The organism is Nitrosopumilus sp., assembly GCF_025699255.1.
GTDB lineage: Archaea > Thermoproteota > Nitrososphaeria > Nitrososphaerales > Nitrosopumilaceae > Nitrosopumilus.
In genome coordinates this window covers 57,672-109,833 of record NZ_JAILWA010000004.1, presented here as the reverse complement: position 1 = coordinate 109,833, position 52,162 = coordinate 57,672, and the positions used below count along the sequence as shown (strand labels likewise).

Below are 52,162 nucleotides of genomic sequence, written 5' to 3'. Positions count from 1 at the left end.
TGCTTTCGTTCTTCAGCTTTTTGTTTTTCTTTTTCTTGTTTTTCTTCTAGTTTTTTATCTACTTTAGAATCTTCTCGATTTATAGAATTATCATCATCAGCAAAAGAATCATTAATTGAAAATAGTCCTAATGAACCTCCCATTAAAATGGAGGCTAAAATACCAAACATTATGAAATTTTTATTCATTTTAAAAGCTCGACTAAACTATAGTTAAAAAGAATTGCTCAGAATTCATCGTTTCACAGTTTAATTCTTTGATGTATTTACAAGACTAACAAAATACTTGTGTAATGAAATATCTTCAGTTAATTCAGGATGAAATGCGGTACCAATTACATTACCTTTTTTGATTGCCACAATACGATCATTAAATTTTGATAAAATCTCAACGCCTGAGCCAACATCAGAAACAGATGGTGCCCTAATAAACACTCCATTAAATTTTGGAATATTTATTGGATCTAGAGATATGTCAGACTCAAAGGATTCGTTTTGTCGTCCAAATGAATTTCGCTCTAATTTGATATCAAGAATGTCCAATAGAGGTTGATCAGTTTTTCCTATCACACGATCATTTGCAGTATTTGATAACATAATCATACCAGCACAAATTCCAAGTACAGGCATACCATTCTGAATTTTTTCTTTAAGAACTTTCAAAGATCCATTTACAAGAGATAATTGCCCAATAGTAGTACTTTCTCCACCAGGAATTATCAATCCGTCTACTTGTGAAATTTCTTCAGGAGTTCGTACATCAATTACTTTACCATCTATTCCTAATTCATCAATAGCAGCTTTGACAGACAAAAGATTTTCTTGAACATCGCCTTGAATTGATAATACTCCAACAGTAAGACTCATGCTGAACCACCACGATCTTGCATTCGTAATTCTAAGGTATTAACGTCTAAACCAATCATAGATTGTCTTTCATCAATCATTTTTTGAGCCTCTTTAACTTTATCAGATTCATTCCAAAAGGTAGTAGCTAAAACAATTGCTCTTGCTCTTTCTTTTGCATCATCAGAATTAAAAATTCCTGAACCAACAAAAATTCCATCACATCCAAGAGACATCAAATATGCAGCATCTGCAGGCGTTGCAATTCCACCAGCTGCAAAATTTACAACGGGTAATCTACCTAGCTTAGCAGTTTGTTCAACAATATCATAAGATACTTTGAATTCTCTTGCCATTCTTACTAAATCTTGATTATCTCCAGAATCATAAATTGATTTTATTGTTCTTAATTCATCATTTACTTTTTTGATGTGTTTAATTGCTTCTGCAACATTTCCTGTTCCAGGTTCTCCTTTAGTTCTAATCATTGAAGCACCTTCTTCAATTCTTCTCAAAGCTTCTGCTAAAGATCTTGCCCCATTAACAACAGGTGTTGTAAAATCCCATTTCCAAATATGTCGAAGTTCATCAGCAGGTGTTAAAACTTCTGATTCATCAATCATGTCAACATTAGTTTCTTGTAAAACAAGTGCTTCATTAACATGTCCAATTCTACATTTAGCCATTACAGGAATAGTTACTGAATCCATAATTTCTTCAATAATTCTTATACTTGCAGTTCGTGCAACCCCACCAGCTTTTCTAACTTCAGACGGAAGCTTATCTAAAACCATAACAGAAACTGCTCCAGCTTCTTCAGCAATCTGAGCTTGCTCTACAGTTGTAACATCCATTACAACGCCATTTTTTAACATATGTGCAAAACCGCGTTTAACTGTAGATGACCCACGTAAAATATCAATAGAATCTATTTTATCAGAAATAATTCCCTTGGCATCTTTACGTTCACCGTATAATGGAAGCATGTCCTGATTTTTCCTAAAGACTATTTGTATCTATTCACTAAATTCAGACATAATCTGATCAAGTTCAGATTCAACCATAGTAATAATTGGTGGGATAAAATCCTCCGTAACATTTTGTTGAGGCCAATGAATTTGATTTACACGACCATTAAGAGTCACCTTAACATTTGATTTTTGATAATCGGTTGCATTTTCCATTACTTTAAATGATTCAGAAGGAATTGAAATGAAACCAGTTTCTTTGATTAATGCTTTAATTTTGTTAAGTTTTGCTTCATCTAATTGTGAACGAACATCAGGTCTAAGATATCCATTTTCAGTGATGGAATATTTTAACTCACCATCATTTTTTATGTAGAGAATTTCTGTTTTTTGAGATCCAATTCTTTCTGTAACACCGTAAGAGATTTTCTTTAATTGATGTTTAGTATATTCGATTTCAAGATTGTCAGTATAATTTGAAGCAGATGTTGGAATTTCATTTTTTAATAACAATGGCGTTGAAAGTAAGATAGCAGCAATAACAGGAATAGATCCTAATACTAAGTAAATTGGTTTTACCATAATTGATTAACAATTACAAATTGATGATTATTGCAAATAAATCTTGGTTAAAAATAACTTAAAATTCAAGTCCATTCCATTCTTGTTTGTGGGGTCGTAGCCTAGCCTGGTAGGGCGACAGTGTCTACGAAAAAGATCACCGCTAAGGGCTCCAAAGGTTAACTAAGCTAAACTGACTCACGGATGATGTAAGTTTGGAGCTGTAGTGACCCGTAGGTCGCCGGTTCGATTCCGGTCGGCCCCACGTTAAAAAAATCCTATTTGTTTCTCAAAACATTAAGAGCTGAGCCTGCTTTGAACCACTCAATTTGAGATTTATTATATGAATGATTTAGCAAAATTTCTTCTTTATTTCCATCTGCATGTGAAATTACACATTTCACTTGTTTGCCAGGTTGAAGATTATTTAGATCAAGTAAGCTGATTTTGTCATCTTCAAGTATTTTTTCATAATCATCAGAATTACTAAAAGTCAATGCCAATATTCCTTGTTTTTTCAAATTTGTTTCATGAATCCTTGCAAGGCTTTTTGTAATTACTGCAGCACATCCCAAATAACGAGGAGTCATTGCAGCATGTTCTCTACTGCTACCTTCACCATAATTATTGTCGCCAATTATTACCCATCTCATGTGTTTTTCTTTGTAATCTCTAGCAATTTTTGAAAAAGATTCAATGTTATTATTTAGAATATTCTTACCTTCGCCAACTTTATTGTTAAATGCATTAACTGCTCCTAGCAACATATTATCACTGAGATTATTCAAATGTCCACGTAACGATAACCATGCACCTGCAGGAGAGATATGATCTGTGGTGCATTTACCTTTAGCTTTTACTATAATTGGAATTTCCTCATAATCATTACCATCCCATTTTGGAAATGGTTCTAAACGTTGTAGTCTTTTACTGTTAGGATCAATGATAACTTCAATGTCATCAGAATTTTCAGGTGGTGCAACAAAAATCCCTTCTGGTCGCATGAAACCTTCTTCAGGAACTTCAGGAGCAGGTTTTGGGGGTTCAAGTTTAAACTTTGTTCCATCGGCTGCTATCAAATCATCTTTCAAAGGATTAAAAGAAAGTTTACCACCTAATGCTAATGCAATTATCATTTCTGGACTTCCAATGAAGTTAAGTGTACTTCGGTGACCATCGTTTCGCCCTGGGAAATTTCTGTTAAATGTTGTAACAATTGTATTTTGTTCATCATTTTCTAATTCAGGTCTATTCCATTGTCCAATACAAGGACCACATGCATTTGCTAATACAGTTGCACCAATGTCTTTTAGAGAATCCATTTGACCATCTCTTTCAATGGTACCTCGTATCTGCTCAGAGCCAGGAGTAACAAGTAGAGGGATTTTTGCTTTGATTCCTTTAGCTTTTGCTTGTTCAGCTAAACTAGCTGCTCTTGACATGTCTTCATATGAAGAATTTGTACAACTTCCAATAAGTGCAACAGAAATAGGATCAGTATAGTCTTTTGATTCTACATCATCAGATAATTGAGAAATGGTTCTTGCCAAGTCAGGAGTGTGTGGACCTACAATATGAGGTTCTAATGTTGAAAGATTAATCTCAATAACTCTATCAAAGAATTTTTCAGGATTTGTTTCTACTTCAGAATCTGCAACAAGTGAATCTTTATTTTCATTTGCTAGTTTGGCAATTTCTTCTCTGTTTGTATATTTGAGATATGTTTCCATTCGTTCGTCATATGGAAATATAGAACATGTAGCTCCAATTTCAGCACCCATGTTAGTAATAGTAGCTTTTCCAGTACAGCTGATAGATTTAGTTCCAGGTCCAAAATATTCTACAATAGCATTAGTACCTCCAGATACAGTTAGTTCATCTGCAACTTTCAAAATAATATCTTTTGGAGCGGTCCATCCATTTAGTTCTCCAGTAAGTTTCACTCCAATTCTTTTTGGATAAAGTAATTCCCAAGGCATACCAGCCATAGTTTCAGCTGCATCCAATCCACCGACACCAATAGCAATCATACCAAGACCACCTGCATTTGGTGTATGAGAATCTGTACCAATCATCAGTCCACCAGGAAATGCATAATTTTCAAGAACTACTTGGTGAATAATTCCTGCTCCAGGTTTCCAAAAACCACATCCATATTTTGCGCTAGCTGATTGAAGAAATTTGAAAACTTCACTGTTTTCATCCAGAGAAACTTTCATGTCAACATCACCTTGAACTTCTGCTCTGATGAGATGATCACAATGAACTGTTGTAGGCAAAGAAGTTTGTTTTTGACCTGCTTGCATAAATTGTAGCATTACCATTTGTCCAGTGACATCTTGTAAAGCAACTCTATCTGGTTTCAAAAATACGTAATCCTTACCACCGGTAAACACAGAATCATCGATTTCATTAAAATGTCCAGATAAGATTTTTTCAGTGAGAGTTAAAGGTCTGCCAATAACATTTCGATATTTTGTAATATTTTCTTTTAATTTCAAATAAACTTTAGAAACAAGTTCTGATGTTGTGTCAGTTTCCACAATATACGAAAAATTCATCCCGAATTTAATATTTACAATTCAAAAACTAAGGAAAATATTTCATTAGTCACGTAAATTCTTAACAATTATAAGCCAAAAGCAGCTTTTTAATACAATGTTGGGGAGCAGATTTTCTGAAATGAGGTGTAAACATGGTCAATAAAGGATTCCCAAAATTTGGCATGTCACAAGCAGGGGCATTTGTTGCCGCTCTTAAGAATTACAATTTACCAGATTTCATTTTAGTATTAGTTGCAAAAGAGTGCAAATCTGAACTTTTGGAAAGAGGAAGAATTGATGATAGATTACAAAGTATGAATGATGACGCATTAGAATTATTGCATAAGGTATTTGTTGGATGTGAAGAAGATGATGCAGGAAAATTTGCCCAATACAGATTTTATGCATATGTTTCTAGCATGTATCACAAATGTGAAGTGATTGTAAATGATACAATTCCAGGTGCATCAGGCAAAAATCACAAAGTTCCGGTTGCAGTAAAAAATAATGGAATGTACATAGCAGTAGCATACAACAAAGCAACCGGTAATCCAGTAAACAAAAAAGAAACTACAAGATTTTATGACATGGTTGATGATATCAAGAAAGGTGATCATGGAACAATGTTAACTGATGGAATTTATGGTTCATCAGTAGGATTTAGAGGAGATGCACTAGTAGAACTTGAAACGTTAAGTAAATCAAGAACTAATGATCCTGAAAACAAATTAGATTTCAAAACTGCAAATTTTGAAAATAATATTTATTCAGTTACCAAATGTTGACTGAAAATTCATTGTAAATTGAATTGAGAAGTGTTTATTGTTAGAAACATTGGTTTACCATCAGTTTTTTGGAAATCTTCACCATATTGTTCAAATTCTAATTGTTCAAAGAGATGTTTAGTCCATATATCATGTACCTCCTGAATGAATTTTTTATGTCCTAACAGTCTCAACATTTCATGAAGTAATTCATGAGAAACAGTAGTACAATTCTTTTCTGCAAGAAATAATGTATCATCAGATTCTTTAGGAGTTTGCCAAAAAATCATTCCAAAATTTTCCGCATGATATCCATCACATGTACAATCAGTCCACAAAGGTTTGAAATGAGTCAAGTAGAAATGATAAGTATTTTTTCCTCTTTGTTCATGATCACGTACTAATGTATGAGTGTCAAGACGCTGAAGAATACTTCTAGGAGTAGTAATCATTTCATCACATTGAATTTCATATTCTTTGCCAAACTTTTCTTTTAGCCAAACCTGAAAAAATTTACCCATTTTTTTTACATATTCAAATTCGAATTGTCGTTTTTCACGATCCTTTTCAGGCACTACAAAAATAAAATGTAGAATCATAATAAGAAAAAAGGGTGTTTATGTTTGACCTTCAATACCCATCAAGGTAAGAGTTGAACGAATCTTTTCAATTTTTCTGATTTTCCAAGTAATTGTTTCTCTAAGTTTTTCAACAGTATCAGATTCGATCTTGGCCAAAATATCGTATGCACCAAAAGTTCCATGAACTTCCTTAACACCTTCTAAGCCCTTCAGTTGCTGAATAATAGCTTCTTCTGAACCTAATTCACAGTTTATTAAAACATAAGCTGTTGCCATACAGAAATTAGATAAATCGACTATATCAATAAAGCGATTATTGTTAATTTTGAGACATCTTAAGAATAGTATCCCATATAGGCTTTGGAACAGGCATTACAGACAATCTTGATATTTTAATTAGCTCCCAATCTTTGAATTTTTTCTCTTTTTTCATCTCTTCAAGTGTTACTGGACGTTTCAATGATTTTTTATATTTTACATCAACCACAATGAAACGCTCTACATCTTCTTTGGGATTGGGATAAGGTTTTGAAGTAATTTGCATAATTCCTACAGCTTGTCTTTCATCACCTGTATGATAAAACAAAACAAGATCTCCTGGTTTCATTTCTCTCATATGTTTTAATGCTAGATTATTGTGAACACCATCCCAAATAGTTGTTTTATCTTTTTTTAATTGCTCAAAATTATATCCTCTGGGGCCACTTGGTTCTTGTTTTGCTAACCAATAATTTCCCATTTTATTTTGTTAATAACTTTCAATGTTTAATGGTTTTGAAAAAATGTTCCCCGGTTCTGACTCGCACAAAATCATTGGTACATAGCCATACGCCTCCTCGCGTTCTGAAACCGGGGTTGCCCATAATGTAGCACGCCTGGGTGAATTAGAAATCACTGGTATCATTACGATCGACTCATCCTAATCCGTCTGCGTGCCTGCTCTTGGGCGATTAATAATGGAACCACTCCTACTAAAAACCATTGAGAGAATTATTTATCAAGAAATAATTTTGAATAATCTAAAATTAATTTTTAAGAAGTGATTCAGATAAAGAAATCTCAAATCCCACTACAGGAACACGTATCTTATAATTTTCAATTATCTTTGAATCAATTTTTCCAATGATTCCAATTTGAGTATTATTTAGAAGAATTGATGCACAATGACCATTTTCAAAAGTAGGATTAGTAGAAGTTTTTGTTTCAATTTGAATTCCAAATCCAATATTTAGTGCAGACTGAACTACAGATTTTATTTCAGTAAAATTCGAGTTTTTGTGTGCACTAATCCCAGCAAAATTAATTTTTTCAGCAATAGGATCACCTGTTAGAAAAATAGTTCCAGTTTCAAACATTTTTTGAGGATATGATTCATGGATATTTCTAGACAGATTTTCTAATAACCCAGGAAGTATTGAATCTCGCAAAATTGTATGTTCCTGACTTTTTGAATCTAATACAGAAAGAATTTTTTTAGAATCTCTGTTGGTCATTTCATACAATACTCGTTTGCTAGTCAAACTAGAATTCAATGCTTCAAGATATCCTAAACCAATCATTGTTTTGTCTAATGATTTTAGTTTGAGAGATATAGGATTGGTGATTCCTATGGTTTGTGATGGAGATAAAGTTGGTTCAAGATTTTGAATGCCATATCCTAATGCAACTTCTTCTACTAAATCCATTGGTCCAAAAATATCAAATCTATAAGCAGGAATTATACAAATAATATTTTTTCCTTTAGATGATGCATCTAATCTAGATTTTTTTAAGCATGAAATAATTTTTGAAGGGGTTAAATTCAAGCCAAGAGTTTTATTAATCATAGATGAACTAACAATAAGTTTTCTAGAATCTAATTTAGGTGTAGAATTTTTTGCACCAGAGATTTTTACAGATTCTAACGAAAAACCGGCACTTTGTAAAATAGTAGCTACAACTGAAAGCATATCTTCAGCATCTTCTTTATTGATTCCAGTAACTTCAACGAAAAGATTTTTTGTTTTAGGAGTGACAGTTGTTACTGCAGCATTGATTATTGGAGGAAAAGATACAGTATTTTTATTGTCATCTAAAATTAGAGGCACTTGTGATGATTGTCCAAGAATGGAGCCATAGTCTTTGCCAACATCAGTATTTGTCAGGATTTCTGAAATTGTAATCTCTTTTTCGGAATTTAGTGGTATAAATTTATGATTTCTATTAGTTGTTGTATACACCAAAGGAAATGAAATTTTATCTAAATCATGAATACCGATTGAAGATTTCTTTCTTTTTCTACCTATTCCAAAATGAAGATCTTCTTGCATTGTCATTAATTGCTTGATAGTTTTATCATCGATTTTTCCATTTTTAGCAACTATTCCAGTGACAAACGGACGTATTTTTGAAACATTGGATTTTACAGAAATTTCATATTTACTAGATTTTTTTATTTTGAGTTTAACTGTTCCAATTTTTTCCCCAAGCAATCCTTGTAAACCAAGCGCGATTCCAAAATCAGTAGAATAATCAGGTCTGTTTGGACTATATTCAATTCTAACTAAATCTTTATCTTCAGATTCAATATCTAATCCAAGAAAAGGTAAAGAATCAGAAATTTGTTTTTTTGAAACTTTTCCAATTAATTTTTGAAGGCGGGAATAAGATAATTCAACTACTGGCATTTTGTAGCACTCCTAAGCCATCTTAGATTATTACTGTAAAACTCTCGTACATCATCTAGATCATATTTCAACATAGCAATTCTTTCTATTCCTCCACCCCAAGCTAAAACAGGTTTATTGATTCCAAGAGGTTTTGTAACTTCTGGTCTAAAAATACCCATACCAAATAGCTCAATCCATTTCCCTAATTTTTCATTGTATACCATTGTCTGTAGTGAAGGTTCAGTATAAGGGAAAAAAGTGGGCCAGAATTTTATTTTTGTAATTCCAATACGTTTGTAAAATTCTCGTTGAATTCCCATTAGATTTCTTAAAGAAGCATCTTTACCAACAACAACTCCTTCAATCTGATTGAATTCAACTAAGTGTTTGTAGCTGACTTTTTCATTACGAAATACTCTACCTAATGAAAAAATTCGTGCCTCATCTGGTTTGTTTTCAGCTAAATGTTTGATAGTCACACAAGTAGTATGGGTTCTTAGGACCATTTTTCTAGCTTCATTGATATCCCATTGATATCTCCAATTCTTTTTGTGAGAATCTGAAACTTTTCTAATTTGTTCTGGGGTTCCAATTTTTTTTGCATTAATTTTATCAAGATAAAATGTATCTTGTAATTCTCTAGCAGGATGATCTTGTGGTGTGAATAGTGCATCAAAATTCCAAAAGCTTGATTGAGTCATATTCCCAAGAATTTCTGAAAAACCCAATGTGACAAAAATTTCACGAATTTCATCTATGGTGTCTTTTAGTGGATGAGTTCTTGCAACAAAAACTTCAGGGACATTAGCTTCTACATCAATCCCATCAGCAGAATCAGAAAAATTAATTGATTTTGCAGAAGTGGATAAAGAAATTTCTTGTGTCTTTAAAACATCCTCAATGATAAAATCAGGTCTTTTCAAAAGGCCAGATAAATCATTTATGTCAATTTTCTCTTTAGGGATTTTTTCATTTCCAATTAGTTTGAGTGTCTTTTCCCCAGGCAGTTCTTGCGGGGAAGTCTTTATGGATATTTGATCATTAGATGTATCTATCCAATTATTTTTTCTAGCTAAACCCATTGAAGGTCCAAAAATAGAGCCAAGCTCTTTTTGTAAATCTGATAATTTTTTAGGACCATTTTTTAATAAATCAAGTAATCTTCTTTCAGGCAATCCTTTTTCAAAAGATTCAATACCATTTTTGCCTAAACTAACTACAGTAGATTTTGATTCATTAACAATGGCCAATTCTTTTAATCGAAGCCATTCAATACCTCGTCTGATTTGATCAGGTAAAAGTTGTGTAGATTTTTCTAAAGAGTTTGGAGTTTGTTTTGGATTTTCTCTTAATGAAGTGATAATTTTTTTTTCAATTTCATGAAAAACTTGCGACAACAGCAAAGAATTCGAAAAAGACTTTTTAAACCTTAACCTAAGTCAAGATGAATGTCAGCTGATGACTTTATTGTAACTCCTTGGCATGTTGAGGGAGATATCGACTATGATAAGTTAATCAAGCAATTTGGGACTGAGAAAATTACTACTGAATTACTAGACAGAATCAAAAAAATTACTGGAGAAGACCATTTTATGCTCAGAAGGGGAATTTTCTTCTCCCATAGAGAAATGACTAGAATTCTAGATGATTATGAAAAAGGTAACAAATTCTTTCTATATACTGGAAGAGGGCCATCAGGACATACGCATATAGGTCATTTAGTACCATGGATGTTTGCAAAATGGTTACAGGAAAAGTTTGATGTTAACATGTATTTTCAGCTCACAGATGATGAGAAATTTTTCTCAAAACCAAATCTTACTTTGGAGGAAACAAATCAATTTGCATATGAAAATGCATTAGATTTTATCGCATTAGGATTCAATCCAGAAAAAACAAAAATCATCATAAACACAAAAAATATTCAAACACTTTATCCAATTGCTGCTCAAGTTGCAAAAAAAATTAATTTTTCAAATACAAAAGCAACATTTGGATTTACAAATGAAACTAACATTGGAATGATTTTTTATACATCATTACAATCTGCTCCATGTTTTATTGAAGATAAACCAGTACTAATTCCATTAGGAGTTGATCAAGATCCTCATTTTAGATTAACAAGAGACATTGCACCAAAAATAGGAAAACAAAAACCCGCATTGATTCATAACATCATGATTCCTGCATTAGAAGGTCCTGGAGGAAAAATGTCAGCTTCTGATGATAAAGGTACAGTGTACACAACAGATTCTCCAGATATAGTAAAAAAGAAAATTAACAAATATGCATTTTCAGGAGGACAGCCAGATATAGAACAACACAGAAAATTAGGTGGGAATCCAGACATTGATGTATCGTTTCAATATCTAAGAATATTTTTTGAGCCAGACGATAGTAAATTAAAAAAGATTTATGAAGATTATAAATCTGGAAATCTACTTTCAGGAGAACTAAAAGCAATTTTAATTGAAAAAATTAATGAATTTCTAGCAGTTCATCAAGAAAACAGAGAAAAAGCCAAAAACAAAATACAGGAATTTCTATTTGAGAATAAATGAAAATTAACATCACATGTGATGACAAATATGAAGCTCAGAAATTAGCTAGTCTTATTTTCATAAAAGAAGGAAGAGAGACATACATTACAGGAATTTTAAATGTCATAAAAAACGAATTAGTGATTTCAGTAAAAGACAAATCAGCTCACAGCATATTACTTGAAAATGAAGACACTGTAGAAGATTTTGCAGATTTTATTCAGTCAGTATTAGATAAAGAACACACACTAATCTCAACAAAAATTATTAAAAATATTGTAGAAATAGTAAAAGAGTGATCTACAAGCCGAATATGGCATATGCAGTTACAACTCCAACAACAATTATTAGAGAAATTCCTAATGCCTTGAAATCGCCATTCATAGATTTATTTTAAAATAATTATAATTAAAGTGTTAACAAATTCTCAAGAATGATTTTAGTGTCTATCTAGGAAAATATTTACTCTTTTTTGATTTTGGTCTAGATCTATTTTCTGGTCGTTTTGTAATAGGTTCTCTAATTTGATTACAATTTAAACAAAATACTCTGAGTTCTTCTCTTGCAAGATCTGGTGATGAGATATATTTTCCCCACGAAGCAGCATCTCCTCCACGTCCAGAATTGTCAGATTTTACATTTTCAGAAATAGGACTAATTCCTAAAGCTCGTTCATCTTTAAATCCACAAGTAGAACAGATTTTACCTCCCAAGATTTCATATAATTTTTCTTTAATTGTTTCATAAAATTTATCTGAACCATTTGCATAGAAGCTCTCTTGTTTTTTCAAAAATTTATCACTTCTAGGTTTGTTAGGTTTTGAATTATCTCTGTTTGATTCTCTTCTAGATGATAAACGTGAACCTCTATCATCTCTAGAATATCTGTCATTTCTATCACGTCCTGAATCCTGAGACTTGTTATCTCTAAAGCAATCATTACAATAAACTGGTTTGTTAGTCCTTGGGACAAATGGAACTTCACATTCAGTACCACAATCAGAACAAGTTACAATTGCAGAGTCTCCCCTGTTATCATTTCTAGAATATCGTGAACCTCTATCATCTCTAGAATATCTGTCATTTCTATCACGTCCTGAATCCTGAGACTTGTTATCTCTAAAGCAATCATTACAATAAACTGGTTTGTTAGTCCTTGGGACAAATGGAACTTCACATTCAGTACCACAATCAGAACAAGTTACAATTGCAGAGTCTCCCCTGTTATCATTTCTAGAATATCGTGAACCTCTATCATCTCTAGAATATCTGTCATTTCTATCACGTCCTGAATCCTGAGACTTGTTATCTCTAAAGCAATCATTACAATAAACTGGTTTGTTAGTCCTTGGGACAAATGGAACTTCACATTCAGTACCACAATCAGAACAAGTTACAATTGCAGAGTCTCCCCTGTTATCATTTCTAGAATATCGTGAACCTCTATCATCTCTAGAATTTCTATAGGAACGAGATGGTTCATCGTCTCTAGTTCTTTTACGAGACTTTTTTTTATCTGAAAACTTTGATTTGTAGAATTCCATTGATAGTAAATTTCAGATCTATTGGATATAGATACTTAGAGCTTTGATTTATGCCTAGAATGAAAAATATCTTAAACTAAAGATTTGTCCATTTCAGTTGACATTATTTCCTGAACTTTCAGAAAATAGAGTTTTGTAGAATAGGGCATATCATCCAGATTATTATCAACTACAATCATAAAATATCTAACAGCCCGTTTTGATATATCTAAATTGAATTTCATTGTTAGGACAGGATCTTGGTGAACTTTGATTTTATCTTGCAACCAAGGAGGAGCCATTTCAATTGTTTCTTTAATGATTTTATCATACCAATATGACAGATTTTGAGGATGGAGACCTTGTTTTAGATTAGCCACATCAGTATCAATTTTTTTCATCATATGATTAATGATTGCCATGAGGCTCAATCCATGAATTTTGTTTTATTCCAATTACTCAAAGTTCAGTAAGCTATTTGTCAATTGATAACAAGTTTCCATCAGCATCAATTTCAGAATTTTTAATTCTAGTAGTAGAAATTCTTGTACCATCCTTTGCCAAAAACATAGGAACAGTTACAATTTGAACAGGTGGGAGATTTTTCTGAGCTCTTAATTCATTGAGTTTTTGACCTTGATTACTTGTTTCATCACTAACTATCAAAGCTTCAACTTCTTTTTTTAAAACTGCAGGACCAAAATCATTTTCCAATTTACTTATTTCAAATAATTTATTTGGAAATTCTTTTGAAATTACATTAGTCAAATTTTCAAATCGTTGATCATAATTATTTATAGGAATTTTGCCTTTTTTAGCTGCAAATTCATCACTTGTTAGACCAATGATAACATTGTCAGAAACATCAAATGCGTTTGAAAGTAAAGTAGTGTGTCCTTTATGTATAATATCAAAAGTTCCACCCATTGCTACAATCGCAAATTTTGTCATATAGAACCATAGAATTCTTTGAAAATAAATCTACTAGTCATAGACAACATTAGTAATCTAAATCAGACATGAATTTTATTATTTTGAGAAGATTTGGGAATATTCTATTTTACTACAATTAAAACAAATGGACCTTGATCAGCTATTGGGATATTATTTCTATCCCACACAAATGTTTCAATGAAAAACAATCCAGATTTTTCAGGAATCCAATCTATAGATTGAGATTCTTGACCAGTTCCGATAAATCGTCCGTCAAATTTTCCAATGAATTCTACAATGGGTGATTTTCCAGATTCCTTTATCTGAACATAGTAAGTATATGCGGTTTCATTAGATTCTTGATCTGCTACAAATTGAATCAGAGTTTCACTTTTTATGTTTACACTGGAACCAACGGATAATTCAGATATAGGATTTCCATCAGAATCCTCAACAGACACTCCAGAGATAGTTACCAGTTTGTTAGTTATTTGTGGTTCTGGAATTTTGATGTCAATGAAATCAGAATAAAAAATGTTAGATTCTGCAAATAACAAAAACCCAACTGCTCTAGAATCAATATCTTCAATTATATCAAATGAAACCTCACCATTTGGTTCTACATCTCCCAACTCTATTGTAGATACACTAAGTATTCTAGAGGGCTCAAACCCATCATAAAATGCAAGATATACGTTAGTATCAGAATTTGGGGCTCCACCGTTTTGTAAGACTCCTGAGAATCTAAAAGAATTATCTAAAAATACATCAGTAGAATATACGGTTAGTCCCTTTTGTTTTGCTACTGAATTATCAAATCCAAGCAATGAAACAGATGCTTGAGTAATGTTAGGATTTGGAGTTTCGGAGCGAATTGAGTATGTTGACTTTCCATTTGCAGGAATTACTTCTAGAGTACTTGTTCCTTGTACAATTTCTATCGGATTTGGATCAAGTTCATCATAGAAATTTACTTGGATTTTGATATTTGAAACTGCAGTGAGACGGTCATTATTTGCAACAATTCCTGTTACAATTGTATAGCCATCAGAATCTTGATGAATAAATTGTGAATCTTGGTGAAGGGAGACTGTCAGTGTAGGAGCATTGTCATAATATTCTTGTGAAAATCCTTGACTAACAGGAAATAAAAATAATATCAAAAATGAGCACAAAATTGCTTTCATCATAAATTTCATTGAGATTAGGGATTAATTTCAGGTAACATATCAAATAGTGAACAAGAAAGGTAACAACGTTAAACCCAGTTTACACTACTATCTAGTTTGAATAAAAAGAAATTAAAAATAGATGTAAATTTTATTTTCTCTTAGCGGTAATTGCTAACCAGTATATTAAACCTGGAGCTAAACCAACAATGAGTGGAATCCATACCGGCCATCCATCTACTGCGCTTGTCATAGAATAAAACGAAAACTTATCCTATTTAAATCCATCCTGAAGTCTGAAATTCAACATTGATCGGATATTAGAAGTGGACCGGACGGAATTTGAATCCGTGACCCCCCGCGTGCAAGGCGGGTATACTACCAGGCTATACTACCGGCCCACATGAGGAATCAATAAACTGTGGATTTTAATTGTTGTCTTCTTGGCAAGAATTTTATTTGAAAACAAGATCGATTTCTTATGGTACTTTTAGAATCTCAAATTAAACTAAAAACAGGAGATATAGCTCCCGATTTTGAATTAATGGGAATCGATGATAAAAAACATTCATTGAGGGATTATTCCAACTACAAAGGAATTTTGGTAATTTTCATGTGTAATCATTGCCCATATGTTAAGGCTAAAGTTGATGCACTCAATGAACTTTATGAAAAATGTGGAAAAGATATAGCAATTATTGGAATCAACAGTAACGATTCTACAGATTATCCAGAAGATAGTTTTGATGCAATGAAAGAAACTGCAAAAGAAAAAGGATTTCAATTTGACTATTTGGTGGATGAAACACAAGAGGTTGCAAAAAAATATGGAGCCATGTGTACTCCAGACCCTTTCTTGTTTAATGCACAAAACCAGTTAGTTTTTCATGGAAAAATAGACAATGCAATGAAGCCAGATGATGAGGCAACTGAAAAAACAATGATTCTCAATATGGAGAAACTAATTGCCGGTGAAAAAATTGAAAAAGATTTTGATCCATCAATTGGCTGTTCAATCAAGTGGAAAGAAAATTAAACTTAAATGAGTCTAGCCTAGAGGTTTGTTCGTGGGCTCGTAGCTCAGCTTGGCTGGAGCGTTCGACTGATAATCGAAAGGTCATGAGTTCGAATCTCATCGGGCCCATTTAGTATTATTTCGAATTTTCATATACTGTTTGAGACCACTGTAAGATATCTTCAATTTTCTCAGATATCAAATCAGCACGAATTTTAGATTTTTTAGAAACCTTTCCACAGAGTGCCAATTTCATATTTTTTCCAGACTTTTCTTTTATTGGATTTATAGAATCAGCAAAAAAATTGAGACCTTCATCAGTTTGAGAAAATACAATTATTATCAAAACCCCAGGTTTTTGTTTCCAAATTTTTCCTACTAATTTTTGGAAATCAAGATCAAACAAGACATTGATTGCTGAGGACATATCTCCCAAATGAGATACACGCCATCCATCAGAATGATAAACTGCTGAAGATGCTTCAGAATTTAATCTGCTTTGTGCATCAGCTGCAATAACAACTACATTCTTTTTTGGATCAGATACTACTTGATTTTGATTAAAAATTTGAAGTGACTTTGATATGGTAGTCATCAAGAGGTTTTGTTCTGATGTCCCAATTTTACCATCATCATATAATTTTTTTACATGTTCAATAGACGGATAAATTACTTCTAAAACCAAACGATTGACAGTTCCTCCCGAATGCAAACAATTTCGAATCAGAGAGAAAACTTGATCTTCAGTTCCCTTTACCAAATATTCTAGATATTGTGGGATCACTTTGAAATAATCATCAGGAAAGTTAAAAGATTCTTGACCAGGTTCTAAAAACCACAAAGTAACATTTCCAATATTTTTTTGACGTAGTAATCCTTCTGCTGCAAAAACTTTGAGATATTTTGACATTGTAATTCGATTAATACCAATTTTTTCTGAAATCTCTACTCCAGACATTCCAGAAACAGAATCATCCAAAACTGAAATTAGTTGTTGTCGAATTTCCTCAGTAGAGTATCCTTTTCCCATAGTGCTCTTGGACCATGCTATTCTATAAAGACTAATTTTCAATACATTGTAAGGCTAAATCACAATGGTTCTGTTTCATGAGTGGGACATTTTATTCGTGTTTTCAGGCGGGACATAAAAAAATGGTTCTATCTAGTAGAACCACCAATGCAATAAGCACAATTATCAAAACCCTGTGCATGAGCAACAGTGAGGCTAGAAAAATCTCGTCTGTGCTCAAATTTTATTTCATTGATTTGGCAATTCGTCTGCTGATTAAACAGATTATGAACTTCCATTGTGTTTGTGTTGCCTAAGTATTGAGACATATTTTGACATATTCTGAATTTGATAAATTACTGATCATGGGTTTGGAATTGACTCAAGGTTAGTGATAATTCAACTAATTTTGAATTCAACATTGTTAAAATTCAACATTATGCTGACTAAATTCTCTATGACCACATTTCTCACAATACCAGTTTGTAGAATACATCAATTTTCCTTTTGATTTTGCAGTAATGTGTCCTTTTTCCATTTCAATTTTACATTTAGGACAATCCAAAACTAATCCATCTTTTTTCTTTGTTTTAGAACCCTGTCACAAGCCCATTCTTTATGACCTGTTAAATCTTCCATATTCGTAAATTTTTCACCGCATACACAAATGTAAGGAGGTTTTCTTCTCATTTTCATTATCAATCATCCAATAAACTAAGAAATAGTAACAATCCCGCCCCAATAAGCCAACCTTGTGTGACGTTCAATTTCTGAGATTGTTGTTGTAATCGCATTTGTAATTCCTCATTCATTTTAATATACTTGATCTTCTCCCCATCAGAATCCAACAATAAAACATTATATACTTGGGTACTGTACAATACGGTAAGGAAAAGTAAATTGCCAAAAGCCGGATTCAAATCAATCACTGTCTCAGAAACTGTTTATGATAAATTCCATGAAGTTTATCAAAAGAGTAAAGACGACCTAACAATGAAAGGGGTCAACAGTTTTTCCGGTTATGTAACTTACATGTTAGAGGAGATGATGCAAAAGGACAAGACCTTTGCAAGATATGCTCCAAAGATTGAAAAAATTTCAGTTGATGATGACCGTGTTGTTCTAAAAGATAATATCAAAAACAGAATTGCAGAAGTTGCAATTCAGAAAGGAGAATTATTTTGTCAGCTCTGTGATGAGAAAGATTGCGTCCATGTTGGATTTGTATTCTCATTGCCAGATGTTTATGAAGTTCTAAACGCCAGAGGAATCAAAAATCCAAGATAAGTGGAGGAGGTGGGATTTGAACCCACGAACTCCTGAGAGACAGGATCACCCATTATTTGATCTTAAGTCCTGCATGTCCAAAAGCACAACGTGCTTACTTTGGCCAGGCTTGATTACTCCTCCAAAAGGATAAAAATCTGAGTGAAATTTAACAGTTTAGAGTAAATCTGCCCAGAATGAAGAATTATAAGGATTTTCCACAGGGTGAATTTGTGCTTCGGTAGCTCAGTCTGGTAGAGCGTTACATTGGTAATGTAAAGGTCACGGGTTCAGATCCCGTTCGAAGCTTCTAATAATTTCTAATCAATAATTCAAAATGACCAGTTCGTTTTTTGGAATTAGAATTGATTGAACGATTAGCCCGAATTTTATTTACTTTCCATGGTTTAGATGAGAACATTTCTGCAACTTCTTTAGAGTTTGAATTTGATAAGAGAACCTTACATCCTTTAGAATTCAAATCTATACAAAGTTCTGCCAACCTACTAAGATCATCATATGTGAAATCCTTGTTTGTATAACTGGTGAAATTAGCAGTGTCACTAACTGGTTGATATGGAGGATCAAAATATACAAGATCACCTTTTTTGGCATCTCGTAAAACTGCCTCAAAATCTCTACACTTAATGGATACTTTACTTGATTGCAAAATATGACTAACTGAACGAAGATTATCTTCATTTACAATATTTGGATTTGAGTATTTTCCAAGGGGGACATTAAATTTCCCCTTACTATTTACTCGATATAATCCATTGAAACAGGTCCTATTCAAAAAGAGTAGTCTGGATGTCTTTTCGATCTGGCTTCTTGGATTACTTTCTCGTATTGAATAGTAATAAGATTTAGAATCTTTCTGATAGTTTTTTTCATGATTTTTCAGAGAAGAGATCAGAGATTCAACTCTATCTCTAATTGTAGTATATGACAAAACCAAATCAGAATTTAAATCTGAAATACTACATTTTTGATCTTGACGTTCAGTTAACATATGAAAAAGTAAAGCCCCGCCTCCCAAGAAAGGTTCGAAATAAGTACCAAAAGTTTTTGGCAAATTTTCATTTAGAATTGGAATAAGTTGACGTTTTCCGCCAGCCCATTTTACAAAGGGTTTTGGAATTACAGGCGAAATTTGATCAAAGACTTGTTTCAATAATCATTATCACATAATTCATTATCAGATCCTTGGGTGAAATTATTTGATCTTGAACTAACTTTTTTCTAGTTGTAAAATAGGTTAAATACAAATTTTGTAAACAGGAAAAATTTTGAAAAATATTTTTGAAATTTAGAGAATACTCTAAGAGAAGATAATAAAATGAAAAGGAAAAGGTTGGATTTTTAGTCCCACTTTGACCAAGCGGCCATCCATCTGTATGTCCAAGTGTTCAGTTTACAACCTAAGGCTGCAAATGTACATGCCAATACTGCACCTGCACCTGCACCGAGAGCAACTGGGCTGTTATAGAACTTACCTACTTGCGGTTCGATTGGTGTCATATATGGTGGCAATGTTGGTCTTGGATACTTGAATGCCGTTTCTAGTGGGTCTGCTACTGTTATCAGGTTTACCATGTTGAACAATGGTAATGACATTCCTACTAGTACGCCGCCGAACAGTATCAAGGAGTGCTTGTTCTTCTTTGTTGCCCAGTAGACTAAGTCCAACAGCATTGCTGATGGCAACCAAACTGGAGTTACAATGAAGTCATATGGATATCCAAGTGCAAACCATGCACCTTTTGCTACCCATGTGTATACTGTCATAATTAGAGCGTAGTACGTTGCTGTGCCTGGAACGCCTGTAAATGTTAGGTAATATGTTGCACCTACAATAAGCATCAACGTTTGCGATATTGAGAATACCGTGTACGAAGTCCAAGCCCAGTCAGTGTAGAAGATGTAGTCTCCTGCATTAATTGTTAACAGTGTTGAGTTAACTGCAACTACTACTATGAATAAGTAGTGTGTACATCGTCTTAACCAGACCATATGAAGTTGAAGAAACGGTCAGTATATAAAATTTTAGAGTGTGATGAAGATCGTCATTTCTAATTAAAAAGGAAAATGAAAAAGAAGTGTCTGAAGGGGTTTCCTTCTAGTTACCAACGTATAGTGATATGAAGATAGTACCTGCTGTAACTGCAGCAACACTGCCGCCAACAATACCATTACTATTTTTGTTGGAACCTTCTTCCATGACTTTAACACAGAAGATGTAACCTATTGCCTCAATGATTGTCAATACGATGAATGCAAAGTGACCACTTTGAGTTGGATATGCCCATGGATAATAGAAGTATCCTGCTGCAGTACCACCAAAGGTTGCAAGCCATGCTGCCCAGAATGAAATTGTAATCATACCAGTCATGTTTTCAACGCGTTTTCCAATCATTCGTTCTACGTCAGCGCTAGATGATCCACCGCCACCGCCAGAACCGAATCCTTTAGGAAGAGTCATTATGGAATTATTCTAATTCAGAATCCTTTTAAGTCTTTCTTAAACTGAGGGTCTAAGTACGATCTACGGCTTGACGAAAAATAATAAAAGAAAAAAATGTGCTAATGCACTTTTTCTAAGGAATTGCTCTGCTGTACAATTTGCCTTCTAAGGCCATCTTGTACATCTCTGCAACGTATGGGTTTTCTCCTGGAGTTTCTGCACCAAGTTCTACAAGTCGAGCATATACTCTAACTACGTATGCAAGTGCACCCATGAAAGCCACTACGACTCCCATGTTAAACATCCAGTGATTTGGAACTGCAAAGATTTCTTCTACAAACCAGAAATGCCACATCTCATTGACACCAATAGTAAACATGGTTGCAAGGTAACCTAGAATGGTCATCTTCAATCCAGTGTTCATTGAATTATTTGGGCCTCTAAGAACTGGAATTTTTCTATCGTAGATTGCTGCTGCTCCCCATCCAAGTGGTAATGTGATGAAGTGGGAATATAGCCACCAGTGAGCTGGTGTGAAAGCACTATCTCTGATAGAGGTTTGATGCAAAGAACCATCAACGAAGTTATCAACTTCGACTGATGCTGCAGTAGAACCCATAGCAATAACGATGAGCCAGATTTTCTTTAGTCTCTGGATCTCAACTTCTTTTGGGATTAATGCGGGCATCTGTGCCATGTTTACAATCATGTGAATTGGAAATATAAAGTAAGAGTTCTAAAAAGAACATAATATTTCAAAAATATTTGATAAATTTAGAAAATAAATGTAAATATTATAGATAATTATTTTTAATAAATAATATTTTGATTGATTTTGTTACAGTTTGGTTGTTATACATCAAAGATAAACAATGTGTTGAGCATCGATCCTCGTTATCAAGGTAAAACATATAACGACGTGTATTGTCTCCTCAATATTAGGGATAACTATGGTCGAAAAAAGAATTTTCGTATTTGGACTTGCTGTAGTACTTGCACTAGGAACCTTAGGTTTCAACTGGGTTGAATCCGTACTTCCAACTGCAGATGCACACGGTGTCCAAGCACAACTCCAGAGTCGTTTCATCAGAATTGAGGATGAAACCTTCAACAGACAATCCCTACAAACTGGCGAAACCTTGACACTTCAAGGAACTTTAGTTAGTTTAGTAGAAAGAGACCTAAGAGGATGGCTATCCATTTTCACAGAGTCAACCAACGCAGGTAACAGATGGGAGATGTTGGCAAGAGATCCACCAGGAAACGTCTTTGACATTCCAGGCAACTCAGTCCAAGAATACTCACTATCAGCCAAAGCACTTGAAGCAGGTGTATACCATGTACACACCCAACTCAATGTAGCAAAAGTTGGTCCAGGACTTGGTCCAGGTCAAACAGTAGTTGTTGAAGGAGATCCAATTATCAAACCAATCCCATATACTAACATCGCATATCAATCAATTATGATTGGTGTTGGTTATGTCATTACGTTTGCAACCCGACCCTGGCAAGTAATCTAAACAACCCAACCTTTTCCTTTTCATTTATTAGATTCTTCTTACGTTAAGCGTAAGTAAACAAACCAAGTTTTATCTTCTAGAAAATTTTAATGAAAATATGCTTAGTTTCAAAATTACAAAATTAGATATTTTTCAAAGTTATTTTTTTGGAGAAACAGAATTTCGCTCTGATAAATACAAAGTAAACATACAAAATCAAAGAAGAGGAAAAGTTTTGAAATTGCCTTTTGAGATAAAACCAAAAACTGAAAAAATTGTTGTAAGAGTTTCGGGTGAAGGGGATTTGTTTATCGAAGATTATCTTCCATACAAAGGAGAGTCAGAATGGCTTGAAATCGATTCTGATGAAATAACCTATTTCCTAGCAGATCATCAAGACCAATGTGATACAATTGAAATCATGTATGAGTAAAAGAAAGGACTTTAAGGAATCTGGTTAAAGTCATCACGATGAAATACCCTGGAATGGGCGATCCATACAAAAGGAAGAAAACCATCAGATTTCTAGCAATCACTGCAGTGATTGCCATATCAGTTGGAGTGACAAGCAGTGTTCTCCAAGGACAGTTTAGCCAAAATGATCCTCTCAAAGTTTGTATCAATGATAGAGAGACGCCATACAAAATGAAAGTCACTTTAGAGTTAATTATTGATGGTCTTCAAACACCAATTCCTGCAAACATTAACGCAGGACTAAATGATGGAGAATGTAAAAGGACCATGTATACATTAACAGATGATGGCACTATCTATGTAGAATGGGAAGAAGAGTATCCATGGGAAATTGGTCACTTTTTGTGGATGTGGGATTTTCCTCTAAGAGACATGGATCAGGATAAATCAACATTTTATGTAAATGATAAAGAATCTGCTCAATTCATCAATACGCCATTACAAGATGGATATCACTACAAGGGAGTATTCACTACAAAGGATTACGATTCATCTAAAGACAAAGACTTCCTTCCAGAATTAGAAAATTAACATCTGTAGACTTTGTAAAAAATTGTTCTAATAATTTGAACTCTAAAAATACCATAGTTTTCACTGAAAGGTATTAAAAATAATGAAAAGATGAAAGCTGGTAATCTTACCAGTATTTGCCGTTGTCTGGAATAAGACCGATACCTTCTCTTTCAAAGTGTCTGTCTAATTCATCAACCCATCTTTCACGGTTGTCTTTGTAAGCCCAGCCGTGTACACGTAACCAGAATGAGATAATTCCTAGAAGGAATATTGTGAACATAATGGTTCCGAAGATGTAAATCATTACATCGTAAAATAATGGATCATAGTTTGGTCCTAGTTGTCCTGTAATTGAAGACAGGATGCTTAGGAAAGTACCTACGATAGGAATCATAATAATTTGGCTCTATTTGTGCGATATATACATTTCTTTTATTATCATAAAGGTACGAGATCAGTATTTCAAATGAAGTAAAAATTTCATTCAGTATACACTAGAGATAGATAATAAAATAAGAGAAAAGTGAGGTTTGTTTATCCTCTTCCCATTGCTGCGTATTTGCCAGATCTTCCTCTAAGGAAGAATGCTCCAGCAATACCACCGAATACTGCACCAGCAATAACTGCTGCACCAACTACACCACTGGCATCAAGATATGGAGTTCCTGAACCAGAAGAGGGGTTTGCTTCAGCTGCTGCGATTCTTCTTGCTTGAATCTCAAGTGCTTCTTCTAATGTGTATGATCCGGTTTCTCCTTCACTACCAACGTTACCCATGTATTGTGCAAATGCAACTGCATTTTCTGCATAGATTCCGATAGCGAAGACAGCTAGTAAGGATGCTGCTAATAGTATTTTTGTATTCATACCGTTTACCTGCTCGTTTTGGCGCCAGAGACTTATTTAACTTTTATTCTGAACCCCAAAATCGGGTTCAATGTACGAGATCAGTATAAGTAACGTTTAATTCTCTACCATAATGAGCCAAATTATGGGACGAATGCATACACACAGACATGGAAAATCACATTCTATTAGACCAGCTACACTTCGTGCACCATCATGGATTACTCAAAGTCCTGCAGAAATTGAAGAACTTGTAATAAAATACTCTAAAGATGGTTTGACTCCAAGTCAGATCGGAATTAAATTAAGAGATCAACATTCCATTCCTCTAATCAAACCAATTACAAAGAAAAGCATGGGTCAAATTTTAGAGGAAAACGATTTGAAAGCTGAAATGCCAGAAGATCTTGAAAATATTGTAAGAAAAGCAGTAGGTCTTCAGAAACATCTCAAAGCTAACAAAGGAGATAACAGAAATGTCAGATCTTTGGAGTTAATTGAAGCCAAGGTTCACAGACTATCAGTTTACTACAAAAGAATTGGAAGAATTTCCAAAACATGGAAGTATAAATCCGTGGTTGCTCAACTAGAGTAATGACAAAATCACTTGATGAATCACTTTCATTTTTCAAAGATAAAATTTCAGATTGTATAAAATCAAAAAAATCAATATCAGTTACAACCCATATTGATTGTGATGGATTAACTTCAGGAAGTATAATTACTAAAGCGCTAATTAGAGCAGGAGCAAATTGTACTGTTAGAACTTCAAAAGAATTTAGCAAAAATGTTCTAGAATCGCTCAAAACAGATTCCAGAGATTTTCATATAGTAACGGATTTGGGCGGAGGTTTTGCAAAGGAATTAGATAAAACACTTGGAGATAATTGGATTGTTCTAGATCATCATCAAATTTCAGATGAAGAAAAAGAGAATCAAAATGTAATAAATTCATGGAAGTATGGAATTGATGGGGGTTTGGAAATATGTGCTGGAGGAATGGCATATTTGGCCTCAGTGGCATTAGATGAAAGAAATACAGATTTGTCAGCAATTGCTGTTGTTTCAGCATTAGGAGATAGGCAAGACCAAGGAGAAAGAAAATCATTTACAGGGAAAAATTTTGAAATAGCCAATATTGCAAAAGAACAAGGTTTAGTCGACATAGATTTGGATTTATTATTGGTAGGACGAGAAACAAGACCACTTGCAGATGCCTTAGCATTTACATCTCAGCCATTTATTGAAGGATTAACTTGGAATAGAGATGCATGTTTTTCCATCCTAAATTCTGCAGGAATTAATTTGAAAGAAGAGGGAAGATGGAGAGTTCCAGCCGAATTAAACGAAGATGAAAAAAGACAAGTGATTGAGGCAATTACAAAATTTGCTTCTGGGAAAAATGTTACTGAAATTATGACAGAATTGATTGGATATACGTATACATTTCCAAGAGAAGATAATCGGAGTTTCTTACGGGATGGAAGAGAATTTTCAACAATGTTAAACTCTTGTGGAAGAATAAATCGTTCAGGGGTTGGAATGGCAGTTTGTATGGGTGATCGAAATAAGATCTTAAGAGAGGCTGAAACGATTCTCATAGATTATAGAAAGATGATTAGAGAATACATGAATATTTTATCCAATGAAAGATGGAGAATTTCAGAAAGTGAAACATGTGTAATGGTAAATGGTGAAGACATAGTTCCAGAAACAATGACTGGTACAATTTCGTCACTCATAGCAGGTTCTCCAAAAAATTCAGGGAAAATTGTAATTTTGAGAACAAAGGCTGAAGAAAATACAATAAAGTTCTCATCTAGAAAATCATTTGGATGTACATCAGACATCAATCTTAGTGAAATTATGAAAACAGGGGCTGAAAAATTTGATGGTATTGGGGGCGGTCATAATGCAGCAGCAGGAGCTAAAATAACTAAAGACAAATTGGATGAATTCCTCAACTATTTGGAAGTAAATGTCGTTAACGTGTCAAGTTCAGGTAATACTCAATAACATATCTAAAGAAAAAGCTGAAACAGTGAAAAAAGCACTAGAACCAGATAATGTGAATTTTCCAGAAGGATTAAGTCTCAATGTTAAAAATATTGATAACAAATTAATTTTTAATTTTGAAAGTAAAAAGAATATGAAGCAGCTCACTAGTACAGTTGATGAAGTTATGGAACATATTCAAGTTGCATTAAAGGTGATACAATAATGTTAGATCCAAAATTAATCAAAGAAAAACCCCAGATCATTCGGGATATGCTAAAAGCAAGATCCGTAGATTTTGATTTGGATGGGTTAATTGAATCAGATAAAAAAAGACGTGAATTTATTATCAAGACTGACGAATTACGAAAAAAGAAAAATGAGACAGGTATACAAATTGCAAAAATGAAAAAAGCAGGAGAAAATACAAGCCAGATATTAAATAAAATGATAGAAATTTCTGAAGAACAATCAAAATTAGAATCAGAGCAATTGGACATTGAAAATAAATATTCTAAATTAGCATTAACAATTCCAAATCTCATTCATGAATCGGTTCCTATTGGACCAGATGAAACAGCAAATAAAGAGATAAAGAACTGGGGAAAACTCCCCGAATTTGATTTCAAAATTAATGATCATATAGATATTTCAGAAAATTTAGATTTAGTAGATCTTGAAAGAGCTGCAAAAGTTGCAGGAGCCAGATTCTATTATTTGAAAAATGATCTTGTAAGATTAAATCAATCACTAATTCATTATGGGTTAGATTATCTGGCAAAAAAAGAATATTCTTTAGTTCAACCACCATACATGATTAATCGAGAATCTATGGAGGGAGCTGTCATTGCAGATGATTTTGAAGAAGTCATCTACAAAGTAGAAGATGAAGATTTGTACATGATTGGTACGTCTGAACATGCTATGGCGGCAATGAGATCAAAAGAAATTCTTGAAGGGAAAGATTTGCCATTAAAATATGCAGGAATTAGTCCATGTTTTAGAAAAGAAGCAGGAGCACATGGAAGAGATCAAAAGGGAATTTTTAGAGTTCATCAATTTGATAAGATTGAGCAGTTTGTTTTTTCAAGACCTGAAGATTCTTGGAAAGAGCATGAAAACATGTTAGCAGTTGCTGAAGAATTTTATCAGAATTTGGAAATTCCTCATAGAGTAATGCTACTATCTTCAGGAGATATGGGAAAGGTCTCAGCAAAAACATATGATATTGAAGCATGGATGGGAGGACAAAATGCATACAGAGAAATTGTTTCATGTTCAAATTGTTTAGAATATCAAGCAAGGAGACTAAAGATTAGATTTAGAGATAAAACAAATGAAGATACACAGTATGTTCATACTTTGAATAGTACCCTAATAGCTACAACTAGAGTTTTAGTATCAATTATGGAAAACAATCAAACTAAAGATGGACACATTAAGATTCCTACTGTTTTACAGAGCTATATGGGAAACCAGAAAGAGATCTAGTGACATACCCTTATATTTTGGGTTCAAAGGTCGTTAATAATTGGCACGTAGAAAAGGTCGAGTAAAGGACAAGTGGAGAGAAAAACGCTGGGTTACAGTACATGCTCCAGATTCATTTAACAATGTTCCAATTGCCTATGTTCCAATAACAGATGATGAGAATGCAGCTGGAAGAGTTTTAGAAGTTACCCTATATGACATTCTAAAAGGCGATCCTTCACAGCATCAATACAAAATCTATTTCCAAATTAACAAAGTTGAAGGTGATAAAGCATCAACAATTTTCAAGAGATATGAATATTCAAAAGAATTTTTGCGTAGTTTAGTTAGAAGAGGTTCTTCAAAAATTAATTTCATTATTGATATTAAAACAAAAGATGGTTACATCTTTAGAATAAAATTACTGGCTCTAACACATAGACAGCTAAATACATCAAGACAACATGCTCTTAGACTAATAGCTAGGGATGTGATCAACAAAACAATCCCAGAAATGACAATTGATCAATTTGTCCAAGCTACATGTTACAGTAAAATTAATTCAGATATAATGGCAGCATTCAAAAAAGTAATTAGAGTAAGACATGTAGGTCTTGAGAAAGTAAAACTTATCAGAACTGCAGATAAAGAAACAAAATTACTTGAAGCATAGCCAACAAAGTTAGTCTACAATAATGGCTCTAAAGATTGAAATTTCTATTCATGTAATCGTGCATGCAACAGAAGACATTTCAAAAATATTCCAATCTTTTGAAGATGTCTTAGATGTACAAGAAGAAGATTTTACAATTCAGGAAACAGAAGGACATTATGAAAATCCCATCATCATGTTAAATGCAAATATTGGAAAAAAACAGGCTCAAAATTTCATGAATGTACTACTTGAATCTCTTCCAGATGAACAAGTGAATAAACTAATTGAAGAAATTGAAGATAGAACAGAAGATTCTAGATTTCATTTAAGATTAGATAAACAGGAACTTATCAAAGGGAATTTAGTAATTCAAGAGAAAGGGACAATAAAAATAAAAATTCATACTCCGATTTATAACAAAAAAGACACCATCAAAATATTTTCTAAAATTTTTCAAATTGCCAACTAGATTAAATAGGAATAAAACAACTATACAATTTGGGAATGAGGAAATAACAGCCGCTCCAGTCTGAGCGAAAGCTTTGAAGACGCCGCGACGAACCGACCCCTTTTATCGATCATATTTTTGATGCATTGACTTTCTAGTCGATTTCATGGTATTATTTTAAATACGGATAGACAAACTCCAATATCGTGTCAGATTATGATGTAATAGTAGCAGGAGGAGGTCTTGCGGGCACTATTACTGCACAAGCTATATCTCATTACTCAAATCAAAATGCAAAAATTTTGGTTGTAGATAGAAATACAGAATTTCTACCAGGTAGAAAATCACTTGCAGGATGGGTATGTGGAGATGCATGTTCCAAAGAAGCAGTTGATTTTATGTCAGAAAGAATCAAAGTAGAATGGACTAGACCTGAAATCGAACATGATGTAAAAGGAGTCATGGCTTTCTCACCAGATTTGGATACTGCAATTCCTTTTGACGGTGCAGGGTTCATGTTAAATCGCCAAAAATTACCAGAGATTCAAAATGAAAGATGTAAAAAAATGGGTATAGAATTTGAATATGAAATTAATCTCACAGGTCTGATTTATGATGGACAACAAGCAGTTGGAATTCAAGGAGTAGATAACAAAACAAAACAGCCATACAAAAAAACAGCAAAAATTGTAATTGATGCAACTGGAGTTACATCCATGCTTAGAAATGGACTTCAAAACTCAACCAAAGTAGAGAAAAGAATCGATAGAAGAGATTTAGAATCTACTGGAAGATATATCATGCATTTTGAAAAAGGAGAGAAAAATCTTACTGAATTTGATCCTGACTATTGTATAATTCATTTAGATCAAGATATTGCACCAGGTGGATATGGTTGGGTTTTTCCAAAAGGAGAAACTAAAGTCAATATAGGTTTAGGAGTAGAAAAATCTCTTTTAGATAAAAGAAACAAAAGATTAGGAAAAAAAGATAATGTAGAATCATTGATGAAAGAATATCTTCATAGAAATACTGCAATCAGAAATCCAAAATTGTCTGAAGAACCACAAGACATCAATAATAATTCCGGAGTGTTCCAAGTTTCAGTAAGAAGACAAAATGATTGTATGGTTTCAGCAGGATACATGATGGTCGGAGATTCAGCATGGATGCCAAAACCAATTGATGCTGGAGGAATTGGACCAGCTTTGATTGCAGGAACAATTTTAGGAAATAATGTAGCCCAAGCATTAGAAGCAAATGATGTTTCTGAAGCAGGATTATGGCAATACAATTTGGATTATATCAAAGAATATGGTTACAAGACTGCAGGATTAGAACTTTTTAGAAGACTAGTCCAACAGATGACAAACGAGCAAATTAGCTATGGTATGAAACACTTTTTGGGAAATATGGATGTAGAATCAATTAGTAAAGGTGAACATCCAGATTTTTCAGGGTTAGGAAAAATTGGAATGATAATTAGAGGTGCAATGAACAAAACAGTTGCAGATGGATTAAGATTCACTTCAAAAGAAAATCAATGGTTAGTTGAACATTATCATAATTATCCTAAAGATCCATCAGGATTTGATGATTGGAATAAGACTCTTCATCAAAGAATGGATGCAGCATTTGCTAAAGTAGAAGCATTTGGATCTTAGATCTAATATTAAATATTGTTTTAATCATTGAAAACTTACTTTGGAGGAAACACAATATTTAGATTGGAATAATTCAATTGAAATTCTTAACAAAGCACATGAAGCAGGGCTTTTTGTGCTCATTATAGGTCCAAAGGGAACTGGAAAAACAACTCTAGTCAGAGATTTTGCAAAAAATAAGAATGTAAACCTAGAATCAATCAATTTTAGTCTCAGAACTAGAGAAAGTCATTTGGTTGGTACAAAGACTCTGACAGAAGGTACTGTAAGTTTTGATGAAGGGCTACTGATAAAATCCATGAAAAGTGGAGACATGTTATATTTGGATGAAATTAATTCAGCTGAGGCAGATGTTCTACTCAGATTAGATGAAGCATTAGATGATAGACGTCAAATTGTATTAAAAGAATCAACAGGAGAAGTGATTAAAGCCAAAGAAGGATGGTTTGTAGTTGCTACAATCAACCCATTAACACATAGCGGAACAAAAGAATTACCACCACAATTACTAAGTAGATTTCCAGTAAGAATTAGACTAGAATATCCACCAGAAAATGTAGAATTAGAAATTGTGAAAAAATATGTTTCAGGAGATCATGAAACAGAAATTGTTCAAGCAATTAAACTAGCAAATACGTTAAGACAAGCTGCAGCAGTTGAAGAATTATTTTATTCACCAAGCTTAAGAGAAACTATTGCTTTTGGAAAACTTTTAGACAAAGGAATGTCAGCAAAAGAATCTGCTGAAATTGTTTTTGGAAATGTATACACTCAATGGGGCAATATAGAATATCAAAAAGTTAGTGACATCATTACTTCGATGTTTGGGAATTAAATGCAAGTTATTGAACTTCAAAATGATTCGTTAGTAGAAATTGCAACTTTTCTTGCTAGACGATGGTCTGAAAAAGACGATGTCATTATTGAAATTTCAGACAAAGTAGAAACAAAAACAAGATTAAAAGAAAACAAAGTGATCTTAACTCCTTTAGAAAAAAGGATAGGAGATGATTTTCAAAAATATCGTCAATTTAGAACTTCATTATGGTATGAATCTATGAGAATAAAATATTGTAAAAAAATTCTTAGTAATGATCATGCTTTTGGGTTCATTCTCAATACAATGGAGACACAAAGAATTGAGCAATTAGGTAGAAAAATATGGAAAGGGATGGACAATGAAATTCTTTTCAATTATACATACATGCTTGTTGCAAGACCTCAACTACACACAGTATATGGAAAAGCAAGAGTGGTAGAGGCATTCTATCAATATTTCATGTTTGGAGTCATAAAAGGTGAAATGCAATCAAGCAATTTTGAAAAAATTAAAAAAGCATCTATTTTTGCAAAAAAAATTGTTAGACAAGCAATTGATGAAAAGAAAGATACAGATTGGGTTGAAAAAAATGTTAGTGAAATAATTAAGATTCTAGATATTGATTCTTTACTAACAATACCAATATCTTTACCATTTATGAAAGCTGGAATGGCCTTATCAAAAGATGAATTACTAAAAGTTTTGAAGATAATTTCTAAAAATAAAGAAGGAGAAATTGGAACTGTTGATCCAACATCAATTCTTAGAGGAGACGATGTATATGATGAATACAAAGTTTTGTTGGATGAAAATAAAAAAACTGAAAACAAAGGATTATCATCAGAAACAATTGGAATTCAAACTCCAACTATAAAGAATGTTGATGAAACAAAGATCTATGATTTGAGATTGATAAATGGTTTAAAAATGAAATTTAAAGAATGGAAATCAGGATGGACTGAACAACATTTAAGATCAGGAGATGAATTTGATGAAGAAAATTACATTGATGGTAATGAACCATTTTTTACTGATGTAAAAAAGTCAATAAAAACAAAAATTGTAATATTATTAGATCATTCTTCTAGCATTGCATCAGATGCCATTGAATACAAAAAAGCTACTTTGGCACTATGTGAAGTATTGGCATTTCTTAAAGTCAAATTTGCAGTTTATGCATTTAGTACAGAAAATAGAACAATGATATGTTGGTCCATCAAACCAGACAATGTTAAATGGAACAATATTACTGCAAAACGACTAGCACAAATTGTTGCAAATGGTTCAACCCCATTAGCAGAAGTTTATGACAAAATGTTTCCTATTCTACAATCAAAGAGGCCAGATATTTTCTTGACATTAACAGATGGAGAACCATCAGATCCTGACGCAGTAAGAAACATGACAAAATCACTAAAAGGATTGGGTATAAACATGGTTGCTCTAGGCCTAGGACCAAATACAGTAAGGGCCACAACTATCGCAAACAATCTAAGACATTTAGGATATGAAAAAACTATGGCAGTAAGCCGTCTAAGAGACATTCCAAACAAGGTCATCAAAATTTTAGACATCTAAATTGAAAATAGGCTGAACTAATTTTCTATAGATATTTTATTGAGAAAAAATCAGTAGATTTAGAAATTGTCAGAAAATCAAAATTACGATCCTGCATTATTACAAAAATTTGAAGAAGAAGTATGGAACAAAATCCCACACAAAGAAGGAGGCAAGATTGTAAATGCAACGCCATTAGTTGATCTAACTGCAGACTTGAAAGAGTGTGCCAAAAGTGTCTTTAAACTAAATCTAGATGACAAGGATTTCAAAATTTACGGAAAATTTGATTCAGAATTACTTAGTGGATCTATCAAAGTAAGAGCAGCATCACATATCATTCACGAGGCAATTAAATCTGGAAAATGTAATGGAAAAAGAATAGTAATTGAGGCTACATCAGGTAACTTTGGAATTGCACTAGGCCTATTATCAAAACTTGGAGTAACCGTAGTTGCACTTGTTTCAAGAAAATTGCAAGAAGGTGTCTTCAAAGAATTAAGAAATGAAAATATCAAAATTATGGATTTAGATATGGATATTTGTCCAGCTCCTGGAATGGAGAACAAGGCTGATGAGATGGCAGCAAAGGCAACTGCTGCAAATATTCGTTCACAATTAACTGAAATTGGATTTGATCCTCAAGTCTTTGACGATAACCTTGGAGAGATTGAAGAGCTACTAGCAAAACAAGATATCATTAATCTAGCAAGATTCTTGGCAGAGATTTACAATATGTTTTGCCCAAAACAATACGATAATGAATTAAACATTGACATTCACAATACAGTCACTGCACCTGAAATTGATCAACAGTTGCACGAAAATGGGGATTCATTAGAAGACTATGCACTCTTTTGTTCATTTGGAACAGGTGGCACATCAGGGGGTCTAAGCAAGTACATGTCTGAGAAATACAACAAAAAGTCTGTTCATGTTGTTTTTCCACCATTAGGCCAAGATGTAGCAGGAATCAGGACAAAATCAAAGGCAGAAGGCCTCACACTATACAACCCTGAATCATATACAGAACATGAAGTTGATTTTGAGAATATAAAATTCCTTCTCAAGTTTATGGTAGATAAGGGACATGATATTGGTGAGAGCAGTGCATTGGAGCTTTTTGCAGCACTAGAGATGGCATACAAGGGGGAAATCAAAAAAGCAGTGGTAATGATTGCTGATGGGATTGAAAAATACAGAAAGAATTTTGAGCAAATTTCACAAGATAAACCTCCAATGAAAATATCAGTAGAAGACGCAGCTGCTGTTGCAGATGATTATGACAATATAATTTGGGTTCACACACAATATACACCTAAAGAAGAAGGAATTGAAATTATTGCAAAATCACTAGGTGTTGACAAATCAAAAATTACTGTACCAAAAGCATCTACCATTAACAATCTATTATCAACACAACAAATTCCCGAAGAACTCAGTAAAGAGCTAGAAGGTTCCAAAGGAAAGTCATTACTTGTGTGTATGGCAGGAAATACATCACTTATGACTGCACAGGTTTTAGCTAGCAAAGGAATAGTTACTCAAAGTTTGAATGGTGGAATTACTAATTTGCCTGAAGGAAGAGGCAAAAACCCTGGAGAATACATTCAAGTAGCTAGAGAATAATTTGAAATGCCTTTCAATATCTCAACCATTTGCTGATTTAATAATTTTAGGAAAAAAAACTATTGAATTAAGAAGCTGGAATACAAGTTTTCGTGGCGAATTTTTAATTCATTCTCCATTAAAAGTTAGAACAGAAGATTCTAAAAGATTGAAGATCGGAAAAAAATTTGTAACTGGTGCAATCATTGGTAAAGCAATATTATATGATGTTAAACAATATAATTCAATTAAAGAAATCAAATCAGATAGAAAATTCCATTTTGCATCAAAAAAATTTCAAAACAAAACTTTTGGATTCATGTTAAAAAATGCCAAACCGTTTAGGATTCCAATTCCTTGGAAAGGTCAGTTGGGTTTTTTTGAGGTAAAAATTCCAAAAACTAAAATCAAAAACAAAGAGATTGTATCAGAAATTATTGATGAAGAATATAGATACCAATGGATTGGACATCATTAGAAAACAGAAAGATTGCAGAAAAGTTGGACTAGTATATATAAAGGGGATATATAAAGTCCCTCGTTATGCCTCAAACTAAGCCAATTGTCAGTGTTGAAAATGTAGTTGCATCCGCATCAGTAGATCAAAAAATTGATCTAATTGAAATTACAGAAAAATTTCCAGACACCGAATATCATCCAGAACAATTTCCAGGTCTTGTATTTAGATTAACAAATCCCAGAACTGCAACACTGATTTTCAGAACAGGTAAAATGGTATGTACAGGAGCTAAATCAGAAGAAATGGCGATAAAAGCAGTCAATACCGTTGTTCAAAAATTAAGAAAAGGTAAAATCAAAATTAAGAAAGATGCAGTGATTACGGTTCAAAACATAGTTGCAGCAATAAATCTTGGAGGAAAAATTCATTTGGAGAAAGCTGCAAGAACATTACCAAGAAGTATGTATGAGCCAGAGCAATTTCCAGGTCTCATTCATAGAATGCTTGATCCTAAAACGGTAATCTTGTTATTTGCATCTGGTAAACTAGTATGTACTGGAGCAAAAAAAGAATCAGATGTTTATCGTTCTGTTCATAACTTACACGCATTATTAGAAGAAAAAACTCTAATGATTTATGATCAATAGATTTTATAATAATTTTAAAAATTGGCCAGAGATATTTTTGAGGATGAAAAGATCAAACTGACTCCTGAAAAAGGATTCGATTTGGTTGGAATAGATTATTTTGCAGAGCCAGGAAATCAATTGTATCTAATTGAACATTTTGAAATGTATCAAGATGCTTTGAATGCAAAAAAAGACAGAAAGAATCCAGAAGAGTATTTTGTTCTGTACAAAGGCACAGGAAACGAATTTTTTTGCAGATAGATTAGAGAAATCATATACTTTACTAAATTTTACAAACTCTCTTATCATTTGGTGATAAATTTTAGAGGTTATGCCTAATGAGACCAGGGATTTGATTGATACATTTTATGAAAAAGATAGTAAAAATCAGACTAATCAAACATCAAAACAAATCATTCGAAAAAGTGCCAAGGCAAAATATCAGATTTTTGATGAATCAGAATTCACTCGTGGAAGAGAGGTTTTAGGGGATTTGATTGTGCACGGAATGATAGCCTCAGGAGGTACTGACATAGATTGGTTGATTGAACACAAAGGAAGTTTCATTATTTTAGAATTCAAGGGATTTCATAATGATAAAATCAACATAGCAAAAGGTCAAATGATCGCTTATGAAAAACTGCATGAAAAATTAAACATTGCAACTAAATGTTATCTGTATATTGTTGGATGTGACGATATTGATTTTTCCAATCCAGATTCAACGATATGGATTTTTGAGATGAATCAATGGAAGTCAGGTGCCATACCAAAGAATACTACAGATATTTACGGGGATGACATTGGTAAACAAAACAAATTCATTGTTTATCGGGAATACATGAATGAAATAAGCGTTGAAAGATTACGAGATTTGGTTGACTCTCATTGGAAAGAATTTGAAGGAACTATTTTGTAAATCCAAAAGTATTTGATTTTGTTTCTTTACCGTTATCTACTATTATTGTATAAGTTCCAGATTTTTCCCATCCTGAACCTCCTGCAATAGCTAGGGTAGAAAATTGTCCATTATTTTTTAATGAAATTTCTTCTGTCCATACTAATTCATTATTTTGGTTTTTGATTGAAATGTTAACGGTTCCAGAAATATCAGAAATCCCACTGATTGAAATGAGATCCTTGTTTTTGTATGATGTTAAATCGGTTTCAATAGACAATGAAGTTGGAATAGTGTCTATAGTATCTATTTTTGGAGTTCCAATTGTAACACCACTAAAGGATACTGCAGCAGCTATAATGATTATCAAGGCCAAACCCCCAATACCCAACATAATTTTTTTATTTTTTGGTTTTGAATAATTAATTTCAGGTTGAGTTTGAAATGATTGAGTTTGTGAAATAGAGGGAGTTTCAGGTATCACAACATCAGGTACAACTGGTTTTTGTTCAACAGTAGGTTGAGGAGATTCAGGTTTTTTTCCTAAATGTTTTTCAGCTAATTTTCGGACATAGTTTCTTTCATAATTACTAATAACTTCATTACGCTCACATGCCCTACAGATCTGTTTTAGAATTCTATCATCTCCAAAATCTTTATCCAAAAGAGCCTTTACATCATCCAGCAATGGATCTGTCATGTTTATTTTCTCTCAAAGTGATTATTTATGAATATATGTCAGAAAGCTATTTTGAGTAGATTTTTTGGGCTTGAATGATTACTGTTCTTATGTAATCTTTGGCTGTTGAATCAGTAACTCCCATTTGTTTTGCTCTTTGAAATAGATCAGTTTCTTTTGGATTGGATAAATAACACCGTAAAAGGTAGTTTAGCCTATGAGATCTTTTTTCATCACTTTTCATAATCTTACTCTCTTTTAGTATTAAAAAGGCCAGAGGATTATGACATAACCAATTGATGAATAGTATCATAAAATTTGAATAAAAACATATGATCTTTTTTAAACAATACGAAAAAAAGAATGCAAATGAAACGAATTGAGGCAACTGTTCAAGCAACTAAAATTGGTGCAGTCACTGACGCAATTAAAGACATTGTAGGGGGATTCACCATTTTAGAAGGAAAAGGCAGAGGTTCTGGAGCCAGACAAGAAATGAGATCTGGTAGAGGAACCGGTCATGTAACTGCAGAATACAACCAGGTTGCAACTGTAAGTACAATTGTAGATGACTCAGACGTAGAAAAAATTTCCTCAGCAATTGCTGATGCAGCTTTTACTGGAAAAGGAGGAGACGGAATTATTGCCGTGTCCAATGTAGATAGCGTTCTGAATATAGCATCTAAAAAGAGTGGTCCTGAAGCCCTCTAATCATTTTCTTTTATCAAAACATACATTAGAAATTGAAAATATTACTGCTGAGAGGGTAACTACTCCTCTCAGGTTGGTATCCCTTTGGGGGACATGTTTTTTGAAGGGATAGCACATTATTACAATTTGAGTATAAAAGCAGAGGAGTTTGAAGGGTTATTGTTGACCTTCAATTCCCATGAGGGTCAGGGTTGATCTAATTTTAGGAATTTTTCTTATCTTCCAAGTAATGGTTTCACGAAGTGCTTCTACTTGACTTGATTCTACTTTAGCCAAAATATCGTATGCACCAAAGGTACCATGTACTTCAACAACACCTTCAATAGATTTTAGTTCTGAGATAACAGATTCTTCAGAACCTAGCTCACAATTTATGAGAACATAAGCTGTGGCCAATTATGACTCAACTCCGATTTTCATACTTAAAATGCTTTGTTGAAATATATAAGAATAATCCAATTTACTTAAAAATTTAAAGTGAAATCGAGATATAACTTGGATGAATGTAAAGATATTGTCAGTTTTTTGAAATATTTCTAAGATGGACTATAAGCATCTTTCATGATCTTTTCCAGTTCTTCAATATTTTTTGTCATAGTAATTTTAGAACGTAGTTTAGAACCACCTTTCAGTCCTTTAGTAAATCTCATTGCTTGACCTTTGATATTTGCAAATTTTATTTTGTATTGATTTGTAAGATGCAAATAATCAAAAAATGAATCCAGTCTATCATTGAATGTGTATTCTTTGTAAGAATTAGTTTTCAGATAATCATTAATTTGTTCAAAAAGGAAGGGATTACCCATTGCACCCCTACCAATCATAACATAATCACAATTAGTTCTATCAATCATATTTTTTGCTTCTTCAGGAGTTGTAATATCACCATTTCCAACAATCGGAATACTAGAAATTTCTTTGAGTTCTTTAATCATGTCCCAATCAGATTTTCCTGAATATCCTTGGCTTACAGTTCTTGGATGAAGAGTGATCATTTCAATTCCTTCATCTTCAGCAATTTCTGCAATATCTCTAAAGAGGAATTTGCTTGCTTCAGTTACTCCAGAACGAATCTTTAGAGTCACAGGTTTTTTAACTGCATTTACAAGTGTGCTGAAAATTTGTTGTGTTAAATTAACTTCTTGCAATAATGCACCACCTGCCATTTGTTGAGTAATGTGTGGAGCTGGACAGCCCATATTGTAATCAATAATATCAAAAAAAGGTTCTACAATTTTAGCTGCCTTTTCTAAGGCAATTAGATCAGAACCAAATAATTGAATTGATAATGGTCGTTCTTCATCAGAATATTCGATAAATTCTTGAATTGTTTTCATTTTTTCTTTAAGTTGATTTTCTTTTGCAATAATACTATGAATATTTGTAAATTCTGTCACCACTAATCCAGCCCCCATTTTTTTACATTGTAATCTAAGAGCTGGATCACTTACTCCTGCCATAGGAGCTAGAAATGCAAGACTGGAGAATTTTGGAAGCATGTTGAAATTTGTGGAGATTATGGATCTGGACAACCGTCTAAATCACGATCACCATCATAGTCTTCTGGATCTGATGGACACAAATCTTCGTCATTAATGATATCATCTAGGTCGTCATCATGGACAAATCTTTGTTGTTCTGGAGCAGTATCAGGACAACCATCATGATCATTGTATTTATTCCATGTTTCTGGATTTGTTGGACAAGAATCAATTGCATCATAGTATCCATCACCGTCAGAATCTGGTCGTGTAGGTGTAGTAGATTCTGCTGCCAATACATCAGGACAACCATCCCAATCTAGATAACCGTTATAGTTCTCTTGTTCATCAAGACAGGCATCTTTTCTATCATCTATTCCATCACCGTCAGAGTCGGCAAATATGTAAGACGGAATAGCAGTACTAATTGAATCTGGACAACCATCAGTATCTTGATAGAAATTATAAGTTTCAGGTTCTAGGGGACATGCATCTGAGATATTTGGAATACCATCTTGATCAGAATCTAATGTAAACACTAGTTTATCAGGGCAGCCATCTTTGTCTTGGAAGCCATTATACGTTTCAGGTTGAGCAGGACAAGAATCCAGAATGTCAGGAATTCCGTCACCGTCAGAATCTGCTGTGCGCTTGTTATCAGGAATTAGATCTGGACAGCCGTCTTCATCTAGATATCTATTGTAAGTTTCTTTAGAGTTAGGACATTGATCAACATTGTCAGTAATGCCATCAAAATCAGCATCGCCATAGGAATCATATGCTATAGTATCTGGACAACCGTCATCATCTTGGAAGCCATTATATTTTTCTCCAAGGGTAGGACATGAATCATATTCATCTGGAATTCCATCATAATCAGCATCTGGTAAAGCAGGTTTTGAAAAACCAGCAACATCAGGGCAACCGTCAGAATCTAAAAAGTCATTATAGTTTTCTGGTTCATTCAGACATTGATCCCATCTGTCATCGATTCCATCGCCGTCAAGATCAGGAAATACATAAGATGAAACAATAGAGTTAGATGAATCTGGACAGCCATCACCGTCTTTGAAGAAATTATAAGTTTCAGGTTCTAGTGGACATGCATCGGAGATATTTGGAATACCGTCTTGATCAGAATCAAGAAGAGAGTTGTTCTTATCAGGGCAACCATCTTGATCAGAAAATCCATTGAAAGTTTCTGGTTGGTTTGGACACAAATCAAGATTATCAACAATTCCATCGCCGTCAGAGTCATATGTTATTGAACCATCTGCTATCAAATCTGGACAACCATCTTGATCTTGGAATTTGTTGTAAGTTTCTTTTGAATAAGGACATACATCAAATTGATTTAAAATTCCATCACCGTCAGAATCACCAGAAATTGAAAGTTCAACTTCATCTGGACAACCGTCTTCATCTTGGAATTTGTTAAAATTTTCACGTTCAAATGGACATGCATCTACAGAATCAAGAATGCTATCATAATCAGAATCAATCAAACCATTAGAATCTGCACCAAGAACATCTGAACATCCATCCCAATCCAAGTATCCATTATAGTTTTCTGGTTCATTCAGACATTGATCCCATCTGTCGTCGATTCCGTCACCGTCAGTATCTGGGAATACATAAAGAGAATCAACAGTATCAACATTATCTGGACAGCCGTCAGTATCTTGATAGAAATTATAGGTTTCAGGTTCTAGTGGACATGCATCAAGACCATCGGAAATTCCATCTCTGTCACTATCTCTCAAACTAGAAGCATCATCAGGACAACCGTCTTTGTCATCAAATCCATTGAAAGTTTCTGGCCTGTTTGGACATAAATCCATAAAATCAGGATAACCATCACCGTCAGAATCAGTAATTCCTTGTTTACCTTCAGGAGATAAATCAGGACAACCGTCTTCATCTTGGAATTTATTGTAATTTTCTTTAACAGTTGGACAATCATCGATATGATCTTGGATTCCATCATAATCAGCATCATACCATGGTACAAAATCAGCAGGACAACCGTCTATGTTATTGCCATATTCTGGATCATAGTCTTCGAGAAGATGTGGACATTGATCTAAATTATTTGGAACACCGTCACCATCAGTATCTATTGGATCAGCAGCAAAAACACTTGAAGGCATCATTCCAATAGTAGAGGTTAGTAAAAGTAAAAATCCTAAAAGATATTGTTTTTTCATTCTATCTGACTCCGCTATTATCAAGTATTTATTAAGTCTCACGTTAAATAGATTCTTCTAAAATTAGAAATTTGAGGAGACTATGGATCAGGACAACCGTCTAAATCACGGTCACCATCATAGTCTTCTGGATCAAATGGACACAAATCTTCGTCATTAATGATATCATCTAGGTCGTCGTCATGCACAAATCTTTGTTGTTCTGGAGCAGTATCAGGACAACCATCCCAATCTAGATATTTGTTCCATGTTTCAGGACTAGTTGGACAAGAATCAGTTACATCAGGATAGCCATCACCGTCAGAATCAGCATATGTAGGAGTAGTTGATTCTGCACCAGGTACATCAGGACATCCATCCCAATCTAGATAATCATTATAATTTTCTGGCTCATCAATACAGGAATCCCATCTGTCTTCAATTCCATCACCGTCAGTATCTGGGAATTGGTATTGTGGGTTAACAGTATCTGCAGAATCAGGACAGCCGTCAGAATCTTGGAATTTATTATAAGTTTCAGGTTCTAGTGGACATGCATCAAATACATCTGGAATTCCATCTCCGTCAGTATCTAGGTTTGATGCAACTTTGTCAGGACAGCCGTCAGAATCTAAGAAGCCATTGTATGTTTCTGGTTGGTTTGGACATGAATCAATAATATCAGGAATGCCATCACCGTCAGTATCTGCAGTCATTTTATTGTCAGCAATATAATCCGGACAACCGTCTTCATCTTGGAATTTATTGTAAGATTCTTTTGCATTAGGACATTGATCTAAATCATCATAGATACCATCACCATCAGAGTCACCAATAGTTTTGTAATCAATACCATCAGGACAACCGTCATCATCTTCAAAGCCATTGTATCTTTCAGCTAATGTTGGACATTGATCTAAATGATCTGCAAGTCCATCGTAATCAGCATCAAGCATATCACTTCCAGTTACTCCTTTAACATCAGGACATCCATCCCAATCTAGATAATCATTATAATTTTCTGGCTCATCAATACAGGAATCCCATCTGTCTTCAATTCCATCACCGTCAGTATCTGGGAATTGGTATTGTGGGTTAACAGTATCTGCAGAATCAGGACAGCCGTCAGAATCTTGGAATTTATTATAAGTTTCAGGTTCTAGTGGACATGCATCAAGCACATCAATAATACCATCAAAATCTTTATCGGAATTTGAATTCTTGTCAGGACAGCCGTCAGAATCTAAGAAACCATTGTATGTTTCTGGTTGGTTTGGACATAAATCAAGATTATCAATTATTCCATCTCCGTCAGTATCAAATGCAAATTTGTTATCTGCAACATAATCAGGACATCCATCAGCATCTTGGAATTTATTATAGGTTTCAGGACTGAATGGACAAGAATCTAAGTTATCAGGAATGCCATCGCCATCTACATCTCCAGTTAATTTTAATTGTAATTCATCTGGACAACCGTCAGAATCTTGGAATTTATTGTAATTTTCACGATCTAAAGGACATTCATCGACATCATCTGGAATTCCGTCATAATCAGCGTCTGGTGCTTCTAAGGAAGTAACACCAGGTACATCAGGACATCCATCCCAATCTAGATAATCATTATAATTTTCTGGCTCATCAATACAGGAATCCCATCTGTCTTCAATTCCATCACCGTCAGTATCTGGGAATTGGTATTGTGGCTTAACAGTATCTGCAGAGTCAGGGCAACCGTCAGAATCTTGGAATTTGTTATAAGTTTCAGGTTCTAGTGGACATGCATCAAGACCATCGGAAATTCCATCACGATCAGAATCTTTTTGAGTCATAGCATTATCAGGGCAACCGTCTTTGTCATCAATTCCATTGAATGTTTCTGGTCTGTTTGGACATGAATCCATAAAATCAGGATAACCATCACCGTCAGAATCAGCAATTCCTTTTGGCGTGTTAGGAGATAAATCTGGACAACCGTCATCATCTTGGAATTTGTTGTAAGTTTCTTTTACAGTTGGACAATCATCGATATGATCTTCTACACCATCATAATCAGCATCATACCATGGTACAAAATCAGCAGGACAACCGTCTATGTTATTGCCATATTCTGGATCATAGTCTTCGAGAAGATGTGGACATTGATCTAAATTATTTGGAACACCGTCACCATCAGTATCTATTGGATCAGCAGCAAAAACACTTGAAGGCATCATTCCAATAGTAGAGGTTAGTAAAAGTAAAAATCCTAAAAGGTATTGTTTTTTCATCTAGATACACCTATGAGTCTGGACATCCATCTGTATCTCTATCACCGTCATAATCCTCAGGTTCTAGAGGACATATGTCATTTTCATTGATAATGTCATCTAAGTCAGCATCATGTTTGTATCTAGATTGCTCAGGTGCAATATCTGGACAACCGTCATGATCATTGTATTTGTTCCAAGATTCTTTCTCATTTGGACATAAATCAATTGTATCGCTTATACCATCTTGATCACTGTCTACAGTTACATTTCCTATTGGGATAGTGTCAGGACAACCGTCATAGTCAACATATCTGTTCCAAACCTCATTTTGTTGTGGACACATATCCATTACATCTGGAACACCATCACCGTCAGAATCAGGCTGAGTATCATCTACATCAGGACAACCGTCATCATCTTGGAATCCATTATAATTTTCAGCTACTAATGGACATTTGTCTTTAACATCATTAATTCCATCATTATCAGAATCAACTACAAATGATTTTGAAACTGTGTCAGGACAACCGTCATCATCTTGGAATTTGTTGTAAGTTTCTTTTGCAGTTGGACATGCATCGATGGCATCTGGGATACCATCCATATCTCTGTCATTCTTTAAAATATAATCATCAGGGCAACCATCTCTATCTAAAATTCCATTATAGGTTTCTGGTTGATTTGGACAATGATCATCATAATCATTTATTCCGTCATTATCAGAATCTGGAGTACCTTTGTTATCTCCTACATAATCAGGACAGCCATCTAGATCTTGGAATTTGTTGTAAGTTTCTGGAACAAATGGACATTTATCAGATTTGTCAGGAATTCCATCAAAGTCAGAATCTAAAGAAGTAATAAAGTCAGGATAATCAGGACAGCCATCTTCATCTAGATATCCATTATATCTTTCTCTAACAAGTGGACATTGATCTACAGAATCTAAAATTCCATCACGATCAGAATCAGATTCTGTAGGGTTATCTGGGCAACCATCATGATCTTGATAACGATTCCAAGTTTCTGGATCTGATGGACATTGATCTAATGTATCTCTTATACCGTCACCATCAGAATCCAATACTGAAAGATCTGGACAACCATCTTGGTCTTGATAACCATTGAAAGTTTCTGGTTGAAGAGGACATTTGTCATTCAAATCAGCAATACCGTCACCATCATTATCTAATCCTAATAATCCACCTTTGCCATCTGGACAACCGTCATCATCTTGAATATTGTTGTAAGTTTCTTTTGCAGTTGGACATGCATCTAAATTATCTGGAACGCCATCTCCATCTCTGTCAGATGAAGAATCATTATCTGGACAACCATCTCTATCAAAAATACCATTGAAAGTTTCTGGTTGATTTGGACATAAATCATTGTAATCATTTATTCCATCACCATCTGAATCAGGAATTCCTTTATCAGAGGTTACAAAGTCTGGACAACCGTCATCATCTTGGAATTTATTGTAAGTTTCTTTTACAGTTGGACATTGATCAATACTGTTTGGAATTCCATCAAGATCAGAATCATTGTCACTTGAGTAAGGAGGAATGTCTGGACAACCGTCATCATCTTCAAAACCATTGTAACGTTCTGGTTCTAATGGACAAGCATCATTAGCATCCATAATTCTGTCACCATCAGCATCATTTAGTGTACCATCAAATGGAGGAATACTATCTGGACAACCGTCATAATCAGAAAATCTATTGAATGTTTCAGGATGATCAGGACATATATCAAACTGATCTGCAATTCCATCACCATCTCTATCATTAAATGAAGAATCTAAAGAAACATCTGGACAACCATCTAAATCTCTATAACCATTGTATACTTCTGGTTCATTTATACACAAATCAATTTTATCTTGTATTCCATCATTATCGGTATCAATAAAAGCAGAATCCTTCAAAGTATCAGGACAACCATCTTCATCTTGGAATCGATTATAGTTTTCAGCACTTAATGGACATTGATCAGCAAAGTCTGGAACTCCATCTCTATCTCTATCACCGGAACCATAACTATCTGGACAACCATCTCTATCTAAAACACCATTGAAAGTTTCTGGTTGATTTGGACATAAGTCAACTAAGTCGATAAAACCATCACCATCTGAATCTGGTGCACCACCAGGTCCTGTACCAGGTAAAGTATCAGGACAACCGTCTTCATCTTGGAATTTATTGTAATGTTCTCTAAGATTTGGACATTGATCAATATGATCTTCTATACCGTCATAATCTTCATCATACCAAGGTACAAAATTTGATGGACATCCATCCACAGTACCTTCATAGTCTTCTTGTAAATTTGGACAGGCATCAACAGAGTTCTCAATACCGTCATTATCAAAGTCATCAACGGCAGCAAAAGCAGGATTTATGGGCATACTAGTTAATGTGGTTACAAGTAACAATAGGAAAGATATCGAGTGTATTTTGTTCAAAGCCTAAAAATACGTCGAGGATCCAGTTATTAAACCTCACTCTAGAATCGACTAAAAATATCAAAAGTTTTGGGAAAAGTTTCCATGTTGGACAAAAAACTCGATCAATTTAAGTAAACCAAAACACGATCTGAACTCATGAGTTGTTCTGGGGAAACAATTGAAGAGGATGAAGGTCTAATTCAGATCAAACCTGCAATATCAGAACAACTGAAAAAAGCTAAGTATGGTGTAGCTGATCATTCTACTGTAGAATTATGTCATTGGACAAAAAAATCATTCAAACATGAAGGAAGTTGTTACAAACACAAATTTTATGGAATTTCTACTCACAGGTGCATGGAATTTTCTCCAGCTGGAATGCATTGTGAAAATAGATGTGTGTATTGCTGGAGACCAATGGAATTTTATGATTCAATGAAGATGGAACCAGAACAAGTTGCAGAACCTGAAGAAATTTTAAGTAAATTAATGGCTGAAAGAAAAAAATTAATCAATGGATATTATGGAGATTCAAGAAATGATAAACAAAGATTAGATGAATCATTACTACCTAGCCATTATGCAATTTCATTATCTGGAGAACCTACAATGTATCCTAAACTTCCACAATTAATCAAGTATCTAAATTCACTTGAAGCTACAAAATCAATTTTCCTTGTAACAAATGGACAAGAACCAGATATGATTCAAAAACTACAAGACGAAGATGCATTACCAACACAATTGTATTTGTCAACAAATGCTTCAGATTATGAATCATTTATGAGAATAAACAAGCCAAAATATGATGACTCTTGGGAGCGATGGAATAGAACTTTGGACATGTTAAAGAATTTGGATACTAGGACAGTGTTACGAATTACTTTGATTAGAGGTTATAATGATCAAAAAGAAGGGATTCCAGCTTTTGCTGAAATGTTCAGAAAAGCAAGTCCGCATTTTATTGAAATTAAATCTTACATGCATATTGGTCGTTCAACAAATAGATTAGAACATGATAATATGTTAGAAATGGAAGAAGTAAAGAAATTCAGTCAAGAAATTGCAAAGCAAAGTAAAATATTTTCAGTAATGGATGAAAGTATTGTTTCAAGGATTTCAATATTACAAAACAATGAACGGTTTATTGATCGTTTTATTCCTTCTTACGTAAATACCATTTAGAAAATTTTTTGAGTGCAATATATCTATGAGAGATTTTATTTTTATTATTCATGACAGCAAATGTTTTTGTTGAATTGTTTGGAATGAAAATTGGGTCATATCCCCAACCTTTTCCTTTTTGAGTTTTAGAAATTTTTCCACAAAGTTGTCCTTGAAAAGATTTGAGAGTTGTTTTATCACAATAAGTAATTATTGAAACAAATTTTGCTTTTCTTTTATTATTTAACAAATTGAGAATGCCTTTATTTCCAATTGTTTTAAAAACATAAGAAGAGTATGGACCTGGAAATCCTTCTATTGAATCAATAAACAATCCATCATCTTCAATGATTACAGGTTTATGGAATTTAGAAAATGCATCTTTTGCTTTTGCCAGTGCAATTTTTTGTAGTGAATGAGATTGAAGTTCTTTCAAATTAGATTTTAAAAATCTAAGATTAATCCCATGAAGATTTAGAATGCTTTGGGCTTCAAGAAATTTGTGCTTGTTGGAAGATACAAAATATAGATCATACGACTTGTGCATATCGACCACGACTTTCAATATCTGAAACTAGTTTAGTTATTTTTCTATAATAGGCATCGCCTACAATAGATTTGTATCCATAAAGGAAGTTTTTCCATGACGGAATCATAATTTTTGCATGTGCACTATTAAGAATTTCTTTAATTAATCTCAAATCAACAGCGTGATCTTCAGGTTTAATTGAAATCTGAGATAACCCAAAATCAATGACATATACTTTATTTTGAAACAAAATAAAATTTGAGGTTGTCAAATCTCCATGCATTATTCCGTTCTTGTGTAATTTCCCAACTAATTTTCCAATCTCTTTTGACAATTCAATTATTTTTCGTTCAGGTAAATCATGAATTGGTTTCCCAGAGATTTCTTGCATTATTATTGAAGTTTTATCTAGATTTACAAAATAAACAAGTGGAGTAGGTATACCATATGATTTTACAAGTGAAAGCATTTGAGATTCTTTGATTGTTCTTTGTTTACGAATTTTTGAATCAAGTGAAAAATTTCGGTATCTTTTAATTTTCCTTATTTTTAAAATTGCTTTAGAATTTTGCCATTTAGTTTGATAGATATCAGCTTCAGCTCCTTTCTTAAGTAATTTCATTAACATTATATCCTGAGGAATTCAATAAAAGTCAATCATGGATGAAGGAGAAAAAAGGATAAAGCAGGAAGATTGTAGCGAAGACAAATTAGGAGCAGGAATTTTAACATTAACAAATAAGAGGATAGCATTTGACAAAACAAATGCAAGGATTATGGATTTTTCAAAACATTTTGGAGAAACAATCTTGGATATTTCGTTAGATAAAATTACAAAAACATGGAAAGAAGGCTTGTTAATGAAAAAAGTTTGTTTTACAGCAAAAACAGATGAAGGAGAACAAACTTACAAATTTGGAGTTTTTAATACAAAAAGCTGGGTAAAGATCATTGATCAAACTATCAGTGAAAACAAAAATCAATAATCTACCTTAACAGAATCTAATCTCCAAGACTGAGTCACAAAAGTATCTTTTAAAGAAACGCCTTCTTTAATTTGAGATTCCAATAAACCAGTCCAACAAATTTGACTTCCACAATCACCCGCATATCTTAATGGTACAACGAAAAAACCACAGCCATGTCTCTTACAAACATCTTGTAGCATTTCTGATAATCGTTTGTTTGCTGCAACTCCACCTACAATCATTAACTCTTTTTTTCTTGTAAAAGATAATGCACGTTCAACTGCTTCACTAATCATTGCAAATGCAGTTTCTTGGAGTGAATAGCATGCATCTTCTTTACTTTTCAAGGCAACAGATTTTGTGGCAGATAATAATCCAGAAAAAGATACGTCATTTCCTTTTACAGAATAAGGTAAGGTAACATAATTTGAAGATGTAGTTGCCAATTCTTCTATATTTTTTCCACAAGGGGAAGCATATCCAATTGATCGTCCGAATTGATCAAGCAATTGACCCAATGTAATATCCAAGGTTTCACCAAAAACTCTCCATTGTTTATTTAAAAATGCCAAAAGCATTGTATGTCCTCCAGATACTAAAAGTACCAATGGATTAGTTGCTCCAGTTAGCAACTTTCCTAATTCAATATGTCCAATTGCATGATTAACTGGATAGATTGGAATTTTGTAAAATGATGATAAAGATCTTGCAACTACAGCACCAACTCGTAAGCAAGGACCCAAACCAGGGCCAGCTGCATATGAAACAATGTCTAAATCAGTGATTGAAACGTTTGCTTCTTTAAGACAGTCAGATAAAACAATAGAACTATTATCAATATGATGTCTAGAGGCTTCACGTGGATGAATTCCTTCACCTTCTTCAGGACGATAGATTTTTCTAACATCAGATAATATTTTGCCTTTTTTTCCTTTTTTTTCTATAATAGCACATGAAAATGTGTGAGCTGTGCTTTCAATTCCAAGGCCTAACATATTATCCATGACTTAGAGTTGAAACAATTTTGATGACGTCGCCATTTTTTAGTTTTTGATCACCACTAATCCGTTGTTTTGTCTTACAGTCAATTGCATGTAAGAATCCCTTTGCAATGTCGGCATGAATCAAGCTTGCCAAATCTTTAGCGGTGGAATCTTGTGGAATTAATTTTGTATCAGGCAAAATAATTCCATCTTTATTGGTCAATTTTGTCTCGTCTTCAACAGGATACACTACAATAAATTTTAGAGAATCAAAAACTGCAGTGTTTAGTATTTTTTGGATTCCAGTAGAAGGGATCTTTGAAAAAACAGATTTTACAAGTTCAAGAGCTTTTTGTTGAGGTAGGGGGATTTCTTTTCCATCAACAACGGTAAATCCTTCATCGCCAGATGAATAATTTACAATACCAGCTTTTGATGCTTTTCGTAATAATAATTCAGTTTCAGCACTACATGGAATAACAATATCTGAAATTTTTTTTAGGATATCTAGATCTTGACATAGATCAGCTTTGTTTGCAGCAATAATCATAGGTTTTGTACTTTTTCTCAATTCTTTAACAAAAGTTTCAATGTCTACATCTTCCCATTCCTTAGGATTTTTAGCCATAAATCCCAACCTTTGAAGAATTTCTTGAACTTGAAAATCTTTAATTCCCAACCCAGAAAATCTTTTTGCAATTCCATCAGTGAGTTTTGCACGCTTTTGATCTATTTCACGAGTTATTTTATCCCATTCTCTTTTCAAAATATCTGCAAACCATTGATCAAATTCATCTTGAACAAAGACAACATCTTCTAAGGGGTTATGAGTTCCAGGCGGTACAGGTTGTCCTTGAATATCAGTGGTTCCAGCAATATCAACAACATGAATTAAAACTTCAGCTTGTCTTGCATCATCAAGGAATTGATTTCCTAATCCTTTTCCTTCATGCGCGCCAGGAACTAGTCCAGCAACGTCAATTAGCTTGACTGGAATGAATCTAGTTCCATTTACACATAATTCATTATCATGTTTGATATCAAAATGTTTACAAGCACAATCTGCTTTCACGTATGCAACTCCTATATTTGGCTCAATTGTTGTAAATGGAAAGTTTCCTGATGGTACAGGAGTTTCAGTTGCTGCTGAGAAGAAGGTAGATTTCCCTACATTTGCTTTACCCAATAAACCAATTTGCAATAATGTGAAAAATCCAATTCTACTTATTAGTATTGCAGAAATCGTTTAATCACCTCCTTACAAATTCATTATATGTCAATAGTCATTACAGGTAATCCAGGAGTAGGCAAGCACACCATTTCAAAAGAACTTGCAAAAAAATTGCAGTTAAAAATTATAGATATTAATCAAATTGCAAAGAATTCAGGGCTATTTGAAAAAAATAATGAATCAAATGATGTAGATACTGAAAAGTTAAAAGAAATTTTAAAACAAGAAATTTCTTCTGATTGTATTATAGTAGGACATTTGGCCCCATATGTTTTAGATAAAGAACAAGTAAAAACAGCAATAGTTTTGCGACGTAGCCCATATGATTTAATCCAAGTTTACAAACAACGTGAATATTCAGATAAAAAAAGTAAGGAAAATACAGGAAGTGAAATTTTAGGGGTGATTACACACAATTCAATTAATCAATTTAACGAGAAGACTTTTCAGATTAATGTAACTGGTAAAGAGATTCAAGACGTGGTAAACAAAATAGAATCAATTATTTTAGGAAATCTTCAGGGGGAGGATGTAGATTGGTTAGAACTGGTTACGAATAGGAATGATTTGAAAAAGTTTTTTGTTGATTGATTAAATAACACCTTTTAATTTGAGAAATTACTTGTTTGAGATTTCAAAGACAGATTTAGCTGGTAGGATAGGTATGATTGAAACAAATCATGGAAAGATTGAGACACCAGCATATGTTCCAGTAATTCACCCAGTAAAACAAACTATTCCTTCAAAAAAAATTAAAGAAATTGGATTTGATTTAGTAATTACAAATGCATACATAACAAGAAACAGTTATGGTGAAAAGGCAATCAAAAAAGGAATTCATAAAATTATTGATTATGACAGAGGAATAATGACAGATTCTGGAGGATATCAAGTATTAGAATATGGTGACGTTCCAGTTTTACCAAAAGAGATGGCAGATTTTGAAAAAGGAATAATGACAGATTTTGCCATACCACTTGATAAACCAACAGGATTCGGACTTCCAATTAAAAAAGCAGAAGCATATGTCAAACACACCTTAGAAGTTTGTAAACAGACACTTGATGATAGTGAAGATAACGGACAGATATGGATTGGACCAATTCAGGGCGGAGAACATTTTGATCTTGTTGCAAAATCAACAAAGAATCTAGTTAAGATTGG

Annotated in this window: 58 protein-coding genes, 5 tRNA genes and 1 pseudogene (1 of these 64 running past the window's edge); 30 read left to right on the top strand and 34 right to left on the bottom strand. The window is 33.6% G+C overall.

From position 1 onward, the window contains the following. The 4 genes and pseudogenes from K5781_RS05905 to K5781_RS05890 all read right to left on the bottom strand — a co-directional run. Positions 1–188 (bottom strand): annotated as a pseudogene (locus tag K5781_RS05905) (hypothetical protein); the annotation flags it as partial. A gap of 60 nt (positions 189–248) precedes the next feature. Further along, complete coding sequence (gene pdxT / locus K5781_RS05900) at positions 249–866, bottom strand: pyridoxal 5'-phosphate synthase glutaminase subunit PdxT (protein WP_297441741.1); 618 nt, start codon at positions 864–866, stop codon at positions 249–251. Further along, on the bottom strand, positions 863–1,831 hold the full coding sequence (gene pdxS, locus K5781_RS05895) for a pyridoxal 5'-phosphate synthase lyase subunit PdxS (protein ID WP_297441739.1): 969 nt from the start codon (positions 1,829–1,831) through the stop codon (positions 863–865). The genes pdxT and pdxS overlap by 4 nt, the downstream gene beginning before the upstream one ends. A 30-nt stretch (positions 1,832–1,861) precedes the next feature. Continuing rightward, complete coding sequence (locus tag K5781_RS05890; RefSeq protein ID WP_297441737.1) at positions 1,862–2,395, bottom strand: hypothetical protein; 534 nt, start codon at positions 2,393–2,395, stop codon at positions 1,862–1,864. Positions 2,396–2,485: 90 nt separating this feature from the next. Between K5781_RS05890 and K5781_RS05885 the strand changes: the two genes are divergently transcribed. Continuing rightward, a tRNA-Trp gene (locus tag K5781_RS05885) sits at positions 2,486–2,639 on the top strand. 13 nt (positions 2,640–2,652) lie between these two features. On the opposite strand, the gene K5781_RS05880 is transcribed toward K5781_RS05885, so the two are convergent. Then, entirely contained in the window at positions 2,653–4,917 is a 2,265-nt protein-coding gene (locus K5781_RS05880) for an aconitate hydratase (RefSeq protein ID WP_297441736.1), read from the bottom strand. Between the two features lie 152 nt (positions 4,918–5,069). Between K5781_RS05880 and K5781_RS05875 the strand changes: the two genes are divergently transcribed. Beyond that, positions 5,070–5,702, top strand: a complete 633-nt coding sequence (locus tag K5781_RS05875; protein WP_297441734.1) for a hypothetical protein — start codon at positions 5,070–5,072, stop codon at positions 5,700–5,702. Between the two features lie 8 nt (positions 5,703–5,710). Here the strand turns inward: K5781_RS05875 and K5781_RS05870 are convergent, their stop codons facing one another. From K5781_RS05870 to K5781_RS05850, 5 genes are all read right to left on the bottom strand, one after another. Continuing rightward, complete coding sequence (locus K5781_RS05870) at positions 5,711–6,280, bottom strand: hypothetical protein (protein WP_297441732.1); 570 nt, start codon at positions 6,278–6,280, stop codon at positions 5,711–5,713. 18 nt (positions 6,281–6,298) lie between these two features. Next, a complete protein-coding gene (locus K5781_RS05865; RefSeq protein WP_014963852.1) occupies positions 6,299–6,538 on the bottom strand; it encodes an Lrp/AsnC ligand binding domain-containing protein in 240 nt (79 codons plus the stop codon). Positions 6,539–6,581: 43 nt separating this feature from the next. Continuing rightward, positions 6,582–7,001 carry an EVE domain-containing protein gene (locus K5781_RS05860; RefSeq protein WP_297441726.1) on the bottom strand — a complete coding sequence of 140 codons (420 nt, stop codon included), beginning with the start codon at positions 6,999–7,001 and terminating at the stop codon, positions 6,582–6,584. Between the two features lie 286 nt (positions 7,002–7,287). Continuing rightward, complete coding sequence (pheT, locus tag K5781_RS05855) at positions 7,288–8,928, bottom strand: phenylalanine--tRNA ligase subunit beta (protein WP_297441724.1); 1,641 nt, start codon at positions 8,926–8,928, stop codon at positions 7,288–7,290. Beyond that, positions 8,919–10,307, bottom strand: a complete 1,389-nt coding sequence (locus K5781_RS05850) for a phenylalanine--tRNA ligase subunit alpha (protein WP_297441721.1) — start codon at positions 10,305–10,307, stop codon at positions 8,919–8,921. The genes pheT and K5781_RS05850 overlap by 10 nt, the downstream gene beginning before the upstream one ends. A 51-nt stretch (positions 10,308–10,358) precedes the next feature. Here K5781_RS05850 and K5781_RS05845 point away from each other — a divergent pair, with 51 nt between their 5' ends. Beyond that, positions 10,359–11,471: a tryptophan--tRNA ligase gene (locus K5781_RS05845; RefSeq protein WP_297441719.1), complete on the top strand. Its 1,113-nt coding sequence runs from the start codon at positions 10,359–10,361 to the stop codon at positions 11,469–11,471. Further along, a complete protein-coding gene (locus tag K5781_RS05840; protein WP_297441717.1) occupies positions 11,468–11,749 on the top strand; it encodes a hypothetical protein in 282 nt (93 codons plus the stop codon). Before K5781_RS05845 ends, K5781_RS05840 begins: the two co-directional genes overlap by 4 nt. Positions 11,750–11,896: 147 nt before the next feature. Here K5781_RS05840 and K5781_RS05835 read toward each other — a convergent pair whose 3' ends face one another. The 5 genes from K5781_RS05835 to K5781_RS05815 form a co-directional block, all read right to left on the bottom strand. Then, a complete protein-coding gene (locus K5781_RS05835) occupies positions 11,897–12,994 on the bottom strand; it encodes a CxxC-x17-CxxC domain-containing protein (protein ID WP_297441715.1) in 1,098 nt (365 codons plus the stop codon). Positions 12,995–13,065: 71 nt separating this feature from the next. After that, positions 13,066–13,395, bottom strand: coding sequence for a hypothetical protein (locus tag K5781_RS05830; RefSeq protein WP_297441713.1), 330 nt, complete (start codon positions 13,393–13,395; stop codon positions 13,066–13,068). Between the two features lie 52 nt (positions 13,396–13,447). Next, on the bottom strand, positions 13,448–13,924 hold the full coding sequence (locus K5781_RS05825) for a phosphopantetheine adenylyltransferase (protein ID WP_297441711.1): 477 nt from the start codon (positions 13,922–13,924) through the stop codon (positions 13,448–13,450). 104 nt (positions 13,925–14,028) lie between these two features. Next, positions 14,029–15,096, bottom strand: coding sequence for a hypothetical protein (locus K5781_RS05820; RefSeq protein ID WP_297441709.1), 1,068 nt, complete (start codon positions 15,094–15,096; stop codon positions 14,029–14,031). Positions 15,097–15,402: 306 nt separating this feature from the next. After that, a tRNA-Ala gene (locus tag K5781_RS05815) sits at positions 15,403–15,476 on the bottom strand. Between the two features lie 80 nt (positions 15,477–15,556). On the opposite strand from K5781_RS05815, the gene K5781_RS05810 reads away from it, so the two are divergent. After that, positions 15,557–16,111: a thioredoxin family protein gene (locus K5781_RS05810; RefSeq protein ID WP_297441708.1), complete on the top strand. Its 555-nt coding sequence runs from the start codon at positions 15,557–15,559 to the stop codon at positions 16,109–16,111. Positions 16,112–16,144: 33 nt separating this feature from the next. Further along, positions 16,145–16,219 (top strand) — tRNA-Ile (locus K5781_RS05805). A 7-nt stretch (positions 16,220–16,226) separates the two neighbouring features. On the opposite strand, the gene K5781_RS05800 is transcribed toward K5781_RS05805, so the two are convergent. Beyond that, complete coding sequence (locus tag K5781_RS05800; protein WP_297441706.1) at positions 16,227–17,120, bottom strand: ArsR family transcriptional regulator; 894 nt, start codon at positions 17,118–17,120, stop codon at positions 16,227–16,229. Positions 17,121–17,523: 403 nt separating this feature from the next. After that, the gene (locus tag K5781_RS05795) at positions 17,524–17,664 is read right to left on the bottom strand and encodes a PF20097 family protein (RefSeq protein ID WP_297441704.1); all 141 of its coding nucleotides are present in this window, start codon (positions 17,662–17,664) and stop codon (positions 17,524–17,526) included. Positions 17,665–17,999: 335 nt separating this feature from the next. Between K5781_RS05795 and K5781_RS05790 the strand changes: the two genes are divergently transcribed. Beyond that, the gene (locus K5781_RS05790) at positions 18,000–18,386 is read left to right on the top strand and encodes a hypothetical protein (RefSeq protein ID WP_297441702.1); all 387 of its coding nucleotides are present in this window, start codon (positions 18,000–18,002) and stop codon (positions 18,384–18,386) included. A 1-nt stretch (position 18,387) separates the two neighbouring features. Here the strand turns inward: K5781_RS05790 and K5781_RS05785 are convergent. Next, positions 18,388–18,509, bottom strand: a tRNA-Leu gene (locus K5781_RS05785). 91 nt (positions 18,510–18,600) lie between these two features. On the opposite strand from K5781_RS05785, the gene K5781_RS05780 reads away from it, so the two are divergent. Beyond that, positions 18,601–18,674, top strand: a tRNA-Thr gene (locus K5781_RS05780). Between the two features lies 1 nt (position 18,675). Here K5781_RS05780 and K5781_RS05775 read toward each other — a convergent pair. The 4 genes from K5781_RS05775 to K5781_RS05760 form a co-directional block, all read right to left on the bottom strand. Next, complete coding sequence (locus K5781_RS05775) at positions 18,676–19,539, bottom strand: DNA adenine methylase (protein ID WP_297441700.1); 864 nt, start codon at positions 19,537–19,539, stop codon at positions 18,676–18,678. Between the two features lie 188 nt (positions 19,540–19,727). Continuing rightward, positions 19,728–20,378, bottom strand: a complete 651-nt coding sequence (locus K5781_RS05770; RefSeq protein WP_067959013.1) for an ammonia monooxygenase — start codon at positions 20,376–20,378, stop codon at positions 19,728–19,730. A 106-nt stretch (positions 20,379–20,484) separates the two neighbouring features. Beyond that, on the bottom strand, positions 20,485–20,847 hold the full coding sequence (locus K5781_RS05765) for a hypothetical protein (protein ID WP_297441696.1): 363 nt from the start codon (positions 20,845–20,847) through the stop codon (positions 20,485–20,487). A gap of 115 nt (positions 20,848–20,962) precedes the next feature. After that, the gene (locus K5781_RS05760; protein ID WP_179360580.1) at positions 20,963–21,526 is read right to left on the bottom strand and encodes a methane monooxygenase/ammonia monooxygenase subunit C; all 564 of its coding nucleotides are present in this window, start codon (positions 21,524–21,526) and stop codon (positions 20,963–20,965) included. Between the two features lie 253 nt (positions 21,527–21,779). Between K5781_RS05760 and K5781_RS05755 the strand changes: the two genes are divergently transcribed. The 3 genes from K5781_RS05755 to K5781_RS05745 all read left to right on the top strand — a co-directional run bounded on the left by K5781_RS05755 (position 21,780) and on the right by K5781_RS05745 (position 23,333). After that, entirely contained in the window at positions 21,780–22,349 is a 570-nt protein-coding gene (locus tag K5781_RS05755) for a methane monooxygenase/ammonia monooxygenase subunit B (RefSeq protein ID WP_297441693.1), read from the top strand. A gap of 97 nt (positions 22,350–22,446) precedes the next feature. Then, on the top strand, positions 22,447–22,761 hold the full coding sequence (locus tag K5781_RS05750) for a hypothetical protein (RefSeq protein WP_297441691.1): 315 nt from the start codon (positions 22,447–22,449) through the stop codon (positions 22,759–22,761). A gap of 38 nt (positions 22,762–22,799) precedes the next feature. After that, entirely contained in the window at positions 22,800–23,333 is a 534-nt protein-coding gene (locus K5781_RS05745) for a hypothetical protein (RefSeq protein ID WP_366847994.1), read from the top strand. 106 nt (positions 23,334–23,439) lie between these two features. Here K5781_RS05745 and K5781_RS05740 read toward each other — a convergent pair whose 3' ends face one another. Together K5781_RS05740 and K5781_RS05735 are read right to left on the bottom strand one after the other, a co-directional pair. Next, positions 23,440–23,709: a hypothetical protein gene (locus K5781_RS05740; protein ID WP_014965818.1), complete on the bottom strand. Its 270-nt coding sequence runs from the start codon at positions 23,707–23,709 to the stop codon at positions 23,440–23,442. Between the two features lie 140 nt (positions 23,710–23,849). Continuing rightward, the gene (locus tag K5781_RS05735; RefSeq protein ID WP_297441686.1) at positions 23,850–24,182 is read right to left on the bottom strand and encodes a hypothetical protein; all 333 of its coding nucleotides are present in this window, start codon (positions 24,180–24,182) and stop codon (positions 23,850–23,852) included. Between the two features lie 124 nt (positions 24,183–24,306). On the opposite strand from K5781_RS05735, the gene K5781_RS05730 reads away from it, so the two are divergent. The 14 genes from K5781_RS05730 (at position 24,307) to K5781_RS05665 (ending at position 36,386) form a co-directional block, all read left to right on the top strand. Beyond that, on the top strand, positions 24,307–24,756 hold the full coding sequence (locus K5781_RS05730) for a 30S ribosomal protein S15 (protein WP_179360585.1): 450 nt from the start codon (positions 24,307–24,309) through the stop codon (positions 24,754–24,756). Continuing rightward, entirely contained in the window at positions 24,756–26,177 is a 1,422-nt protein-coding gene (locus K5781_RS05725; protein WP_297441680.1) for a DHH family phosphoesterase, read from the top strand. Before K5781_RS05730 ends, K5781_RS05725 begins: the two co-directional genes overlap by 1 nt. Beyond that, entirely contained in the window at positions 26,140–26,382 is a 243-nt protein-coding gene (locus K5781_RS05720) for a KEOPS complex subunit Pcc1 (RefSeq protein WP_297441678.1), read from the top strand. Before K5781_RS05725 ends, K5781_RS05720 begins: the two co-directional genes overlap by 38 nt. Then, positions 26,382–27,647 carry a serine--tRNA ligase gene (gene serS, locus K5781_RS05715; RefSeq protein WP_297441676.1) on the top strand — a complete coding sequence of 422 codons (1,266 nt, stop codon included), beginning with the start codon at positions 26,382–26,384 and terminating at the stop codon, positions 27,645–27,647. The genes K5781_RS05720 and serS overlap by 1 nt, the downstream gene beginning before the upstream one ends. A gap of 40 nt (positions 27,648–27,687) precedes the next feature. Further along, positions 27,688–28,299: a 30S ribosomal protein S3ae gene (locus tag K5781_RS05710; protein WP_297441674.1), complete on the top strand. Its 612-nt coding sequence runs from the start codon at positions 27,688–27,690 to the stop codon at positions 28,297–28,299. A 22-nt stretch (positions 28,300–28,321) separates the two neighbouring features. After that, positions 28,322–28,750: an RNA-binding domain-containing protein gene (locus K5781_RS05705; protein ID WP_297441672.1), complete on the top strand. Its 429-nt coding sequence runs from the start codon at positions 28,322–28,324 to the stop codon at positions 28,748–28,750. A 185-nt stretch (positions 28,751–28,935) separates the two neighbouring features. After that, complete coding sequence (locus K5781_RS05700) at positions 28,936–30,393, top strand: NAD(P)/FAD-dependent oxidoreductase (protein ID WP_297441670.1); 1,458 nt, start codon at positions 28,936–28,938, stop codon at positions 30,391–30,393. A gap of 40 nt (positions 30,394–30,433) precedes the next feature. Next, on the top strand, positions 30,434–31,228 hold the full coding sequence (locus K5781_RS05695; protein WP_297441668.1) for a MoxR family ATPase: 795 nt from the start codon (positions 30,434–30,436) through the stop codon (positions 31,226–31,228). After that, positions 31,229–32,791: a vWA domain-containing protein gene (locus K5781_RS05690; RefSeq protein ID WP_297441666.1), complete on the top strand. Its 1,563-nt coding sequence runs from the start codon at positions 31,229–31,231 to the stop codon at positions 32,789–32,791. Positions 32,792–32,857: 66 nt separating this feature from the next. Next, positions 32,858–34,399: a pyridoxal-phosphate dependent enzyme gene (locus K5781_RS05685; RefSeq protein WP_297441664.1), complete on the top strand. Its 1,542-nt coding sequence runs from the start codon at positions 32,858–32,860 to the stop codon at positions 34,397–34,399. A gap of 1 nt (position 34,400) precedes the next feature. Beyond that, the gene (locus tag K5781_RS05680) at positions 34,401–34,856 is read left to right on the top strand and encodes an ASCH domain-containing protein (RefSeq protein ID WP_297441662.1); all 456 of its coding nucleotides are present in this window, start codon (positions 34,401–34,403) and stop codon (positions 34,854–34,856) included. 65 nt (positions 34,857–34,921) lie between these two features. Continuing rightward, positions 34,922–35,485, top strand: coding sequence for a TATA-box-binding protein (locus K5781_RS05675; RefSeq protein WP_014965831.1), 564 nt, complete (start codon positions 34,922–34,924; stop codon positions 35,483–35,485). 21 nt (positions 35,486–35,506) lie between these two features. Further along, entirely contained in the window at positions 35,507–35,728 is a 222-nt protein-coding gene (locus K5781_RS05670) for a hypothetical protein (RefSeq protein WP_297441659.1), read from the top strand. A gap of 70 nt (positions 35,729–35,798) precedes the next feature. Then, positions 35,799–36,386 carry a hypothetical protein gene (locus K5781_RS05665; RefSeq protein ID WP_297441657.1) on the top strand — a complete coding sequence of 196 codons (588 nt, stop codon included), beginning with the start codon at positions 35,799–35,801 and terminating at the stop codon, positions 36,384–36,386. Here K5781_RS05665 and K5781_RS05660 read toward each other — a convergent pair. Continuing rightward, complete coding sequence (locus K5781_RS05660; protein WP_297441655.1) at positions 36,376–37,065, bottom strand: hypothetical protein; 690 nt, start codon at positions 37,063–37,065, stop codon at positions 36,376–36,378. The two genes, K5781_RS05665 and K5781_RS05660, sit on opposite strands and share 11 nt — an antisense overlap. Positions 37,066–37,413: 348 nt before the next feature. On the opposite strand from K5781_RS05660, the gene K5781_RS05655 reads away from it, so the two are divergent. Continuing rightward, a complete protein-coding gene (locus tag K5781_RS05655) occupies positions 37,414–37,755 on the top strand; it encodes a P-II family nitrogen regulator (protein WP_297441654.1) in 342 nt (113 codons plus the stop codon). Between the two features lie 156 nt (positions 37,756–37,911). On the opposite strand, the gene K5781_RS05650 is transcribed toward K5781_RS05655, so the two are convergent. The 5 genes from K5781_RS05650 to K5781_RS05630 form a co-directional block, all read right to left on the bottom strand. Continuing rightward, on the bottom strand, positions 37,912–38,151 hold the full coding sequence (locus tag K5781_RS05650) for an Lrp/AsnC ligand binding domain-containing protein (protein ID WP_179362489.1): 240 nt from the start codon (positions 38,149–38,151) through the stop codon (positions 37,912–37,914). A gap of 140 nt (positions 38,152–38,291) precedes the next feature. After that, on the bottom strand, positions 38,292–39,254 hold the full coding sequence (dusB, locus tag K5781_RS05645) for a tRNA dihydrouridine synthase DusB (RefSeq protein WP_297441746.1): 963 nt from the start codon (positions 39,252–39,254) through the stop codon (positions 38,292–38,294). 17 nt (positions 39,255–39,271) lie between these two features. Then, positions 39,272–41,443: a thrombospondin type 3 repeat-containing protein gene (locus K5781_RS05640; RefSeq protein WP_297441650.1), complete on the bottom strand. Its 2,172-nt coding sequence runs from the start codon at positions 41,441–41,443 to the stop codon at positions 39,272–39,274. Positions 41,444–41,523: 80 nt separating this feature from the next. Continuing rightward, positions 41,524–43,692 (bottom strand): thrombospondin type 3 repeat-containing protein, encoded by a 2,169-nt coding sequence (locus tag K5781_RS05635; protein ID WP_297441648.1) that lies wholly within the window; start codon positions 43,690–43,692, stop codon positions 41,524–41,526. A 10-nt stretch (positions 43,693–43,702) separates the two neighbouring features. After that, entirely contained in the window at positions 43,703–46,084 is a 2,382-nt protein-coding gene (locus K5781_RS05630; protein WP_297441744.1) for a thrombospondin type 3 repeat-containing protein, read from the bottom strand. Between the two features lie 195 nt (positions 46,085–46,279). Here K5781_RS05630 and twy1 point away from each other — a divergent pair, with 195 nt between their 5' ends. Further along, positions 46,280–47,308 (top strand): 4-demethylwyosine synthase TYW1, encoded by a 1,029-nt coding sequence (twy1, locus tag K5781_RS05625; RefSeq protein WP_297441646.1) that lies wholly within the window; start codon positions 46,280–46,282, stop codon positions 47,306–47,308. Here the strand turns inward: twy1 and rdgB are convergent. Together rdgB and K5781_RS05615 are read right to left on the bottom strand one after the other, a co-directional pair. After that, the gene (gene rdgB, locus K5781_RS05620; RefSeq protein WP_297441644.1) at positions 47,280–47,834 is read right to left on the bottom strand and encodes an RdgB/HAM1 family non-canonical purine NTP pyrophosphatase; all 555 of its coding nucleotides are present in this window, start codon (positions 47,832–47,834) and stop codon (positions 47,280–47,282) included. The genes twy1 and rdgB overlap by 29 nt on opposite strands. Continuing rightward, complete coding sequence (locus K5781_RS05615) at positions 47,818–48,438, bottom strand: KEOPS complex kinase/ATPase Bud32 (RefSeq protein ID WP_297441642.1); 621 nt, start codon at positions 48,436–48,438, stop codon at positions 47,818–47,820. The genes rdgB and K5781_RS05615 overlap by 17 nt, the downstream gene beginning before the upstream one ends. Before the next feature lie 37 nt (positions 48,439–48,475). Between K5781_RS05615 and K5781_RS05610 the strand changes: the two genes are divergently transcribed. After that, positions 48,476–48,802: a hypothetical protein gene (locus K5781_RS05610; protein ID WP_297441640.1), complete on the top strand. Its 327-nt coding sequence runs from the start codon at positions 48,476–48,478 to the stop codon at positions 48,800–48,802. Here the strand turns inward: K5781_RS05610 and kae1 are convergent. Then, a complete protein-coding gene (kae1, locus tag K5781_RS05605; protein ID WP_366848003.1) occupies positions 48,796–49,779 on the bottom strand; it encodes a KEOPS complex N(6)-L-threonylcarbamoyladenine synthase Kae1 in 984 nt (327 codons plus the stop codon). The two genes, K5781_RS05610 and kae1, sit on opposite strands and share 7 nt — an antisense overlap. 1 nt (position 49,780) lies before the next feature. Next, complete coding sequence (locus K5781_RS05600; RefSeq protein ID WP_297441636.1) at positions 49,781–50,968, bottom strand: redox-regulated ATPase YchF; 1,188 nt, start codon at positions 50,966–50,968, stop codon at positions 49,781–49,783. Positions 50,969–51,040: 72 nt separating this feature from the next. Here K5781_RS05600 and K5781_RS05595 point away from each other — a divergent pair, with 72 nt between their 5' ends. Further along, a complete protein-coding gene (locus K5781_RS05595) occupies positions 51,041–51,589 on the top strand; it encodes an AAA family ATPase (protein ID WP_297441634.1) in 549 nt (182 codons plus the stop codon). A gap of 31 nt (positions 51,590–51,620) precedes the next feature. Beyond that, positions 51,621–52,162, top strand: the beginning of a protein-coding gene (gene tgtA / locus K5781_RS05590) for a tRNA guanosine(15) transglycosylase TgtA (protein WP_297441632.1). 967 nt of this gene lie beyond the right edge of the window; only the first 542 of its 1,509 coding nucleotides appear in the window; the start codon lies at positions 51,621–51,623; its stop codon lies off the right edge, out of view.

Bases quoted from the DNA above. Each gene is read 5' to 3' on its own strand.
- pdxT (WP_297441741.1), bottom strand. From the start codon at position 866: ATGAGTCTTACTGTTGGAGTATTATCAATTCAAGGCGATGTTCAAGAA.
- pdxS (WP_297441739.1), bottom strand. From the start codon at position 1,831: ATGCTTCCATTATACGGTGAACGTAAAGATGCCAAGGGAATTATTTCT.
- K5781_RS05890 (WP_297441737.1), bottom strand. From the start codon at position 2,395: ATGGTAAAACCAATTTACTTAGTATTAGGATCTATTCCTGTTATTGCT.
- K5781_RS05875 (WP_297441734.1), top strand. From the start codon at position 5,070: ATGGTCAATAAAGGATTCCCAAAATTTGGCATGTCACAAGCAGGGGCA.
- K5781_RS05870 (WP_297441732.1), bottom strand. From the start codon at position 6,280: ATGATTCTACATTTTATTTTTGTAGTGCCTGAAAAGGATCGTGAAAAA.
- K5781_RS05865 (WP_014963852.1), bottom strand. From the start codon at position 6,538: ATGGCAACAGCTTATGTTTTAATAAACTGTGAATTAGGTTCAGAAGAA.
- K5781_RS05860 (WP_297441726.1), bottom strand. From the start codon at position 7,001: ATGGGAAATTATTGGTTAGCAAAACAAGAACCAAGTGGCCCCAGAGGA.
- pheT (WP_297441724.1), bottom strand. From the start codon at position 8,928: ATGCCAGTAGTTGAATTATCTTATTCCCGCCTTCAAAAATTAATTGGA.
- K5781_RS05845 (WP_297441719.1), top strand. From the start codon at position 10,359: ATGTCAGCTGATGACTTTATTGTAACTCCTTGGCATGTTGAGGGAGAT.
- K5781_RS05840 (WP_297441717.1), top strand. From the start codon at position 11,468: ATGAAAATTAACATCACATGTGATGACAAATATGAAGCTCAGAAATTA.
- K5781_RS05835 (WP_297441715.1), bottom strand. From the start codon at position 12,994: ATGGAATTCTACAAATCAAAGTTTTCAGATAAAAAAAAGTCTCGTAAA.
- K5781_RS05830 (WP_297441713.1), bottom strand. From the start codon at position 13,395: ATGGCAATCATTAATCATATGATGAAAAAAATTGATACTGATGTGGCT.
- K5781_RS05825 (WP_297441711.1), bottom strand. From the start codon at position 13,924: ATGACAAAATTTGCGATTGTAGCAATGGGTGGAACTTTTGATATTATA.
- K5781_RS05820 (WP_297441709.1), bottom strand. From the start codon at position 15,096: ATGATGAAAGCAATTTTGTGCTCATTTTTGATATTATTTTTATTTCCT.
- K5781_RS05810 (WP_297441708.1), top strand. From the start codon at position 15,557: ATGGTACTTTTAGAATCTCAAATTAAACTAAAAACAGGAGATATAGCT.
- K5781_RS05800 (WP_297441706.1), bottom strand. From the start codon at position 17,120: ATGGGAAAAGGATACTCTACTGAGGAAATTCGACAACAACTAATTTCA.
- K5781_RS05770 (WP_067959013.1), bottom strand. From the start codon at position 20,378: ATGGTCTGGTTAAGACGATGTACACACTACTTATTCATAGTAGTAGTT.
- K5781_RS05765 (WP_297441696.1), bottom strand. From the start codon at position 20,847: ATGACTCTTCCTAAAGGATTCGGTTCTGGCGGTGGCGGTGGATCATCT.
- K5781_RS05760 (WP_179360580.1), bottom strand. From the start codon at position 21,526: ATGGCACAGATGCCCGCATTAATCCCAAAAGAAGTTGAGATCCAGAGA.
- K5781_RS05755 (WP_297441693.1), top strand. From the start codon at position 21,780: ATGGTCGAAAAAAGAATTTTCGTATTTGGACTTGCTGTAGTACTTGCA.
- K5781_RS05750 (WP_297441691.1), top strand. From the start codon at position 22,447: ATGCTTAGTTTCAAAATTACAAAATTAGATATTTTTCAAAGTTATTTT.
- K5781_RS05745 (WP_366847994.1), top strand. From the start codon at position 22,800: ATGAAATACCCTGGAATGGGCGATCCATACAAAAGGAAGAAAACCATC.
- K5781_RS05740 (WP_014965818.1), bottom strand. From the start codon at position 23,709: ATGATTCCTATCGTAGGTACTTTCCTAAGCATCCTGTCTTCAATTACA.
- K5781_RS05735 (WP_297441686.1), bottom strand. From the start codon at position 24,182: ATGAATACAAAAATACTATTAGCAGCATCCTTACTAGCTGTCTTCGCT.
- K5781_RS05730 (WP_179360585.1), top strand. From the start codon at position 24,307: ATGGGACGAATGCATACACACAGACATGGAAAATCACATTCTATTAGA.
- K5781_RS05725 (WP_297441680.1), top strand. From the start codon at position 24,756: ATGACAAAATCACTTGATGAATCACTTTCATTTTTCAAAGATAAAATT.
- K5781_RS05720 (WP_297441678.1), top strand. From the start codon at position 26,140: ATGTCGTTAACGTGTCAAGTTCAGGTAATACTCAATAACATATCTAAA.
- serS (WP_297441676.1), top strand. From the start codon at position 26,382: ATGTTAGATCCAAAATTAATCAAAGAAAAACCCCAGATCATTCGGGAT.
- K5781_RS05705 (WP_297441672.1), top strand. From the start codon at position 28,322: ATGGCTCTAAAGATTGAAATTTCTATTCATGTAATCGTGCATGCAACA.
- K5781_RS05690 (WP_297441666.1), top strand. From the start codon at position 31,229: ATGCAAGTTATTGAACTTCAAAATGATTCGTTAGTAGAAATTGCAACT.
- K5781_RS05675 (WP_014965831.1), top strand. From the start codon at position 34,922: ATGCCTCAAACTAAGCCAATTGTCAGTGTTGAAAATGTAGTTGCATCC.
- K5781_RS05665 (WP_297441657.1), top strand. From the start codon at position 35,799: ATGCCTAATGAGACCAGGGATTTGATTGATACATTTTATGAAAAAGAT.
- K5781_RS05660 (WP_297441655.1), bottom strand. From the start codon at position 37,065: ATGACAGATCCATTGCTGGATGATGTAAAGGCTCTTTTGGATAAAGAT.
- K5781_RS05655 (WP_297441654.1), top strand. From the start codon at position 37,414: ATGAAACGAATTGAGGCAACTGTTCAAGCAACTAAAATTGGTGCAGTC.
- dusB (WP_297441746.1), bottom strand. From the start codon at position 39,254: ATGCTTCCAAAATTCTCCAGTCTTGCATTTCTAGCTCCTATGGCAGGA.
- K5781_RS05640 (WP_297441650.1), bottom strand. From the start codon at position 41,443: ATGAAAAAACAATATCTTTTAGGATTTTTACTTTTACTAACCTCTACT.
- K5781_RS05635 (WP_297441648.1), bottom strand. From the start codon at position 43,692: ATGAAAAAACAATACCTTTTAGGATTTTTACTTTTACTAACCTCTACT.
- K5781_RS05630 (WP_297441744.1), bottom strand. From the start codon at position 46,084: ATGCCCATAAATCCTGCTTTTGCTGCCGTTGATGACTTTGATAATGAC.
- twy1 (WP_297441646.1), top strand. From the start codon at position 46,280: ATGAGTTGTTCTGGGGAAACAATTGAAGAGGATGAAGGTCTAATTCAG.
- rdgB (WP_297441644.1), bottom strand. From the start codon at position 47,834: ATGCACAAGTCGTATGATCTATATTTTGTATCTTCCAACAAGCACAAA.
- K5781_RS05615 (WP_297441642.1), bottom strand. From the start codon at position 48,438: ATGAAATTACTTAAGAAAGGAGCTGAAGCTGATATCTATCAAACTAAA.
- K5781_RS05610 (WP_297441640.1), top strand. From the start codon at position 48,476: ATGGATGAAGGAGAAAAAAGGATAAAGCAGGAAGATTGTAGCGAAGAC.
- kae1 (WP_366848003.1), bottom strand. From the start codon at position 49,779: ATGTTAGGCCTTGGAATTGAAAGCACAGCTCACACATTTTCATGTGCT.
- K5781_RS05595 (WP_297441634.1), top strand. From the start codon at position 51,041: ATGTCAATAGTCATTACAGGTAATCCAGGAGTAGGCAAGCACACCATT.